We start from the raw sequence: 55,924 nt of genomic DNA, 5'->3' as shown, positions 1-55,924 counted from the left end.
GGTCGGCCCGGCCGAGACCCCGGGCATCGGGCCGGTGGTCTGGGGCAGCGCAGGCGACCTGGTCGACATGATCTACATGCGCGACGACAAGTGGATTTACCAGGAGGGCCAGTCGGTGTTCCGGTGGGCCACCACGCAGATCGCGCCGATCGCGCTGCGTGCGCTCAAGGCAGCGGGAATCACCCCGTCCGATGTGGACGTGCTCATCCCGCACCAGGCGAACCTGCGTATCGTCGAGTCGATCGCGAAAAAGCTTCGGGCGAACGGGGCGCGCGAGGACATGGTGGTCGCCGACGACATCGTGCACTCCGGCAACACCTCGTCCGCCTCGATTCCGATGGCGATGGACCACATGCGCGCGGCTGGCCGGATCAAGCCCGGCGACGTCGCGGTGCTGGTGGGGTTCGGTGCGGGCCTGTCCTACGCGGGACAGGTCGTGATCTGCCCCTGAGCTAGCCCCAGGGGAGCAAGACCCGGCGGGTGCGGTACCGGCCGGTTGGACTAGGAAGGACATCTGGCATGTCGGAGAAGCCCAGCGACGCCGAGATCCTCAAGGGACTCGCCGATATCGTCGAAGAGGTCGCCGGTGTCGCGACCGACGACGTGACGACCGAGAAGTCCTTCGTGGACGACCTCGACATCGACTCCCTGTCGATGGTCGAGATCGCGGTGCAGGCCGAGGACAAGTTCGGCGTGAAGATCCCCGACGACGAGCTGGCCAACCTCAAGACGGTCGGCGACGCCGTCAACTACATCGCGAAGAACGTCTGACCCACCGCGTTCACCCCCTCCCCCGGCCAGCCATCCATTCACCCGCTCGCGAAGGAAACCCCATGAGCAACGTCGATGTCGTCATCACCGGGCTGGGCGCCACCACGCCGCTCGGCGGTGACGTCTCGTCCACCTGGGATGCCCTGCTCGCCGGTCAGAACGGCATCCGGCGCAACGACAAAGAGTGGGTCGAGCGCTTCGACCTGCCCGCGCGCCTGGCCGCGACGCTGGCCGTCGAGCCGACCGAGGTCCTGCCCAGGGTGCAGGCCCGCAGGCTCGACCGGTGTGAGCAGATCGCGCTGATCGCCGCACGGGAGGCCTGGGCGGACGCCGGGTTCGACCTGCCCACCGACGAGCACGAGTCGGTGGACCCGGAACGGCTCGGCGTCAGCATCGGCACCGGAATCGGCGGCCCGGTGACCCTGCTCGACCAGGACGACATCCTGGAGCAGCAGGGGTTGCGCAAGGTCTCGCCGCTGACGGTGCCGATGCTGATGCCCAACGGCCCCGCCGCGCACGTCGGCATCGAACTGCGGGCGCGGGCCGGGGTGCACTCCCCGGCGTCGGCCTGCGCTTCCGGCGCGGAAGGCCTGGCCAACGCCTGGCAGATGATCCAGAACGGCCGCGCCGACGTCGTCGTCGCCGGTGGCGCCGAGGCGTGCATCCACCCGATCACCGTGGCCGGTTTCTGCCAGTCGCGGACCCTGAGCACCCGCAACGACGAGCCGGAGCGCGCGTCGCGCCCGTTCGACGCCGACCGGGACGGCTTCGTCCTCGGCGAGGGCGCGGGCGCCCTCGTGCTCGAGCGCGCCGACCACGCCGCCGCGCGCGGCGCGCGGATCTACGGCAGGCTCGCCGGATACGGCATCACCTCCGACGCCCACCACATCACCGGGAACCACCCCGAGGGCGTCGGCCAGATCCGGGCCATCGAGAACGCGGTGCGCACCGCTGGCCTGACCGCGGCCGACATCGGCCACGTCAACGCGCACGCCACCTCCACCGTCGTCGGCGACATCGGTGAGGCGGCGGCGATCCGCAAGGCGCTCGGCGACCACGTGGTGCTGACCGCGCCGAAGGCCTCGATGGGCCACCTGGTCGGCGGCGCGGGCGCCGTCGAGAGCATCGTGACGCTGCTGTCGATCTACTACGGCGTCATTCCGGCCACCCGAAACCTGGAGAACGTCGACCCGCGAGTCGGTCTCGACGTGGTGACCGGTGAGCCCCGCAAGATCGAGTTGGCCGCAGCCGTCAATGACTCGTTCGGCTTCGGCGGCCACAACGTCGCCCTGGTCTTCACCTCGGCCTGACCACAAGTCGGCTGTGCCGTAACCCGGAGGAGCACTCGATGACCGCCTTGGCCACCCGTCCGAACGACGGCAAACGCGAACTCGACCCGCGTGAGCCGGAAGTCCGGCTAGCCCAGTTGCTCGACGCGAACTCAGCCGCGCCGCTGCATCCCGCCGACTCCAGCGGCGTGTACGCCGTGCGCGGCCGGATCGACGGGGTCAAGGTGATCGCCTACTGCACCGACGCCACGAAGATGGGCGGCGCGATGGGCGTCGAGGGGTGCAGGCACATCGTCGAGGCCATCGACACCGCGCTGCGCGAGCGGTGCCCGGTGATCGGCGTGTGGCACTGCGGCGGCGCGCGGCTGGCCGAGGGCGTCGAGTCGCTGGACGCGGTCGGCAACGTGTTCGCCGCGATGATCCGCGCTTCCGGGCGGGTCCCGCAGATCAGCGTGGTCGTCGGCCCTGCGGCCGGTGGCGCGGCCTACGGGCCCGCGCTGACCGACGTGGTGATCATGTCCCCGGACGGCCGGGTGTTCGTGACCGGGCCGGACGTGGTGCGCAGCGTGACCGGCGAGCAGATCGACCAGGAAGGCCTCGGCGGCGCGGAGGCGCACGGCCGCAAGTCCGGTGTGGTGCACGTGCTCGCCACCGACGAGCCCGACGCGTACGTGCGGGCGCGGCGGATCACCAGCCTGTTCGCCAAGCCCGGCCTGTTCGACCTGCACGCGGTGCGCGAGGAGCGGGCGATCCGCGACCTGCTGCCCGCGCAGCCGAACCGGGCCTACGACGTCAAGCCGGTGCTGCGCCAGATCCTCGACACCGACGACAGCGGCGTCTCGCACTTCGAGGAACTCCAGGCGAAGTGGGCCCCGAACATCGTCGTGGGCCTGGGCAGACTCGGCGGCCGGACGGTCGGGGTCATCGCGAACAACCCGCTGCGCAAGGGCGGCTGCCTCGACTCGCTGTCCGCCGAGAAGGCGGCCAGGTTCGTCCGGATGTGCGACAGCTTCGGCGTGCCGCTGCTGGTGGTCGTGGACGTGCCCGGCTACCTCCCCGGCGTCGGCCAGGAGTGGGAAGGCGTGGTGCGGCGCGGCGCGAAACTGCTGCACGCGTTCGCCGAGGCCGTGGTGCCCCGGGTGACCCTGGTGACCCGCAAGTCCTACGGCGGCGCCTACATCGCCATGAACTCCCGCTCGCTCGGCGCCACGGCGGTCTTCGCGTGGCCGGAAGCCGAGGTCGCGGTCATGGGCGCCAAAGCGGCGGTCGGAATCCTGCACCGCAAGAAGCTCGCCGCCGCCCCCGAAGAGGAGCGCGAGGCCCTGCACGCCCGCCTGACCGCCGAACACGAGCGCATCGCGGGCGGTGTGGACCGGGCCATGGCCATCGGCGTGGTGGACGAGGTCATCGACCCCCGCCAGACCCGCCAGAAGCTCGCCGAAGCCCTCGCGGCCGCGCCTGCGGGCCGGGGCTCGCACGGGAACATCCCGCTCTGAGTCAGCAGCGGTCGTGCTGGGGGGAAGCCGCGGTGGGGCCTGCGTCGAGGCGCCATTCGCCGCCGGTGTAGGCCAACGGGAAGATCACGTTCCACCGAATGCAGTCGACCGGTAGTTCAAGCGGGGCATCGGCGACGTCCTGCTTGCTGACGAAGCGCAGCAGAACGCGGGCACTGTTTACCGGACCGGTCTCTATCCGGTAGACGACAATGCTGCCGTCCTGGGTCGAGCGGTACGCGGCCCGCCAGGTGGCTTCCGGCATGTCCTTCACCCGGTCATCGGTGACGGTCGTCTTCCAGCGCGCGTAGTTCTTGCCGTTGATGGCGTCGAAGTAGGTCTGCAGAAGCTGGCGGACGGTCTCGTAGAGCGGATGCTGGGTCGCGTCCTGGGTGGCGCGGACGTCGCGGGGGCCGGGCTGGGCGCTCGCGGGGAGGGCGCTCTCGCTGGGGAGGATCGGAGCGGGCGGGGGCCGGTCCGGGGCGGCGTAGAGGTCGCGGGCGAGCATTCCGGCTGCCGCGGTGACGATCACAGCCAGCAGGACGGCTGGGAGTAGCCAGCGGTGTGCTGATCCTCGGGCCCCTTCGCGCACGAGGTCAGGGTGCCATAGGGCTGCTGGTTTGGGGCGTGGCTGTGGTGGTCGGCTCGGTGGCTGGGTCTCGTGGGTTAGCTCGGCGAGCGTAGGTGCGGCCTGGCAGGAGGTCAGGTTCGCTGCCCGCCCCAGTTCGCAGCCCCACGGCCCCCACCGCAAAGCCCGCCCTCCCTGGGGGACCGTCCCAGATCCATCCTATCGCCGCAGGTCAGCGCATGGGAAGAGACGCTGCCGCGCCTGTGGATAACTCGCGATCATGGTTTGGGTGGCTGGTGGAAGGCAGGCGCGGCTAGCTGTCCGAGGAAAGATCAGCCGACGCGGTGTAGCCAGGTGACGGGGGCTCCGTCGCCTGCTCGGCGGTAGGGCTCCAGGGCTTCATCCCATGAGGCGCCGAGGAGTTCGTCGATCTTGAAGGCGAAGGAGTCGCCGCCGCGGGCTGTGGTGGCCACGGCTCGTAGTTGGTCCTCGCCGACGACTATGTCGCCGTTGGCGCTTGTGCGCGCGTGCCAGAGGCCAAGGGTGGGGGCGTAGCAGAATCTTTCGCCGTCCACGCCGGGGCTGGGTTCCTCGGTGACCTCGAAGCGGATCATCGGCCACGCTCGGAGCGCGCCCGCGAGTTTGCCGCCCGTGCCCGCGTCGCCAGTCCACGCGCATTCGGCGCGCAACTGACCCGGGGCCGCGGGCTGCGCGGTCCAGCGTAGCTCGGCACGCACCCCGAGGGTGCCCGAAATCGCCCACTCGACGTGCGGACATACCGCAGACGGCGACGAGTGGACGTACACCACGCCTTGGGTGTTTCCACGGGTGCTCACTGCTGACCTCCGCTGCTCGACGAGGATCGTCTTCCCCTACGTCCATCGCGATCAACGGGAGTCTGGTCACACATGGTATTCCCGCGCTCATTCTGCCCTGCTACCGGACACTTTGGCCACACGAACCACGAAAACAACGTGTGCCCCAGGCATTTCACACAGACCAACCGGCGTGTCCCGCGCGCGACCAGCATCGACGAGCGACAGCACCACAAGGTGGCACCCCTCTAACGGGGGACCCTCATTGTGGTCACGAATTCGATCTTCGGACACGCCGTGCGAGGTCAGCGGGGCCGGTGGAGATCCATGCCGATAGCGTGGTACCCGACGGCCGGGTCCTTCGAGGTCCGGCCGTGAGTCGGGTGGAGGTGCGTGGTGCGGGTGGTCCGGGTCGATGACACGACCGCTGCGGTGGGCAAGGATCTGCGGGCCGCCCTGGTTTCCTGGGGACGCGGGGACACCGTGGCGGGCGGGGTCGCCCTGCTCGGTGTCCGGCCGCCGGGCTGTCCCCAGGTTCTCGACGCGGTCCTCGTGCTGCCGCGCGGGATTCTCGTCGTCGTCTGCGTCGACCTGCCGGACCCGGCGATGCGCCTGGACGCGCCGCTGTCGGAGCAGTGGAAGACCGACGGCTGGCCGCTGGTGAGCAGCGGCGGGCCGGTGAACCCCGCGGTGGACGCGCTGGCGGCCAGCGCCGCGGTCGCCGAGCGGCTGGCGGCAGAGCGGGTCGAGCCGCTGCCGGTCGGCACGGTGGTGGCGGTGGGGCCTTATGTGTCACAGGTCTCGCAGCCCAGCGCCGACTTGGTGCGCGGCGTCCGCATCCTGCACCCGGAGCCGATGACGCTGCTGACCGCCGCGCGTGAGTTGGCCACCCACGGCCGCGCCTGCCCGGTGGGCGAGTTGCGGCGGATCTTGGCCGCGCTGCACCCGGGCCTGGTGGTGGACGAGACCGAACTGCTCGCCGAGGGCTTCCCGGACGGGTTCTCCGCCGCCGCCGCTGCCGAGAGCACGACCGTCATCCCCCGGATCACCGGCGGCTCGCATGTCCCGCCCGTGCCGCGGAAAGCCTCGGGCAAGCTGAAATGGCTGCCGATCGTCGCCGCGGCGCTGGTGGCCGTGCTGCTGATCACCGGCATCGTGGTGGCGGTCAACTCGGCAGGCGACCCGCAGGCGCAGTCGCCCGGCCCGTCGAGCACCCGGACCGCCGAGATCCCGATCGAGGGAACCACGTTCACGCCCAAGGGGGCCGCCGAGCACCCGGACTGCGCCACGCACGCGTTCGGCGACGTGCGCGCCTGGCTGGAGAAGAACGGCTGCGCGCGGCTGATCCGGGCCCGGTTCGAGGTCGCCGACGGCGGGCGTCAGGCCGCGGTGCTGGTGGCGGTGCTGCGGTTCACCGGTAGCTCGTTGGCGACGGAGTTGCGCGCTGTCGCCGACAAGCCGGGCAGCGGCGGGATCGTCGACCAGGCCGCCGAGGGCGTGCCGTGGCCTGGCGACCGGAAACCGAAGTTCGAGTCCGCGGCATATGTCAGCGGGCGTGAGGGCAACAGCGTGAAGCTCGTCCAGGCGGTGTGGCTGGACGGCTCGTCCCGGCCGGACGACGAGGCGTTGAAGCGGATCGCGGGGCGGGCGTTGCAGCTTTCCCCGGCGGGCTGATCAGCGCTCGGCCTCGGCGGGGAAGTCCGGGGCGTAGGCGAACAGGCCGGGCAGGCCGCCGGTGTGCAGGAACACGACTGTCTCGCCTGCGGTGATCTCGCCGGTCCTGGCCATGTCCACCAGACAGGCGGCGGCCTTGCCGGTGTAGACCGGGTCGAGGGTGATCCCCTCGGTGCGGGCGAACAGGCGCACCGCGTCCCAGAGCGCGGCGGTGGGCACGCCGTAGCCGGGGCCGACGGCGCGGTCATCGGTGCGCACGTGGGTGAGCGCTGGCGTGTCCCGGCCCAGGAGCGCGGCGGACTCGGCGGCGAGGCGGCGGATATCGGCCAGCGACTCGGCCGCGGTGTGCGACACGCAGGCCCCGTCCACCCGGGTGGGCCGGTCCAGGAGCGCGACGCCGAGAGCGACGCCCGCCGCCGTGCCCGCGCTGCCGACGGGGACCACGATCCGGTCCGGGGTGATCCGCAGACCGTCCAATTGGGTGAACATCTCGGCGGTGGCGGCGACGTAGCCCAGGACGCCCAGGGCGTTGGAGCCGCCGACCGGCAACGTCACGGCCTTCCGCCCTTCGGCGGCGGCGCTGTCTACCGCGCGCCGGTAGGCGTCCTCGGCTTGCCGGTCGTCGTCGCACAGGTGGACGGTCGCGCCATAGAGGTGGTCGAGGGCCAGGTTTCCGGAGCGCTGGTAAGCGTCACTCGTTCGAGCGACTTCGCGGGTGAGGATCAGCTCACACCGCAGGCCCAGTCGGGCGCAGGCGGCGGCTGTCTGCCTGCCGTGGTTGGTCTGCACCGCGCCGAAGGTGATCACGGTGTCGGCCCCGTCGGCGAGCGCCGCGCCCAGCAGCGGCTCCAGTTTGCGCAGCTTGTTGCCGCCGACGCCCAGGCCGCTGACGTCGTCGCGCTTGACCAGCACGCGGATTCCGCCCAGCGCGGCGCCCAGTCGGGGGCAGTCGTCGAGCGGGGTCGGCCAATGGCCGAGCGGGACGCGCGGGAAGGCGGAGAGATCGACAGTCATGCCGCACACCGTAACGTTATGGGCGGTCTGAGCGACAAGGCGGATTCCGTACAACGGGTTATATCCGGACAAGGACGCGACTCGCTCTCACATCGACGGCGCGACTACTGTCCGGCTTAGGAAGCCGAGTGGGCAATTTAACGGGGAAGGCACACCATGGAAATGCACCAAGATTCCGCCAGAAGCCGCTGACCTGCGGATACAGGATCAAGCACACCCCGGATGACGCGCCGGAGGGCACCCCGAAGCCGTCGCATTCTCGCTAGGGCGTGACCTGGGTCCTACTATGTCGGAATATCGGGTCCGCGCCACACCGGACCGCCTCGCGGGATCGGCGAGGCGATGCCGATACGCTTCGTCTCGATCGGTTCGGAAATACCCGGCCGAGGCCGGGACACCGTTCGCCAATGCGTCGGACCCGAGCAGGAAACCACTCTCATCACGCGGAGGAAACCGTGGCGCAGAAGACCGTTGTCGAGCTCGTCGACGACCTCGACGGTGGGCAGGCTGACGAGACCGTCGCCTTCGCCCTCGACGGCGTGGACTTCCTGATCGATCTGTCGAGCGAGAACGCCGCCCGGCTGCGCGGGTCGCTGGCCGAGTTCATCGGCCGCGCGCGCCGGTCCGGTGGCCGCAAGAAGGTCGGCGTCGGGGCGGCGCGCAACGGCGCGGCGAACGACCGGGCCGACAACCAGGCGATCCGGGAGTGGGCCCGCAACCAGGGCGAGGCCGTCGCCGAGCGCGGCCGCATCCCGCAGGCGCTGGTGATCAAGTTTCAGGAAGCCCACCGGGGCTGACCCCCGGCAGTCGTGCGGCGGACGGCGCGGCCCACGCGCCGAGCCGCCGCACGGCCGCGACCGGCGCGGGCTCGACACCGCGCGCGATCCGGAAACCGCCCGGCACCCGCAGGGCGGCCGAGCGGAACGCCCTGACCGCCGCCGTGGTCACCGGCGCGGGATAGGCGCGGCGACCGTAGAGGCGCCGCGCCCACGCGGGCAGCAGCGAGTAGGACAGGTGCCCGACTGTCGGCTCGTAGAGGCGCGCGCCCACGGCCAGCAACCCGGACACGGGCGGGCGGTGCAGGAAGTCGTAGATCACGTCGGCGTCCGCTGTCCGGCGCAGGGTGGGATAGACCTGACGCAGGTAAGCGGTCATCTCCGCGACCGACCCCGGGACGCCCTCCGGCGAGAGCCCGACCAAGGCGGCGCTGGTGCGCTGCTCGCGGAAGTAGCGGTCGGCGTGGGCTTGGGTCAACGGGAATCCGGCCCGGCAGACAGCGGACAGGAACGACGCGACCTCCGCGCAGTGGACCCAGAGCAGCAGGTCAGGGTCATCGATGCGGAAGACCTCACCGGTGTCGCGGTCGTGCGCCCGCAAGGACCGGTGGACCCGTCTTACCCGCGCGGCGGCCTTGTGGGCGTCGGCGACTGTGCCGTAGGTGCTGATGCCGACGAAGTTCGCGGTCCTGACCAGCCTGCCGAGCGGATCGGCCCGAAAGTCCGAGTTCTGGGCGATGGCCGCGACCGCGCGGGGATGAAGGGCTTGCAAGTAGAGGCTGCGGATGCCGCCGAACCACATGGCCGGGTCGGCGTGCACCTGCCAGGTGACCGAATCCGGGCCGAAGAGACCGAGGTCATCGGCGTCGACCTGGACCGGTTCGCTACTCATAGCGCCAGTGTCACCCGGACGAGGGAGGGAGTACTACCGCCAAGTGTCATCTCGGGCGAGGAATGAACACCGTGGGCGAAGATGGGCGTAGCCACCCCGCGGCCCCCGCGACGGGTCCCGCCCTTGGGATCAGGGTTCGGTCGAAGTCGGTTCGCGCTCGATCCACAGGGGCTGTTCCCCATCCGAACACCGCGCGTCCCCGGTAGGCGAGAAGGCTGACAGCGGACACGCCCCAACCAGATTCACAAAGACCCGATTTCGCCCTTTTTGCCGCCCCACAGCCCCACAACAAAACCCCACCCACCCTGGGGGCTGACCCCGCTCCAGTCTATCGCCGCAGGTCAGCGGGAGGAAGAGGCGGCGGCGCGGCTGTGGATAACTCGCGATCATGAAACCCCGGAACGATCATGAAACCCGCGAATCGGGCGCGGCCTAGGGGCGGGAGGTGATTTGCTGGACTGCCCAGCCGTTGCCGTCGGGGTCGTCGAAGAAGATGAAGCCGGTGTTGTTCAGGTCGTCGTCTTCGCGGGCGGGGCGGAAGCCCTCGTGGCTGGCGAACAGGACCTCGCCGACGGCTACCCCGCGTTCCAGGAGTTGGGTGCGGGCGGCGCGGACGTCGTTGACCACCAGCTGCAAGCCGCTCAGCGAACCTGGGGCCATCTTCCCGACGCCCTTGCCGATGACGATCGAGCAGCCCGAGCCCGGTGGGGTGAGCTGCACGATGACCACGTCGCCGACGCGGGTGTCGTGGTCGACGGTGAAGCCCAGTCGGTCGGCGTAGAAGGCCTTGGCGCGGTCGACGTCCGAGACCGGCACGACGATCACTTCTAGGGTCCAGTTCACGCCACCAAGGTACGCGGGCTACAGGGCCTTGAGTTCCTCTGTCACCTCGGAGACCGAACTCTTCGCGTCGCCGAAGAGCATGGTGGTCTTCGGGGCGAAGTAGAGGGCGTTGTCGACGCCTGCGAAGCCGGTGGCCATGCCGCGTTTGAGGACGATGACCGACTGGCTTTCGTCCACGTTGAGGATGGGCATCCCGTAGATCGGGGAGTCGGGGTCGGTGCGGGCGGCCGGGTTGGTGACGTCGTTGGCTCCGATGACCATGGCGACGTCGGTGCGGGCGAACTCGCGGTTGATGTCGTCCATCTCTTTGAGCCGTTCGTAGGGGACGTCGGCCTCGGCGAGCAGGACGTTCATGTGGCCGGGCATCCGGCCCGCGACGGGGTGGATGGCGTAGTAGACGGTGACTCCCCTGTCCTCCAGCAGGTCCGCCATCTCCCGGACGGCGTGCTGGGCCTGGGCGACCGCCATGCCGTAGCCGGGCACGATGATCACCTGGTTGGCGAACGCCAGTTGGATCGCGGCGTCGGCGGCGCTGGTGCGGCGCACGGACCGGTCCCCGTCGACCGCCAGCGCGGTTCCGGAGCCGCCGCCGAAGCCGCCCGCGACGATCGCGGGGATGGTGCGGTTCATGGCCTTGGCCATGAGGTTGGTCAGGATCGTGCCGGACGCGCCGACGATCATGCCTGCGACGATCAGGGCCGTGTTGTCCAGCGCCAGGCCCATCGCGGCGGCGCTCAGGCCGGTCAGCGCGTTGAGCAGCGAGATCACCACGGGCATGTCCGCGCCGCCGATGGGCAGCACGACCAGCACGCCCAACGCCGCCGCGGAAACCAGCAACCCGGCGATCAGCCAGGACGAGTCCGCGCCCGCGACCACCGCCGCCGCGCACCCCACCGACACCAGCAACAGCGCCAAGTTCAGCGGCTGCTGGAGCTTCCCGACGCCGACAGGGCGGCTCGCCACAATCTCTTGGAGCTTGCCGTAGGCGACCAGGGAACCCCAGAACGACACCGAGCCGACGATCGCGGAGAACAGGCTCGCGACCGCGACATACGTCGGCTCGTGGGCGAATCCGGCGCTCTGCCGGAACTCCACCCAGGCGATCAGCGCGACCGCCCCGCCGCCGACGCCGTTGAACAGCGCCACCATCTGCGGCATCGCGGTCATCTTGACCCGCTTCGCCGCCGGAACGCCCGCCGCCGTGCCGATCGCGACGCCGAGCAGGATGAGCCACCAGTTGCCCATGCCGGGGGTCAGCAGCGTGGCGACGACCGCGACGCCCATGCCGGTCGCGGCGATCCAGTTGCCGCGCACCGCCGTTCGGGGGCCGGTGAGGCCCATCAGGCCGTAGATGAACAGGGCGAAGGCGACGATGTAGAGGAGCTGGATGAGGACGTCGCGGGTCATCGCTTCGTCCTATCTGGACTTATCCTATTAGGACGGTCCTTGAACATCCCCAGCATTCGGTCTGTCACCAGGAATCCGCCGACGACGTTGATCGTGCCGAACGTGATGGCGATCACCAGCAGGACCTTGTCGAGCGCGCTCTGCGCGCCCAGGCCCGCCACGATGAGCCCGCCCAGCAGCACGATTCCGTGGATGGCGTTGGTGCCCGACATCAGCGGGGTGTGCAAGGTGTTGGGCACCTTGGAGATCACGGCGAAGCCGACGAAGCCCGCGAGCACGAGCACTGCCAGGTTCTGGACCAGCATCTAGCTCTCCTTCCCGGTCACGCACGCGCCCGCGACGATCTCGTCGCCGAAGTCGACCGCGAGCGCCCCGGCGGGATCGGTCAGCAGTTCCAGCACCGCCTGCACGTTGCGCGCGTAAAGCTCGCTGGCGTGCTCGGGCATGGTGGCGGGCAGGTTCAGCGGGGCGCTGATCGTCACCGACTCCGCCACGACGACCTTGCCCGGCTCGCTCAGCTCGCAGTTGCCGCCCGCCTCGCCCGCGAGGTCGACCACGACACTGCCCGCGCGCATCCCGCGCACCGCGTCGGCGGTCACCAGGGTCGGGGCGCGGCGGCCGGGGACGAGCGCGGTGGTGATCACCGCGTCGAACCCGGTGATCGCCTTGCCGAGTTGGCGTTGCTGCTCGGCGCGTTCGGCGTCGGTGAGGGCGCGGGCGTAGCCGCCGGACCCGGCTGCTTCGATGCCATCGACACCGAGGTCGAGCCACTGCGCGCCGACCGAGCGGACCTGGTCGGCGACCTCGGGCCGCACGTCGTAGCCGGTGGTGCGGGCGCCGAGCCTGCGGGCGGTGGCAAGCGCTTGCAGTCCGGCGACTCCGACGCCGAGGACGAGGACCTTCGCGGGCGGCACGGTGCCAGCGGCGGTGGTGAGCATGGGGAAGAACCGGGTCAGGAGTTCGGCGGCGACCATGGCGGCGCGGTAGCCGGAAACCGTGGCCTGCGAGGACAGCGCGTCCATCGACTGCGCGCGGGAGATACGCGGGATGGCCTCCATGGCGAACCCGGTGACGCCCGCGTCGGCGAGCGCGCGGGCTTTCCCCGGGTCTGTCAGCGGCGTGAGGAAGCCGACGAAGAGCGCGCCCCGCCGCAGCCGGGCGATCTCCGGTGGGGATGGCGGCGCGACTTTGACCACGACGTCGGCCGACCACGGGTCGCCGAGCGTCGCTCCGGAGTGGACATACGCGGTGTCCGGAATGAGCGCGCCCGCGCCCGCTCCCGGCTCGACGACGACGGACAGGTTCCTGGCGCGCAGCCGCTCGACCACCTTCGGCACGAGGGCGACCCGCCGCTCGCCCTCGGAGGTCTCCCTCGGGACGCCCACGACTGTGTTGGCGGTCACAGTACAGTTGTACCATTTAAGCGGGTGAAGTGCGCAAGATCACAGTTGCCAATTTCGCGCGGTGAGGTCTATCGCGGGGTCGAGTGCCAGTGGACCATGCCGATCGCGATGAGCCGAAGCTGCCGTTCGGCCACGTCCACCACCTCGGCCAGCCCCTGCGGGTGCGGGCCGACCTCCAGCAGTGCCATGACGATCGAGAGCATCCCGGCGACCATCAGATCGGCGGCCATCCGCAGGTCGTCGGGGTCCCACTCGGCCATGCCGGGGAAGCGGGCGAGGTCGGTGGCCAGTTCGCTGCCCAGCAGGCGTAACTCGGTGGCGATGGCCCTGCGGACGTCGGCGACGCCGCCGTAGCGCTCGCGCACCAGGAACTGGAAGTGCGACTCGTGCTTGCGCACCTGGTCGACCAGGATCGCGACCGAGCCCGAGATGGCGTCGTCGGTGGGCTTGCGGCGGGCGTCGCGCAGCATCGCGCGCAGCGTGCGCATACTTTCCTCGGCTAGGGCGACGCCAAGCTCGTCCATCGAGGCGAAGTGGCGGTAGAACGCGGTCGGGACGATGCCGACCTCGCGGGTGACCTCGCGCAGGCTCAGGCTGGCCAGGCTGCCGTCCGCCAGCAGTCGCAGGGCGGCGTCGAGCAGCGCCTGCCGGGTCCGCAGCTTGCGCTCCTGCCGGGTGCCCAGCGACCCGGACGCGTCCCCAGTCATAAAGGTGAGCGTACTGGCGCTCTTCTTTTCATCAACTTTTCGCACTGTTTGTCACCTCACTGCCCCCCGGGTTGACAGCGGGCCGATTCCGCGCTGGACTTTCAGTGTACGCATGTTCACTGAACCAGGAGGAGCGCGGTGACCGCAGCTAAGAAGCGGAGGCCACGGTTCCCCGGGTTGCGCCTGCTGGAAGCCCTGGCTACGCCACACGGGATAGACCGATACCTCGAACTAGTGCACCCGATGCTGACGATTCGGGGGGTGCGCGGTGAGGTGACACGTGTGCACCGAACGACGGCGGACACGGTCACGCTGACCATCCGCCCGACCCGCCGCTGGGCGGGTTTCACCGCCGGGCAGTACGTGCGCGTGTCGGTCGACATCGACGGGGTGCGGCGCACCCGGTGCTACTCCCCCGCGACCTCGCAGCACACCCGGGGCCGGTTCGAGCTGACGATCAAGGCGCACGAGCAGGGCCTGGTCTCGCGGTGGCTGCACCGCAACGCGAAGCCCGGCCTGATCCTGCACCTGTCGCAGGCCGAAGGCGAGTTCACCCTCCCCGAGCGGCGCCCGGAGAAGGTCCTGCTGATCAGCGGCGGCAGCGGCATCACCCCGGTGCTGTCGATGCTGCGGACCCTGGCCGACGAGGGCCACACCGGCGAGGTCGTCTTCCTGCACTACGCCTACACCGAGGCCGACGTGCCCTGCCGCGCGGACCTGCTTGAGCTGACCGGGAAACACCCCAATCTGCGGCTCCTGCTGGCCTACACCGACGCCGACGACGGCGACCTGAGCGGCTTCTTCGACCACACGCACCTGCGCAAGGCCGCCCCGTGGCACGCCGAGGCGCACACCTACCTGTGCGGCCCGCCCGGCCTGATGGCGGGCGTGCGCGAGGTGTTCGCCGACCTCGGCCTGCTCGACCGGCTGCACACCGAGGACTTCGCCCCCGCGCCGATCACCGTCGACGCGGCCGACGCGACCGGCGATGTCACCTTCGTCCGCGCGGGCCGCGCCGCCCCCAACTCCGGGCAGACGCTGCTCGAGCAGGCCGAGGCCGCTGGGCTCACCCCGGACAACGGCTGCCGGATGGGCGTCTGCTTCACCTGCACCACCGTGAAAACCGCCGGATGCACCCGCGACGTGCGCAACGGCGAACTGTCGACCGACCCGGACGTGGAGATCCAACTCTGCGTGTCCGTGCCGGTCGGCGACGTCGCGATCGACCTGTGAACACCTCTGGGAGCAAACGCATGAGCCGCACCACCCCCACCCTGACCCCCGAGCAGTACGAGGAGCTTGGCCGCGACCTCGACGCGCTGCGCCAGCGAGTCCTCGACGACCTCGGCGAGGCGGACCGCAAGTACATCTACGACATCGTCAAGGTCCAGCGCGCGCTGGAGGTCGCTGGCCGCGGCCTGCTGTTCGCCGGGTTCTTCCCGCCCGCGTGGATCGCGGGCGTGACCGCGCTGTCGCTGTCGAAGATCCTCGACAACATGGAGATCGGCCACAACGTCATGCACGGCCAGTACGACTGGATGCGCGACCCGGCCATGAACTCCAAGATGTTCGAGTGGGACAACGTGGCGCCCGCGGAGAACTGGAAGCACTCGCACAACTACATCCACCACACCTACACCAACATCGTCGGCAAGGACCGCGACATCGGCTACGGCGTCCTGCGGATGGACGAGGGGCAGAAGTGGCGCCCATACTACCTGGGCAACCCGGCGTACGCGTTCGCGCTGATGCTGTTTTTCGAGTGGGGCGTCATGCTGCACGACATGGAAGTCGACCGGCTGATGTCCGGTGAGAAGAAGTGGTCGGAGACCGCCGGGGTGCGGCGGCGCATCTGGCACAAGAGCGTCAAGCAGGTCATCAAGGACTACGTGCTGTTCCCCGCGCTGACCGGCCCGCAGTTCGTCTCCACCCTGGTCGGCAACGCGGCGGCGAACCTCATCCGCAACGTGTGGGCGTTCAACATCATCTTCTGCGGGCACTTCCCCAACGGGGTGGAGACCTTCACCGAGGAAGAAACGAAGAACGAGACCCGCGGCCAGTGGTACTACCGGCAGATGCTCGGCTCGGCGAACATCTCCGGCAGCCCGCTGTTCCACATCATGTCGGGCAACCTGTCGCACCAGATCGAGCACCACCTGTTCCCCGACATCCCCGCGCGCCGCTACCCGGAGATCGCCCCCGAGGTCCGCGCGATCTGCGCCAAGTACGGCCTGCCTTACAACACCGGCGGCCTGACCAAGCAACTGCGGTCGGTCGCGAAGAAGATCTTCAAACTCGCCCTGCCGGACAACCTGCGCGGCAAGCCTGCACAGCCACCCGCCGGTACCGTCGGCAACGGTCGCGCACTGCGCGCGGCGTGAGGAAGGGACCGCCCCATGGTCAGTGAGTTCGAGCGCACCAAAGACACCATCCAGGAAATGACCGAGACCGCGGCCACCCACGTCGGCCGCATCGCCCAAATCATCACCAGCGCCGTCCGCGACGTAGCCCGAGAAATCGGCGACTGGGCCACGGACACGATTGAAATGCGCGAAGCCGCCCAACGGGCGGCGGCGGACCACAAACCGGCACGGCCGGTAATCGTGGACGAAGAACCATAGAATCGGGTACAAGTGGCCCGCCCTCACCTGGCGAGGGCGGGCCACTTACTATTTTTCTTCTTTCCATGAGGAAGCAGTTCGACGGCGATCGGACAACCATGTCGGTCGGTCATGATATTCCCGTTCCTCGATACACTTTGCGGTAACCGCGTGAGCCGTATACTCACCGATGCTCGCCCATGTAGATTCTTTGCTCAATGGGTCGACAACCAGGCCAGGATGAGCAAAAGCACCAGAAGGACCACAAAGGGAAGCCAGCATATTTCCAGTGTTCGGGTCACTTCGGTGTCATCCGGATCGCCGTTGGCGCGAATCTGCTCGATTCGATTGGCCATGGCCTGTTGGACGGGGTTGCCGTGCTTGATGGCAACGATGGACCAAGCAGCGACCGCCGGGAGGACGGTGGTGCCGTCGAGCAGACGGAAAGAGATGTGGTCGGTGGTCTCGATACGATGAATGGCCGCCCACGGAATCCGGTAGCGGCAGACCCAGTTGACGATATCCAGACCTCGAGTCGAGACAACGAGCTTGGGGTGCGCACTGGCAAGCCAAACGACCCAGATGCCCAGCCACATGGCGAAAAGGCCTTGTGCGAGTGAGAAAAAAGTGACTTCCTCGGCTGGAAACAGCGCCAACCACCCGGCGAACAACGTCAACCCCGCAGTTGCCAGCCAGCCAGCCACCAGCTCCACACGGCGCCGGATGACTGTGACAACTTCATCCATCCGTATACCACTCCTCGGGCTCCGGTGCCTGTCGATCGGGTTGTCAGTGTACTTCTGTCAGGAAAACCACCGGTTGGACGCGAAGTAGCTGCCAACAGAGATGGCTGCGTTGAAGCCCCAGTTGATCCCGGTGCGTGCAGGGGCGTTGGTGTTGACCGAGCCAGCCGTAGTCCATGTGACCGGGCTGGTTGTCCGGCAAACCGTCGTTGTCGGTGTTGAAGATGCCCGGCTCGCCGTAGGGGCCGTAAGTGCGCAGGGCCCCGACCTGGGTTCCAGTGGTGTTCGTGGTCAGGCAGAGGTCACCGCGGACGGTGGGGTGGTCGAAGGTCTGCGATGTTCCGATCGGCACCGTCCCAGGCGAAGTGGGTGACAGGACCTCGCCATGGAAATCAACAGCGCAACAGTCTTTTTCTTTCCAAACCAGCCACCTCAAGAAATAAGCCAGTCGAAGACTAGAAGAACAACCACAGCGATCAAAAAGGCAACTGGTTTCACATCCAGCCTTGAGCGAGAAGGCAGCGGAGCAGACGTCTGCGCATTCGCCCGCCATGCCTCGACCCTCGCGTGCAGGTCACGTTCATACCTGTGCCCACGCATGATACCGGCAAGCGACTGCCCACCAGTTGCGGGCCGGATACAACGGCCATCACGGAGCCTGATCCGAACATCCCCGCCGTCGACACCCCGAGACTCAATGTCTGGCCACGGAATTTCATGCCGAACAAACCAATTTACTACCGTCAGTCGCGCAGGGGCCAGCACGATCTTCGGGTGCGCACTGACAAGCCACCCAACCCAGGCGGCAACGAGAAATACAGTTTGATTGATCCAAACATCGAGGCCCAACGGTGGAGGCGTGCGGACAGTCGCAACAATGACGATCGCCACAATCCCTCCCGACGCAAACCAACCGAAGTAATAGTCGAGTCGGTGCCGCAAAACTATTGCGGCACCGACTCGATCACCCATATTGGAAGACACTACAGCCACGTTTTTTTCTGCGAGGCCCAGAGACCCCAGCCACCGATCAACGCGTTCATCCCCCAGTTCCTTGCCGAGGCCCGCCAATCAATCGGAGCACGGTGCCTACCACTACTGCGACCTGCTACAGCACCCCAGGCCGGTCGCTGGACCACGTTCCTGGCTCGCCACGCCTGGGCGAAGGATCGGCCAGCGAAACCACCCGCGAGCGTAATTCCCAGATCAGTCCCAGCGGACCGCCAGTTGATATTTCTTACGTTCCATCCCGCATTCGACAAGGTAGTGACACCCCAGACCGCCAGTCCCCCAGCGAGACATACACCCGCACTGACTACGACACATCCTACTGTGGCAAGGCCAGTTGCGATTCCCTTCCAGTTTTTGACAGCTTTCCTTCCGAGGTTCTTGGCACCGTTCCATGCTTTCCTGCACCAACCACAGGAGGGCCATTTGCCGTCGAGGTCGGTTGAGTTGACGGGGTCAGCAGCGACGTAGTCGTAGTCGTTGGCGCTGCCGCCTTCGACGGGGTCGACTGTGAGGAAGCGGCCGAGGGCGGGGCTGTAGGGGCGGGCGCCCATCTGGACGATGGACAGGGCACCCGCGTGTTCGTGGGGGCGTTGGTGTTGACCGAGCCAGCCGTAGTCCATGTGACCGGGCTGGTTGTCCGGCAAACCGTCGTTGTCGGTGTTGAAGATGCCCGGCTCGCCGTACGGGCCGTAAGTGCGCAGGGCCCCGACCTGGGTTCCAGTGGTGTTCGTGATCAGACAGAGATCACCGCGGACGGTCGGGTGGTCGAAAGACTGCTCCGCGGCTACCGGCTTCCAGGTGTGCAGGACGCCACCAGGGAGGCTGATACTGCGGGTAAGCAACCTCTTGTCTCCTGCCATGGCGTACTCGGCACTGTCACCGGAGGACGTGTAGCCATAGAGGATATCCGCCTGGCTGTCACCTTGCGTAGCCAGACGACGGACGATCCGGTCGGTCACGTCGCAAACGTAGGAGACGTTCGCCGGGCCAACCGTCTGACGAGCCTGAAGAGCTGGCAGCACGCCCGGGTGCTCAAGGCCAACCCCGACCGCGCCCAACTCCCCGTGCGACAGCTCGCACTCGCACAGCACAAGTTCGTCTACATGGCGGTCCCCAAGATCGCCACCATCAAGCCGTTCTACGCGCTCGACCCGGCGACAATGAACCCCGCCGCGGTCGACAGCAAACAAGCCAAACTGCTGGCACCCTCAGTCAGCCTGGACGAGATGCAACCGGTGGACTTCACCGTCTGCGGCTCCGTCGCCGTCAACCACCACGGCACCCGCATCGGCAAAGACGCGAGCTACTCCGACATCGAAGTCGCCCTACTCACCGAAGCCGGACTGATCAAACCGACAACCACGATCGTGACCACCGTGCACCAACTCCACGTCATCGACGAAGACCTACCCGAAACCGAACACGACTTCAGCGTCGACTACATCGCCACACCAGACGAGACCATCGAATGCGGGCCACCACGACGACCGACAGGACTCGTGCACGAACACCTGACCGCGGAGATGGTCGCCGCGATACCGGTGTTGCAGGCTCTTCTGCCGTAAATAGTCCCGGACGGGCCACCGTCACCGAGAGGTCACACTGCAGACAGCAGCATTGCTGATTGCAATTTTGACTCAACAACGAACAGAGAGACCAGTCTACCCCTACAGCAGGTTGAGCCTCCTCGACAAGGGAAAGCGATTACACGAATTTCCGATATAAGCTCCGACCTGCACTTACCTTATCTTCTATAATCTGAACCAAGGGGCTCCGGCAGATATTCCCCTCCCGGAGCCACCCCAGTTCCGCTCTACACCTTAATCCTGGCACATACCAGACGAACCAAGTCCGAAATTGGCAGCGTATCGATCTCCGCAGCCTGCAAAACCTTGGTAAATTCTTTCGGATATCGAGTAACAGCTTGGCGCACCATTCCGCGTAGCTCCTCAGCGTCGCCGCCTTCAGGAATCAGGCCTGGTATCTCACCGGTGAACTCAACCCGGAACCGGTTACCCTCGCTGTCGAAGACGGCCACCAGTTCGTCCACTGTCTCTGGACTTTCCGCTATTCCCACGAGGTACCGCTGGTCGTGCACGACGTAGGGAACCAGGTCGAAGTCGAAAACCAAGACTGGCCAATTCAAGATCACCAACCCCTCTGCCACGGGCGGTGTTGCTTGATGCCCGGCCTGCGGTGGTAGTGGATTACCTGCCACCACTTCTGGCCCGGGAAACGGTGGCTGTGTATACCACCCACGCGCCTGCCTCCCAGGTACAAGTCTGTCCCCCTGGCACTGCGGGCCTTGTTGAACGTCACCCCGAAGTACCTGGCGTTCTTGCCCATGTGTCCGAAGACCCGTCCCAATGCCCCAAAACCTAAACCCGAGGCACCGCCAACCAGTGCCGACCTTCCCAGACCAGCCATCGTGAAGTTGGATGTGCCCGCGTTCTTCACAGCATACGACGCCGCACCCACGCCGACACCAACGGCCACTCCACAAACCACGGACGCGCCGCAAGCTACCGCTCCAACCACGCCAGCACCAATCACCAGGGCTTTGCCGATATCGCGCCAACTGGGCCAGCGGCCGTCGAGGTCAATCTGGTTGATGGGGTCGGCGTTGGTGTAGTCGTAGTCGTTGGCGGAGCCGCCTTCGACGGGGTCGACTGTGAGGAAGCGGCCGAGGGCGGGGCTGTAGGGGCGGGCGCCCATCTGGACGATGGACAGGGCACCCGCGTGTTCGTGGGGGCGTTGGTGTTGACCGAGCCAGCCGTAGTCCATGTGGCCGGGCTGGTTGTCCGGCAGACCGTCGTTGTCGGTGTTGAAGATGCCGGGTTCGCCGTAGGGGCCGTAGGTGCGGAGGGCGCCGACCTGGGTTCCGGTGGTGTTGGTGGTGAGGCAGAGGTCGCCTCGGATGGTGGGGTGGTCGAAGGTTTGTTCTGCGGCTACGGGTTTCCAGGTGTGCAGGACGCCGCCGGGGAGGGTGATGCTGCGGGTGAGCAACTTCTTGTCTCCTGCCATGGCGTACTCGGCGCTGTCACCGGAGGACGTGTAGCCATAGAGGGTATCCGCCTGGGTGTCTCCTTGAGTGGCGAGACGGCGGACGATGCGGTCGGTGACGTCTCGGACGTAGGAGACGTTGGCCGGGTCGGGGCCGGTGGTGGTGATGTTGATGTTGCGGTCGGCGCCGTCCCAGGCGAAGTGGGTGGTGGCCGCGCCCTGGGTGTACTGGGTGGTGGAGCCGTGCGCGTTGTACTGGATGTTGGTGATCGGGTTCGGGCCGGTCGTGGCCAAAATCCGGTCGGCGGCGTCGTAGCAGTAGCCGGTTTCGGTGCTGCCCGACGAGGTCTGGTCGATCAAGCGGACACGGTTGGTGTTGAGGCCCGCGTTGGCTTGGGTGCCGGTCGGGCACCCGGCGGGGGCGGTGGAGGTGAAGTCGTAGGTGTAGTGGTGTCCGGGCACCCATGCCTCGGTCAGGCGTCCGGCGGCGTCGTAGATGTAGTTCGGTCCGGAGCGGGCGTCGAAGCCTTGGAGGGTCTCGTCGACGATGGTGCCCGAGCGAGAGCGGGTGACCGCGGAGACGACCTCGGCGTTGTTGCTGGTTTTCCAGGTCAGTGAGGTGAGGCGTCCGGCGGTGTCCTTGCCGATGGCGGTCAGGGCGGTGCCGTTGGCGTAGGTGGCCGAGGCCAGCTCGCCAGCGGTGTCGTAGGTGGAGGTGGCCAGCACGGTCGTGCCGAGTGTGGTGGTGAGGACTCGGCCCGCGTCGTCGTAGGTGTTGGTGGTCTCCTGGGGTGGGTCGGCGGGATTCGGGGGGATGACCTTTTCGAGAGTGACCCGGCCTGCCTGGTTGTAGGTGGTTTCGGTGCGCATACCGTGGGCGTCGGTGTAGGCGACGACCCGGCCCAGGAGGTCGACCTGGGTGGTGACGGTGCCGTTGTGGTCGGTGACCGAGGTGGTCAGCGGGTCCCCGCCGACGGCGTAGTTGGTGGTGACGATGCGTTCCCCTGCGGAGGCGCTGGCGGGGATCTTCTGGGTGGTCACCCGGTCGCGGGCGTCGTAGGTGGTGCAGGACCAGTCGCCCGCGGTCGCTCTGGCCACGACGCGGCCGGAGGCGTCGTAGACCTGCTCGTCGGTGCGGGCGGCGCCGGTGGCGGGGGCGGTCATGGTGGTGATCTTGGCCATGCCGCCCTGGTTGACCGGGTCCACTGCGGGGGTGCAGGGGTTGTCGCGGGTCTCGGTGTCGCCGTAGAACGCGTAGGCGGTCTGCGCGCCGGTGGGCATCGTCTTCGAGGTCTTGCGCAGGTAGCCGACGCCGGGGGTTTCGTAGCCGGATCGGCTGGTGAGGCCCGCGGAGGTGGTGCTGGTGGCCAGGCCGTAGGTGGGGTCGAGGCCGTTCTCGCCGTAGTTGGTGGTGGCCACCGAGTCGGGGACGCCGTCGGAGTCCGAGGTCACGGTGGAGGTGGTCAGGCCGTAGCGGGTCTTGAGGTACTGGCCGGGGATGGGCTCGTAGAAGGCGTCGGGGGTGCGGCGCCAGTTGAAGTGGAGCTGGCCGGGGCCGCCGCCGTTGTAGTAGTCGATGCGGACGCGGTGGACCGAGCCCGCGGTGGTGTTGTTGTAGACGCCGGTGATGGGGCGTCCCGCGCCCAGCCGCCAGTCGTCGGCGACGAGGGTGTCGTCGATCCAGAGCCGGGCGCCGTCGTCGGCGTGCAGCTCCATCGTGTAGTTGCCGGTGTTGGGGAAGGTGATCTCACCGGTCAGGCGCAGCGAGAAGTTCGTCGGGGACACGCCCGGGGCCGGGGCGGTGGCGCCGTCCCAGTCGGAACGGACCCTGCCGTCGGCCAGGCCCAGGCCGGTGCCGTAGACCTTCGGCGCTCCGGACAGACCGGTGTTGTCGTAGAAGGACACGGCAAGGCCGTTGATGTTCTCGTCGTAGTTGGTGTGCGACTTCGCGACGGTGTTCGCGCACGCGGCCGTGGGCACCTGCCCGGTGAAGCAGGACGCCGGTGCGGGCCCGTAGGAGTCGACCGGGCGGTCCTGGGCGTCGTACACCGTGGTCGACACCCGGCCCGCGGTGTCGGTGGAGGTCAGCTTCTGGTCCTTGACCGACCAGGTCTGCGACGACACCTTGCCCGTGGCGTCCGTTGTGGACAGCAGGCGGTCGGCGGAGTCGTAGACGACCTTCGTGGAGAACCCGATCGCCGGGGTGATTCCGGCGATGTCGACGAACGCTGTCCGGTTGGGACGGTCGTAGCGGTAGAACCGCTTCGGCCTGGGCTGACCAGGCATCGGTTCAGGCGCCCACACTTCGCCGATGACCGGTTTGGTCGCGGCCGGGTCGTAGTAGTGCAGGACCGTGGTGGAGTTGGTGTTGGCCCGGGCGGGCCAGTCCGCGGCGACCCAGTCCGCCGAGAGGCTGTCGCGGACCTGGTCCATCGGCCCGTTGATGTTGTAGTTGTAGTCGGTGATCTCCGAGCCCGGGTCCTCGATCCGGAACAGGCGGCCGCCGACGTACCACAGGCGGGTCTGGGTGCCGTCCCAGTAGACGATGCGGCACAGCATCTGCGCCGGGGGCAGCGCGTCCGCGCCGCCGGGCGGGGTCGCGCCGCCGTAGCAGTCCTCGCCGGGCCGGTTGTAGAACAGCTGGTGCGCGCGGTTCGACACGGGGTCCTTGATCTGGACCAGCCGCGACGGTGTGCCGTTGTAGATGTTCTGCAGCGCCGCGGGCTTGCGGGAGTCGGCGACGTTGGACTGGGTGTCGAGCTTGCCGTCGGTGCGGAAGACGAACACGTCCGAGCCCTCGGTCAGGGTGACCCGGCCGGTGGTGTCCAGGCCCAGGACGCCGTCCTCGTTCTCCGGTGGGCTGTAGCCGCCGGTGGCCTTCTTCGTCCAGGTGTGCTTCGCGCCGGTGGCGTCGGTGAGCACGATGGTCTGGTCGGTGATCTTCGCTTCGGTGTAGGTGGCCCCGGTGCCGTCCAGGTCGGCCGAGAGGGTCCAGCCCTGGGGCAGCGGCGGGGAATCGGTGGTCGCCAGCCACGCCGCGGGCACGATCTGCTCGGGCACCGGGTCCGCGCCGGTGGCCCGGGTGAACAGCCGCATCCGAGCGTGCCCGGTCATCTCCTGCAACTCGACCTTGATCGGCACCGCCTGCCCCGCGGTCAGCGACACCGAGGTGGCCGCGGCCCAGTTCACGTCGCTCGGGGTGGCGACGTCGTAGACCTTCTGCCCGTTGATCCAGATGACCGGGCCGTCGTCGTGCACACCTGCGAACTGGTAGGACCCGGTCTTGGGCGGGATGAAGTACCCCTCCCACCGCACCAGCCACCAATCCGCGCCCAACGCCGGGGCGAACGGCGAACTCGTGCCCCAGTCGGCGTTGATCTGCGGCTCGTTGCGGATCAGCACCGGCTGCTGCGCGTCGTTGATCAACCCCGCGTGTGAGACGTCGTCGAAGTAGGACGCTTTGAGGCCCCGGTTCTCCGGCTGCTGGGAGTTGTAGGTCATCGTGACCCCCGCCGTGCCGCCCACCGTGGTGAACGTCGGCGAGGACGCGCTGGTGGACACGTTGCCGTTGGCCAGGTTCACCGAAACCGGACCCGCACTGTCCACAGGAGACGGGCCGTGGTCGCCGATCCGCTGGTTCACCGTGAAATGCCCGACGAACGGGTTCGTGTTCTGCGTCGACCCGCTGTAGGTGCTCGACAACCACGTGTAGGACACACCATCGGAGAGCACCCCGACCGGAACCGTCCAGTTCGGCGAGGACTGGCACCCGGAGTTGATCACCGTGCCGGACTTGCCGTCCGACCCCGTGGCCACGCTGAAGCAGTACGACACCGGGTCCCCGTCCGGGTCGGTCACCGGGTTCACCGACAGCGTCGGCGTCAACGTCGTCAGTACCGCGTGATTCGGCGGCGCGGTCATCACCGGCAGCGGCGGCAGCGAACCGGTGTCCACCAGCATCGTCGCCGACAGGTTCTTGTAGGTGAACGCGCCGGCCTGCTCAGTGCCCAGCAGCATGAAGTAGGCGCTGTTGTCCCCGGCGTCGACCCGCCCCTTGAGGAACGAGGTCAACCGGCTGTCGGTGAACTTCCCGACGTCGCCGACCACCGTGTTGGCCAGGTGCTGACCCACGCCGTTGTAGTCGAACGCGGTGCCGTGGAACAGATCCGAGCCCCACGCCTTGGTGAACCCGCCCCCGTTGTTGCGCGTGACGTCCAGCCGCACACCCACGACGTTCTTGCCGAACAGCGACGAGTAGTTGAACTTGAACAGCGTCCGGTTGTAGGTGTCCCCAGCGGCCTGGCTGTTCCCGATCCGCAGACCGCAGTTCTGGCAAACGAACCCGTCACTGCGGTACGCCCACGCGTCCACCACACCGAAGGAGAAGGTCGGGTCGACGCTGACCGGGTAGACCCGCTTCGGGTCCCGCAGCCACGCCTCGTCCACCGACACCGTCAACACCCAGTCGTTCCCGGCCCGCTCCAACCCGTACACGCCACCGGTCGTCGCCGGAGCCCGATCCGGTGCGCCCGAAGAGTCCCACGTCTCGATCGGCGGCATCACCATCTTGGTCGCACCACTGGCATCGACCAGCACCACAGCGCCGTCGCCGGTCAACTTCGGCGTCAACGCGCCGGTTTTCAGGGTGAACCGCCACGACCCCTTCGCCGGGGCCTTCTTCAGGACGATGGTCTCCTTCACCGCCCCCGGCGTCACCTCATACGTCAAGTCCGTGTCCGCCAACACATCCGCATACCGCGCGGTCTTCCCCTCGACCCGCGCCGCACGCCCCTGGTTGGACTTCTCCACCCCCAACGACACCCGGGAACCGTCGACCTCGACCGCCACCAGCGACGGATCATCCGCCCAAGCGCCGAGGGAGGCGTTCAACGGGTGCCGCTTCGCCTTCACCCGCCCGGTTTTGCCGTCCACCTCAAGAGACGCGTCCACCGGCTGCCACTGGCCTGCCTGGTCCCGCACATTCAACGGCTGCGTCGAGTGCTTCTGAGTCCGCGACCCATCCGGATTCTCATACTCTTCGACGAACATCGACCGCGACACCAATCGCGACCGCTCCGGATCAAACCGCGACCCACCATCGTCATGCCTGGCCAACGGCCCGAAATCCGCCTTCGGGTCCACCACAGGAGCCTGCGGAGCCGCCGCGGGCGCCGCCGGAAGCAACGGCAGATCACGCGGGTCCACAGCAACCGGACCAGCGGGCTGCTCCGCGGCCGCGACCGGCGTCAACCCCTGAACCGACGACACCGCCAACGTCACACATAACGCCGACACCAAAACCTTGGCAGCTCTGAGCGGGCGCGCACCGAAACGCGCGCCGCGGAAGCGACGAGACACCGGTCCCCCAGGAATCCGAGCGGTCCCCGACAGCCCGCGAAACGTGACCAAACCCGACGAAGCCTCACTCATCACCCGCCCCGACACCATCGACCGAACGGACGAATCACACACAGTGCCGATCTTCACCAGGCCCGCCGCACCCCAACGGACCACAAGGTCGGTCTATGCTGGCCGAGGCAGGGAGCGCTCAGCGGTTTTTCGGTTGTCTGTGCCGTTAGCCTGGTGGTCTCAGCACTCGGTAACCAGGAGCTACCTGATGGCACGCCGCTACATCACGACCGCTATTCCGTATGTGAACTCCAAGCCGCACTTGGGGTTCGCTATGGAGCTGGTGGAGACGGATGTCATGGCGCGGCACTGGCGGCACCGGGGGCATGAGGTGCGGTTTCTGACCGGCACCGATGACAACTCGCTGAAGAACGCTATCGCGGCTGAGGCTGAGGGTATCCCGACGGCGGAACTGGTTGATCGGAACGCGGGGGCGTTTCGCGATCTACGGGGGCCGTTGGAGATCGGTTTTGACGACTTCATCCGGACCAGTGGCGATCCGCGGCACAAGGTCGGGGTCGAGCGGTTGTGGCGGGCCACGCGCGAGTCCGGTGACCTGTACCGCAAGCACTACGAGGGCCTCTACTGCGTGGGCTGCGAGCAGTTCTACGCCGAGTCCGAGCTGGTCGACGGGCTGTGCCCCGAGCACCTGACCAAGCCGCAACTGGTCAGCGAGGAAAACTGGTTCTTCAAGCTGTCCCGCTACCAGGACCGGTTGCGTGACCTCATCGAGAAAGGTGAACTCCGCATCGAGCCGCCGAGCCGCCGGAACGAGGTTCTCGGGTTCATCAACAGCGGTTTGCAGGACTTCTCGATCTCGCGGTCGATCGAGCGTGCCCGCGGGTGGGGCATCGCGGTGCCCGACGACCCCGATCAGGTGATTTATGTCTGGTGGGACGCCCTGGGCAACTACATCACCGCCCTCGACTACGGCACCGACGGCGACGACTACCGGCGCTGGTGGCGGGAGTCCGACGACCGCACGCACGTCATCGGCAAGGGCATCGTCCGGTTCCACGCCGTCTACTGGCCCGCGATGCTCATGAGCGCGGGGCAGCCACTGCCCACGTCGATCTTCGTGCACGACTACCTGACCGTCGACGGCCGCAAGCTCGGCAAGAGCCTCGGCAACGCCATCGACCCGGTCGCCATCGTGGACCAGTACGGCGTTGACGCGCTGCGCTGGTGGCTGGTTCGCGAGGTGCCCCGGGTGGGTGACGCGGACTTCACCGCCGACCGGCTGGTCAGCCGCTACCACGAGGACCTGGCCAACGGCCTCGGCAACCTCGTCAACCGCACCGTCAGCATGGTCCACAAGTACCGCGACGGCGTGGTCCCGCCGCTGCCCGCCGAACCCGCGACCGGCGCCCTCGCGGAAGCCATCGCCTCGGCGCCCGGGGCGGTCGACGCCGCGCTCGCGGAGTTCGACTTCCGCCGCGCGACCGCCGCCCTCTGGAAGGTCGTGGACGAGGCGAACCGCTACGTGGTCGAGGTCGCGCCGTGGACGCTGGCGAAAGCGGAGAAGACCGGGGACTCAGCGGCGGGCGGCAAGCTCAGCGACGCGCTCGCCATGCTCGTCCACGCGATCCGCACGACCGCCGACGAGCTGACGCCGTTCCTGCCCGGCGCGGCTGGTCGCGTCCAGGTCCAAGTCCGGGAGCACGAGGGCAAGCTCCCCCAGCCGCGACCGCTGTTTCCCCGCATCGAGGATTCCACGGCCACCAGCCATGCTCGCCCATGAGCGCTTACTCAGGAGTTCAAGCCGCGCACGAAGGTGTTCCACTGGCGGGAGCCGAACAGCAGCACCGACTCGGTGCCACCCACCTTGCTGTCCCGAGTCGCGATCTCGCCATCACCCAGGAACGCCACCTCGACGCACTCTTGATCGTGGTTACTCCGGCTGCTCTTGAACCACCGGGCGTCGGACAGCCTGACGTTGCTCATGCTGCGTCTCCTTCGCGTGGGGGGCGTCCTCCACGATGGTGATCACGGCCGCGTTCGTCAAGCAGCCCGCGCGCGGCGGGGCGGGCGGGCTGCTTGCGGTGAAGTTTTGTCAGGCGTTCAGGTTGCGCACGAAGGCGTCCCACTGGCGGGTGCCGAACAGCAGCACCGACTCGGTGCCGCCCACCTTGCTGTCGCGGGTCGCGATCTCGCCGTCGCCCAAGAACGCCACCTCGACGCACTCACCTTCGGGAGTGCTCCAACTGCTCTTGAACCACCGGGCGTCGGCCAGCTTGTCACTGCTCATTATTGCTGCATCTCCCTTGCCAGCTTGGCGATGTAGTTCACGGACTCCACCTCGCTCATCGAGGCTTCCCATAGGTCCGCGAACGCCTTACTGTAGCGCTCGATCTCGTTCGGCTTCTCCAGGAAGAGCGACCCGGTGAAACCCTCGACGTAGACCGTGGACGGTTCGGAGGGAGCGCCGTTCGCCACGGTCGGGAAGTCCAGCTTGGCGAACGGGCCGGTCGCGGCCCCCGGGTGGAAACCGGCCGAGAACGGCATCACCCGAATTGCCACGTTGTTCCGCTGACTCATCACGACGAGATGCCGAAGCTGCTCGATCATCACCTCTGTTCCACCGATCAGGCGGTGAAGAACAGCCTCATTGAGCACGATCTTCACCCACAGTGGAGACAGTATTCGGGATATCAGCACTTGCCTGGCCATGCGAAGCTGCACCCTCGGCTCGACTCGTTCTGGGGCCGGGCCAGCCTCGATCACGGCGCGGGCGTAGCGCTCGGTCTGGAGCAGCCCCGGCACCAGCTCCGTCCAGTAGCCCTCAAGCTCGGCCGCCACGTCTTCAAGACCGATGTAGAGATCCAGGTAGTCAGGGATGATGTCGCTGTAGCTCACCCACCAACTGTTGGCCCTGGTCTCCTTGGCCAACGCCATGAGGGCAGCTGTGGTGTCTGCCGGAGCGCCGTAGGCCCGACACATCATCTCCACCTCGTGGCTGCGCATGGACGTCAGCCCGGACTCAATCCGCCACATCTTGGTCTCAGACCACTCGAACTTCGTGGCCGCCAACTTCACCGGGAACCGCGCCCTGTTGCGCAGATCCCGCAGGTACCGGCCTAGTTGGCGGCGTGGCACCGTCGACCCCTTCGCGTCCTCTTGAGACACCTTCACCCCATTCCTCCCCGACGCCGATCTTTCATCGAAAATGAAAGAATCGCCGCGTCCGATACGAAAGACGATTGTTGGCTGGGCAATACTCTAGCTCGGAATCCATGGGGAGTCTCGCCCTCCCCGGCCCGCGTGTCGCCCGCCAGAGCCGCCTGACCAGCACGACGGCCGGTCCGCCCGCACGGCACCGTCGAAAAGGACGTGAGAAGCGGCGTTGATTTCCCGAGAACCAGGACCGGAAAGTTCCGCTAGAATGAATCGGGAAAACGCCCGCGCCAATTCCCCTGGCACGACCGAAGACCGCCCTGACCTGCGGAAGAGCGGCCAACTATCAGCCACAGACGTTCCGACGCCGACCCCCTCAGCGCCGGACTCACCCAGGTCAGATCAGGGACGGAACGATTGCGTCGATGAGGTGCGGACCGGGCTCGGCGAGGGCCTTGGCGAACTGCTCGGCCAGCTCTTCGGCCGTGGTGGCGCGGGTGGCGGGCACGCCCATGCCCTCGGCCACCTTCACGAAGTCCATGTCCGGCTTGGCCAGGTCCAGCAGCGAGTTCGCGGCCGGGCCCGCGCCCTCCGCGCCGACACGCATCAACTCCATGCGCAGGATCGCGTAGGCGCGGTTGTTGAGGATGACCGTGGTGACGTTGAGGTTCTCCCGGGCCATGGTCCACAGCGCGGAGATCGTGTACATGGCGCTGCCGTCGGACTGGAGGCAGACCACCGGGCGGTCCGGGCAGGCGACAGCCGCGCCGACCGCCACCGGGAGGCCCTGGCCGATGGCGCCGCCGGTCAGCGTGAGCAGGTCGTGGCGGGGCGCGCCGACGGTGGTCATGGGGATCATCAGGCCGGAGGTGTTGGCCTCGTCGGAGATGATCGCGTTCTCGGGGAGCAGCGCGCCGATGACCGGGGCCCAGTTCTGCGGGGTGAGTTCGCCGGTGGGCATCTCGGGGCGGACGGGGTCCTGCAAGACGGGGGCGGTGTCGGGGGCGACGGCCTCGGCCAAGTCCGCCAGGGCTTTCGCGGTGTCCTCGCCCAAGTCGGCCAGGACGTGGATCTCGCAGCCGTCGGGGGTCAGCTCGCTGGGCTTGCCGGGGTAGGCGAAGAACGACACGGGAGCCTTCGCGCCGACCAGGACCAGGTGTTTGACGTCGGTGAGCTGCCACTGCACCTGCTCGGCCAGGTAACCGAGACGGTCGAACGCCGGGAGGCCCGCGCCGCGCTCCAAACGGGCCGGGAAGGTCTCCACGAACACCTTGACGCCGGTCGCCGCCGCGATGCGGCTGGCCGCGAGCAGGCCCTGTTCGCGGGTCGCGCCCGCGCCCAGCAAGACCACAGTGGACTCACCGGACCGCGCGATGTCGGCGATGGCGCGCACCCGTTCGGCCTCCACCGGGACCGGGACCGGCGGGGCGACGGGCTCGGCGACCTCACCGCCGTCACCCCACGAAACATCCGCCGGGAGAACGAGATTGGCGATCCGGCCCGGGGCGGTCATCGCGGCGGCGACGGCGTCCGCCGCGTCCTGGCCCACGGACGCGGTGTCGGTCGACGTGCGGTTCCAGCCGTGCGTCCAGCCGTTGAGCGCGTCGATGTCGGACTCCAGCGGCGCGTCGAAACCCTTGTGGTAGACGGCGTGGTCGCCGATGACGTTGACGATCGGGGTGTGCGCGCGGCGCGCGTTGTGCAGGTTCGCCATGCCGTTGGCCATACCGGGGCCCAGGTGCAGCAGGGTCGCGGCGGGACGGTCGGCCATCCGCGCGTAGCCGTCGGCCGCGCCTGTCACGACGCCCTCGAACAGCGCCAGCACACCGCGCATCTCCGGCACCGCGTCCAGGGCGGCGACGAAGTGCATCTCCGAGGTGCCGGGGTTGGCGAAACACACCTCCACACCGGAGCCGACCAACGTGCGGATGAGTGACTGTGCGCCGTTCATACCCGTCCTTCTCTTGCCTGTGCAGGGAAATCAGTCGAACAGGACGCCGGGGTTGAGCACGCCCGCCGGGTCGAACGCCGACTTGATGCGGCGCATCAACTCGATCTTCGCCGGGTCTTCCAAGTCGAGGAAGTACTTCTTCTTCGCGTGCCCGATGCCGTGCTCGCCGGAGATCGCGCCGCCGAGGGCCATGCCCGCCTCGAACAGGCCGTGCAGCACGGTCGCCCGCTTCTCGGGGTCCTTTTGGAACACCGCCAGGTGCACGTTGCCGTCGCCCGCGTGCCCGCAGCCGACGACGAAAGTCTCGTTGGCCTGGGCGATGGCGGTGACCCTGGCCATGAACGCGGGCAGCGCGGCGCGCGGCAGCACAGTGTCGATCACGTCGTCGGCGCCCGCGCCCTTGGCCGTGTAGAACGCCTTCTCCCGCGCCTCGATCAGCTTGCGCGCCGAACCGCCGGGCAGCACATAGGCGTCGACCGCCCCGAGGCTCGCGAGCAGTTCGCCCGCTGCCTCCACGTCGGCGTCGAGCCGGTCGGTGTCGCGGTTCTCCAGCATCACCACGAGGTAAGCCTGCGCGGTGTCGCGCACCTGGTCGGGGATGCCCAACTGGAGATCGGCGGTGTAGGTGATCGCGCCCATGGTCATCGCGTCGATGTACTCCAGGATGAGCGGGCCGAGACCGGAGCCGACCACCTTCGGCACCGCCCGCACCACCGAGTCGAGGTCGGCGAACGGCGCGAGGATCGTCGCCTGATGCGCGGTGCGCGGCTGCAACTTCAGGATCGCCTCGGTGACCAGGGCGAGCGTGCCCTCGGAGCCGATGATGAGCTGCGTGAGGTCGTAGCCGGTGCTGGCCTTGACGAACTTGCCGCCGGTCCGCAACACCTCGCCGGTCGCCAGGACGGCTTCCAGGCCGAGGACGTGGTGGCGGGTGACGCCGTACTTGACCGCGCGCATCCCGCCCGCGTTGGTGGCGACGTTGCCGCCGAGACTCGCGCTCAGCTCGCCCGGATAGACCGGGTAGACCAGACCCGCCTCGGCGGTGCGCTCTTCCAACTCTTGCAGCGTCACACCGGACTGGACGACGGCAACGTGGTTCTCGGTGTCGATCTCCAGAACCCGGTTCATCCGCTCGAACGACACCAAGATGCCGTCCGCGCGGGGCACGGCCGCGCCGGAAAGCCCACTGCCGGAACCACGCGCGGTGACCGGCACACCCGCCGCGCTCGCCGCCTTCAGCACCTCGGCGACCTCAGCGGCCGAAGACGGCGTGACGACGAACGCGGGCAGCACCGGCTCCGCGCCCAACGACTCGTCGTGCGCGTAGTCCGCCGACACGTCCGCGCCCGCGCGCACGTGACCCGCGCCGACGATCTCCGCGAGCCTGGCCCCGAAGTCGGTCATGGGACTCCTTTCCCCGCCGCGGCCATCATCGGCCCCGGCGCGGCCCACGATAGTGGCCTGGCCCGGACTCCGTCTCCTGTCTCCGTCCGGACCACGGCCGCCTGCCGCTGACCGCAGGCGCCGCCGCGCCCTCGGGCACCGGGACCTCCGGGCCGAAGACGCCGCACTCGCGCCCCTGCTCGGCCATCGGCTCGACCCCGCGCAGCGGTTCTTCAGGATGCCCGCGCCGAAGCCGACCGCGGCGGACGACGCCGCCATGGTGGCCGCCGCCGAGCGCCCGCGCCGAGACCGGCGGCGACTGGGCCGCCCTGGCCGCCGAACTGGGCTGCAGCGACCAGGCGCACTCCACCGGCACCATCGGGACCTCACCCGCCCAGTACGCCACTGACGAAAAGGAGTTCCCCGTCTGACACAGGGCTGATTAGTTTGCCCCCATGAGCGAATACGACCTGGACGACGACTCCGGCCGCGTGGACTTCGACGCCGTCTGGGCGTTCCTGTCCACCGAGCCTTACTGGGGCACCTGGCGCACGCGCGAGCAGTTGGCCGCCCAGATCGCCTCCGCGTGGCGGGTCGTCGGCGCGTACCACCGGGAGACCGGCGCGCAGGTCGGCTTCGCCCGTGCCATCTCCGACGGGGTCGCGTTCGCTTACCTGAGCGACGTTTACGTGCTCCCGTCCGCGCGCGGGCACGGGCTCGGCAAGGCCCTGGTGCGCACCATGATCGACGAGGGTCCGGGGGCGGACTTCCGCTGGAACCTGCACACCCTCGACGCCCACGGCCTCTACCGCCCGTTCGGCTTCGCCGAGCCCGACGCGAAGCTCCTGGAACGGCCCTCGCGCATCCCCGGCAGCCAGTTGCCGCCGAGTTGACGATGTGACCGACCAGTCCGCCCGCCGGGGAAGACTGCGGCGCGGCGGGCGTTGTGCCTGTCATGGATGTCGTGGTGATCGGGGCCGGGCAGGCGGGGCTGTCGAGCGCGTACTTCCTGCGGCGGACCGGCCTGGACTTCGTGGTGCTCGACGCCAACCCGGGGCCGGGTGGGGCGTGGCGGCACCGGTGGCCGTCGCTGCGGCTGGGCACGGTGCACGGGATTCACCCGCTGCCGGAGTCCACCGTGCCCTCGGCCGACCCCGACCGGCCCGCGTCGGAGGTGGTGGCCGAGTACTTCGGCGGCTACGAGCGCGCGTTCGACCTGCCGGTGCGGCGGCCCGTGGCGGTGCGGGCTGTCCGCGAGAGCAGTGACCGGCTGCTGGTCGAGACCGACAGCGGCACCTGGTCCACCCGCGCGGTGATCAACGCGACCGGGACCTGGGACCGGCCGTTCTGGCCGCACTACCCCGGGCGGTTCGACGGCAGGCAGGTGCACACGGCGAACTACCGGGGGCCGGAAGAGTTCGCCGGGCAGCGGGTGGTGGTCGTCGGCGGCGGGGCGTCCGGCGTGCAGTCGCTGATCGAGATCGCCGAGGTGGCGGCGTCGACCACGTGGGTCACGCGGAGGCCGCCGGTCTGGCGGGAAGGCCCGTTCACCCCAGAGGTCGGGCGGGCAGCGGTGGCGCGGGTGGCTGACGCGGTGCGGGAAGGCCGCATACCGGCGAGCGTGGTCAGTGTTACCGGTCTCGGTCTTACACCGGAGGTCATAGAGGCACGCGGTAAAGGCATCCTGGACCGCCTGCCGATGTTCGACCGGCTGATTCCGACCGGAGTGGCCTGGAACGACGGCCGGACCATCGACGCCGACGCCATCCTCTGGGCGACCGGCTTCCGACACGCCCTCGACCACCTCGCCCCGCTGCGGCTACGTGGCCCCGGCGGCGGCATCGTGATGGACGGAACGCGGGTAGCGGCCGACCCGCGCATCCACCTGGTCGGCTACGGCCCCTCAGCCAGCACAATCGGCGCGACCCGAGCCGGACAGGCAGCGGCGGCAAGCCTCAAGCGGCTACTCAAATCAGGGGAACAGAACGAGATCGGGACACTTCGGCACGCGACCGTCGCCTAACGAGCGACCGGTAACCAAGCCCCAACGACCACTCAGGTCAGGCGAACGGAACCAAATCCGGGCGCTTCGGCGAGCGACCGTCGCCTGACGAGCGGCCGGTGAGCCTGCGGCCGATCCACGGACCGAGGTGGACCCTGGCCCACCGCACGTCCGCGCGGGCGCGGGCCCGCCAGGCCAGGACCGGGGCGGGCACGGGGGCGGCCCAGTCGAACGTCGCGGGCAGGCCCAGCGCCTGGGCGGTGGCCTCGGCGACCCGGCGGTGGCCCTCCGCGTTGAGGTGGATGCGGTCCTCGGCCCACAGCGCGGGCGAGTCGAACACGCGGGAAGAGAACAGGTCGACCACGATCGCGTCGTGCCGGGCGGCCAGGTCGTCCACCAGGTCCAGCAGGCGGGTGATGCGCGGCAGCAGGCGCGCGCTGCCGCGCATCCGGCGGGTCGGGTCGATCACGCGGAACAGGACAAGCCTGCCCGCGGCGGCGGCCAGAGTGTCGGCGGCGTGGGTGACGTTCCGGGTGATGGCGTCCATGTCGCAACCGGGGCGCAGGACGTCGTTCATGCCGCCCGCGAAGGTGACCAGGTCAGGGCGCATCGCGGCGGCCGGGTCGACCTGCTCGGCCACGATCTGGCGGACCAGTTTGCCGCGCACGGCCAGGTTCGCGTAGCGGAAACCGGGGGTGCGCTCGGCGAGGCGGGCGGCGACGAGATCGGCCCAGCCGCGAACGGCGCCGTCGGGCAGGTCGTCGGACATGCCCTCGGTGAACGAGTCGCCCAAGGCGACGAGGCTGGTGTAAGCGGTCATCTCGGCCGCCATGCTAGCCGGCAACTTTCGTCGCACCCGCCACCACCCGAAAGATGCCGATCCGCCCCGGTGGCCGCCGTCGATGGGTAGCGTGCGAAATTGTGAAGGAGCCCGTGAAAGAACCCGTGAAAGAGCCACTGTGGCGCACGCGGCGCGAGGCGTTCTTCTACCTGCTGCCGATCGCCGTCGTGTTCGGCGCTTACGTGCTGGCCATCGTCATCGACCAGACGCCCCCGACCAGGTTCGGCCTGGTCGACCTGGCCGCCTCGCTGTCGCTGACCGTGCTGATGGTGCTGCGCAAGCGCTACCCGGCGACCCTGATGGCCGCGGCGATCGCGATCAGCGCGGGCTACCTGCTGCTGATGGCCTACGGCACCGGCGAGTGGCACCCGGGGTTCAAGGACATCGAACCGTGGATGCCGCTGGCCGCGACCGTGCTGGCTTACAGCGTCATGGTCTACGCGGGTCCGATCGTCGGCCCGGTGCTGGTCGGTGTGCTGACGGTGATCGTCGCACGGCCGTGGCGCACGTCCACCGACCTGGTGCTGGGCGCCCTGCTGATGATCGTCATGCCCGCGCTGATCGGGCTCTACGTCCGCGCCCACCGGCGCCTGGTCCAAGCCCTCACCGACCGAGTGGAACGGGCCGAGCGCGAGCAGCACCTGCTGGCCGAGCAGGCGCGCGCCGACGAGCGCGTGCGGCTCGCCGAGGAGATGCACGACGTCGTCACGCACCGGGTGAGCCTGATGGTGCTGCACGCGGGCGCGCTGGGGGTGACCGCGCCGGACGAGCACACCCGCACCGCCGCAGAGGGGCTGCGCGCGGCGGGCTGCGAAGCCTTGAACGAGTTGCGTGAACTCGTCGGCGTCCTGCGCAACGACCCGGACGGGCCCGAGCCGCGCACGGCCGCCGCCGACCCGGCCGCCGTGCCCGACCTGAGCACGCTGGTCGCCGAGTCCGAGTCGGTCGGGGTGCCGGTGGAACTGGTGCAAGACGGCAACCCGGCGCTTACCTCGCCCGCGGTAGGCCGCACCGCGTATCGGGTAGTGCAAGAGTCGCTGACGAACATCCGCAAGCACGCGCCCGGCGCGCCGACGAAGGTCCACGTCCGCTACGGCGGCGACCGCGTCCGGCTCACGATCCGCAACGACCGGGCCACCGGGACAGTCGACAGCGGCCTGTCCAGCACCGGCTCCGGGGTGGGCCTGACCGGGCTGCGGCAGCGCGTCGAACTGGTCGGGGGCACGCTGTCGGCCGGTCCGCGCGCGGGCGGCGGATTCGAGGTGGACGCCGTGCTGCCCGCCTATGTCCCGACTCCCCAGAGTGTCCGGTGATCCGGGTCCTCGTGGTGGACGACGAGCCGATGGTGTGCGCGCACCTGCGCGCGATCCTCGGCTCCGCGCCCGACCTGGAGGTCGTGGACCAGGCCCACGACGGGGCGGCGGCGGTGGAGGCGGTCGTGCGCCACCAGCCGCACGTGGTGCTGATGGACCTGCGGATGCCCGGGGTCGACGGGCTGACCGCGATCGAGCGCATCGGCAAGCTGCCCGACCCGCCCGCCGTGGTCGCGCTGACCACCTTCGACGCCGACCAGTACGTCATCCGCGCGCTGCGCGCCGGAGCGGCGGGCTTCCTGGTCAAGACGACCCCGCCGGAAGACCTGATCGGCCTGGTCCGCGTGGCCGCAGACGGCCACACGGTGCTCTCCCCCGCCGCGACCCGCAGGCTGGTCGCCGCCCAAGCCGGTGAGCAGGCCGCCCGGGATCGGGCGCTGCACCGGGTGCGGGAGCTGACCGAGCGGGAAACCGAAGTGCTCAGCGGGCTCGGCGAGGGCCTGTCCAACGCCCAGATCGCGCAGCGGCTGTCGCTGAGCGAGGCGACCGTCAAGAGCTACGTCTCCCGGATGCTCGTGAAGCTGGACTGCGCTAACCGGACGCAGGCAGGGTTGCTCGCCTACCACGCCGGGTTAGTCACCCGCTGAATGGACCTGGTAGCGCACTGTGATTCCGGCTAGGTTCGCCCGGCATGAAGCGACCCCTCGTCCTCGCCCTCGCCATACTCGGTTTTCTCCCGGCACCCGCTAACGCGACACCGGTAGAGCTGACCTGGCACCTGTCCCCCACCGGTTCCGACGACCGGCTGCGTGGCCTGTCAGCGGTAAGCCACCGGGTCGCGTGGGCCAGCGGCAGCCGGGGGACGGTGCTGCGCACAGTGGACGGTGGAAAGTCCTGGCAGCGGTCCTCACCGCCAGAGACAGCGGCGTTGGAGTTACGCGACATCGAGGCGTTCGACGCGGACAGCGCTGTCGCGCTGAGCATCGGACCGGGTGAGCAGTCGCGGATCTTCCGCACCGATGACGGCGGCGCGACCTGGGTGGAGACCTTCCGCAACACCGAGGCAACCGCGTTCTACGACTGCCTCGCGTTCTTCGACCGCAAGCACGGCCTGGCCCTGAGCGACCCCGTCGACGGCCGGTTCCGCGTGCTGACCACCGACGACGGCGGCCGGTCGTGGTCGCCCGTGCCCGGTGACCGGATGCCCGCCGCGCTCGACGGCGAGTTCGCGTTCGCCGCGAGCGGCCAGTGCCTGACCGTCGCGGGCGGCCGGGACGCGTGGATCGCCACCGGCGGCGGCGCGCGGGCCCGCGTGCTGCACTCCGGCGACCGTGGACGGAGTTGGACCGTCGCCGACACCGTCCTGGCCAGCGGCCCGAGCGCGGGCGTGTTCGCCACCGCGTTCCGCGACCCCCGGCGCGGCATCGCCGTCGGCGGCGACTTCGCCGCGCCCGACAGCGGAACCGACGCCTTGGGCGTCACCACCGACGGCGGCCAGACCTGGCAGCGACCCGACAGCGCCCCACGCGGCTACCGCTCCGGCGTCGCCTGGCGCCCGCACACGCCCGCAGGCGCCGTCGCCGTCGGCCCGACCGGCAGCGACGCCACCCGCGACGGCGGCCGGACCTGGCACCCGTTCGACGCGGGCAGCTTCGACACGGTCGACTGCGCCCGCGACGGAGCGTGCTGGGCGGCGGGCGAGAAGGGCCGCGTCGCCACCCTGGGGCTCACCCGTTAGGCGTTTTCCCGCGTTTTGCGCAGTCTTGCGGAAAGATCGGCGACAGACTTCGTCCGACAGCCGTGTCTCTGGGAGGGTCCGAATGACCGTCGAAGTCTTGCGCACCGGTAAGCACTCGTTCGTGGCCTGCAACGACCGGGGCGCGGAGGTCCGACTCGGCCGGGTCGGGCAAGAGGGCTCGTTCACCCCTGTCGAACTGCTCTTGGCCGCCGCGGCCGGATGCGTCGCGGTCACCGCGGAGGAATTGGTGCTGCGCCGGATCGGGGAAAGCGCGCGCTTCCGAGTGGCGGGGACCGACGTGCGGCTGCCGGGGGAACACGAACTCGACGGGGTGCGGGTCGACCTCGACCTGGACCTGTCCGGCCTGGACGAGGCGGGCCGGGCGGAACTGCTGGCGGTGGTGAACCGGGCCGTGGACGCGCTGTGCACGGTGACGCGGACGCTGAAGAGGTCCACCGCCGTGCAGTTGGCGCCACCCAAGCTCCACGACTCGTCTAACCAGTGATCACGGCGACGACGGTGCTGCCCGCGGGGAAGTCGCTGTGGAAGATGCCGTAGAGCATCTTGGCGACGTAGATCCGTTCCACGGGCACGCCGTGGCGGGCGGTGAAGTCGTCGGCAAACGCGTGCAGTTCCGGTGGCGTCTTGGCGTAGCCGCCGAAGTGGAAGCGGGTGTCAAGAGACCAGCGGTCAGCCCTACCGGCGAGGTCTTGCACTTCCGCGCGCAAGAAGTCGCCTCTGAGCACCGAGAAGCCGAGAGCCCGCTGATGCGGACGCAGCGCGGTGGCCAGCCCGGCGAGCGTGGCCCCGGTGCCGCACGGACAGCAGATGACGTCGAAGTCCTCGGCTATCTCGGCCACGATCTCCCGGCAGCCGAGGACGGCGAGGTCATTGCTACCGCCTTCCGGTAAGAGGTAATGCTCGCCCCAGCGTTCGCGGAGAGCGGCAAGCACATCCGCGTCCCTCTTACGGCGGTAGGTCGCGCGGTCCAGGTAAGTCAGCGTCATGCCCCGGCTTACCGCGAAGGCAAGACTGTCGTTGAGCGGTAAGTGCTCCTCACCGCGGATGACCCCGACGGTGCGGAAGCCGTAGTGGTGCCCCGCCGCCGCCGTGGCCCGGATGTGGTTGGAGTACGCGCCGCCGAACGTCAGGACAGTGCCCGCCGCACGGGCAGGCGCGAGATTGTGGGCGAGCTTGCGCCACTTGTTCCCGGGGATCTCCGGGTGGATCAGGTCGTCGCGCTTGAGCAGCAACCGGAAAGCCAACCGCTTGTCGACCACCTCGACAAGCGGCGACGGCAGGCGCGGGCGCATGACCGCCGATGGTAGAGATCCCCGCATGACGAAGAACTCGCACTGCGGCTTCTGCGGCGCGGCCTACCCCGCGAACCTGCCCTGGCCCCGGCGGTGCGCGGCCTGCGGCCAGACGGCCTACCTGAACCCGCTGCCGGTCGCGGTGCTGCTGGCGCCGGTCGGCGAGGGCCTGCTGGTCGTGCGGCGCGCCATCGACCCTGGGCGGGGCGAGTTGGCGCTGCCCGGCGGGTTCATCGACCTGGGCGAGACCTGGCAGGAGGCTGCGGCCCGCGAACTGCGCGAAGAGGCGGGCGCCCTGGTCGACCCGGCCGAGGTGACGCTGTTCGACACCGCGAGCGCGGACGGCGTCCTGCTGGTGTTCGGCCTGGCCCCGCCCGTCGCCGATGCCGCGCTGCCGCCGTCCGCGCCGACCGCCGAGACCAGCGGCTGGGAAGTCGTCACCGGGCCGGTCGAGCTGGCGTTTCCCCTGCACACGGCCGCCGCTGAGCGGTTTTTCGCCACCACGGTGGACGGATCGAGGGAGCAGCGCCTCCACCGAAGGTAGGACCGGGACTTCATGCCCGAGCATGACGCTTCACGCGGACCGGAGCATTAACGTTGAGGTCGGCACCAAGGGGGGATCACGGGGGGAAGATCCACCAGAGGGGTCGCACTGGGGGAGATCCACTGGGGGGATCTGGGGGTGATAGCCCCCGCCGGGCACGGCCTGGCGGGGGCTACCCTCGTCCGGTGACGATCCCGGTCCTGGTGGTCGCCGGTTTCCTCGGCTCCGGCAAGACCACCCTGCTCAACCACCTGCTGCGCGCCACCACCGGCCTGCGGATCGGCGTCGTGGTCAACGACTTCGGTCGGGTCAACATCGACGCGATGACGGTCGCCGCGCAGGTCGACTCCATGGTCACCCTCGGCAACGGCTGCCTGTGCTGCGCCGTCGACGTCGCCGACCTCGACGCCATGCTGGACCGGCTGGCCAAGCCGGACGGCCCGGTCGACGTGATCGTGGTCGAGGCGAGCGGGCTGGCCGAGCCACCCGCGATGGTGCGGCTGGTGCTCGGCAGCGAGAACCCGCTCGTCACCTACGGCGGCCTGGTCGAGGTGGTCGACGCCGCCGAGTTCGACGCCACCCGGGAACGCCACCCGCAGATCGACAAGCACCTGCGCTACGCCGACCTGGTGCTGCTGAACAAGACCGACCGCGTCGACCCCGCCACCCGCGACCGCCTGCTCACCCTGGTCCGCGACCTGTCCGACGGCGTCCCGGTCGTCCCAACCGACCACGGCCGCGTCGACCCGGACCTGCTGTTCGACCCGGTGGACCGGCCGGACCCGGTGGCCAGGCAACTGTCGTTCGAGGACCTGATCGAGCCGGAGCCGCACATCCACGCGGGCTACGAGAGCGTCGAGTTCACCAGCGACCAGCCGATGAACCCGCACCGGTTCATGCGCTTCCTCACCGACCGCCCAACGGGCCTCTACCGCATGAAGGGCTACGCCCACTTCGGCGTCCCCGGCCACGACGACCCGTTCCACCTGCACACCGTCGGCGCCCACCTGAGCCTCACCCTCGCCCCCGACGCCCCCCGCCGCACCCAACTGGTGATGATCGGCGCGGCCTTGGACGCCACGGCCATCACCACCGCCCTCACCGCCGCCGTCGAACCGGACCCGGCCTCGGTGGACCCCCTGGACATGCTCTCGGTGACCCGCTACCTACCGCGCTAAGACAGCGCTACCCGGGCGTGCAGGTGCATGTCATGCCAGCCATCGGTATGCAGCGCCTGTTGCCGCTGGGTTCCCTCGTAGACGTAACCCGCCTTACCGGCGACCCGGCAAGATGCCGCGTTCCGCGTCGAGTGCGCCAAGGCCATCCGGTGGAAACCCACGTGGTCGAACATCCACGCGGTCAGGACGGTCAACACCCTCGGCGCGACCCCGAGCCCCCGGGCGGCGGGCACGACCCAGTAGGCGGCCTCACCGACGCCCTCGGCGAGGTTCAGCGTCCGGAACCCGACCCGGCCCACCAGTCGGTCATCGCGGGTGACGGCCCATCCTGCGGCGGTCTCGGCTGCCCACCTGCCGGGCCAGTCACGGACCCAGCGCAGCGCCTCATCCTCGGTCATGGACCGCAGGTGCCAGCGCTGGATATCCGGGTCCCGGTAAGCCGCCACGACCGCCGGGGCGTCCGAAGGCTCCCACGGGCGCACGACCAACTCATCCACCGACAGTGTGGGCTGGTCGTGTCGGCGCAGAGCACCCGCCGGGATGACCGGGGAAATCAGTTCAGGCATGTCTCCATGATGCGGACGGGTGCGCCAAGAAATCGCCCCGGTACGTAGGGTGTCGGTGAATCCCACACCGGCAAGGGGGCGGCATGGTCGAGACCGTCGCGGAAGTCCGACACCGGCTGCCCGCGCGCAAACTCTTCGCCGCGTCGGTCGGCAACGCCCTGGAATGGTTCGACTGGACCATCTACGCCACGTTCAGCATCTACTTCGCCACCGCGTTCTTCCCGGCGGGCAACGACACCCTGGCCCAGATCAACACCTTCGCCACCTACGCGCTGGCGTTCTTCTTCCGGCCGCTCGGCGGAATCCTCCTCGGCCGCTTCGCCGACGTGCGGGGGCGCCGACCGGCGATGCTGCTGACCATCGTGCTGATGGCGGCGGGCTCGGTCCTGATCGGGGTGCTGCCGACCTTCGAGCAGGTGGGCTGGCTGGCGCCGATCCTGCTGCTGCTCGCCCGGATCGGGCAGGGGCTGTCGCTGGGCGGCGAGGTGTCCAACGCGTCGGCTTACCTGGGGGAGATAGCGCCACCTGAACGGCGGGGACGGTACTCGTCGTTCTTCTACATCTCGACCGGCTCCGCGGTGCTGGTCGCGTTCGGGCTGGGGTTCGTGCTCGCCCGGGTACTGAGCGAGGCCGACATGGCGGCTTACGGGTGGCGCATCCCGTTCCTGCTGGGCGGGGCGCTGGGACTGGTCGGACTGTGGGTGCGGCGCGGTCTTACCGAAACCGAACTGTTCGAGGAACGCAAGGCCACCGCGCGCCGGGTCTCCCGCCCGCTGCTGACGACCCTGCGGAAACACCCGCGCGCGGTGGGGCAACTCGTCGGCTTCACCATGCTGTCGACGCTGTCTTACTACACGTTCTTCAGTGCTCTTACCCCGTTCGCGGTAAAGACCCGTGGGGCTGATGACGTGGACGTTTTCCTGGCTCTGTCCATCGCGACAGCGGTGTTCATCGCGTTGCAGTACCCGATGGGCGCGCTCGCCGACCGGTTCGGGCGCAAGCCGCAACTGCTGGTGTGGTCGGCGGCCACGGCGGTGCTGATCGTCCCACTGTCCACTTTGGTCCGGCCTGGGCTGGGCAATCTGGTCGTCGCGTTCACCGTGGGGTTGGCGCTGTACACGGCTATGACGGCTGTCGCGCCTGCGTTGATGAGCGAGCTGTTTCCCACTGAGCTGCGCGCTCTGGGGATCGGGGCTTGGTACAACCTGACGGTCGCGGTCTTCGGCGGCACCGCGCCGCTGGTGATCAGCGCCCTGGCTGGCGCGGGGGCGCAGACCGCGTTCTTCTACTACGTCGCAGGCGCTGCCGTGGTCTCCTTCCTGGTCATCCTGACCCTCCCGGAGACCCGGGGAACTGACCTGCCCTGAACCTCGGCGACGGCGAAGCGGCCACGGGGCGCGGGTAGGCTGCCGGACGTGGCGATTCGGCGGCCGGACCCGGTGCACTGGGTGTATTTCCAGTACGGCGGCCGGTTGCCGGACCGGTACCGGGAGTGGGTGCTGCACAACAGCACGTGCCGGACGTGGTTGGCGCGGGCGTTCGTGCGGGGGATGGTGCAGGTTCTGCCGATCCTCGCCCTGTTGTTCGTCGGCCTCGGCGTGTTCGGCGGGTCGTGGCCGTTGGCGGCGGGGTCGGTCCTGCTGGGGTTCTTGGTCAGTCTGCGGTTCACGCTCGCTTACGCTGTCGAAAGCGTGGACGCCCGCCTGGTTCAGCACGGTTACCCGCCCGAGTACGGGTCGGCGGTGCGCAAGCGGGAGGACGCGGCCGCCGCCGCGCGCTACCGGGACCGGTGGGCGAGGGAGCGATAAAGCTCCAGGTGTTGTGCTGCTGCGGCTGCCCAGGTGTAGCGAGCGGCTAGTGCCTTACCGGAATCTGGTGAGCCTGGGTTGTCCAATGCGTCCGCGATAGCCGCGCCTAGCTCGGCCGGGGTCGAGCCGAAGCGGGCTACGCCGCCGAAGACTTCCCGCAGTACCGGTAAGTCGCTTGCCACCAGGGGCACCCCGGCCGCCAGTGCTTCCATCGCCGCCAGGCCGAAGCCCTCTTTGGTCGACGGGAACGCGAACACGTCCGCCGCCGCGACCAGGGACGGTAGTGCGTCGTCGGCTACCGGGCCCAGCACCTCCGGGTGAACAGCCAGCTCTTCGGCTCTGCGTTCCCACTCTTGGCGGTAGTCGCGGTAGTCGAAGAGGGTTTCGCCGCCTGCGATGACCAGGCGCACGTCCGGTCGGTTGAGGGTGGCGAAGGCTTCCAGTAGGGCGATCGAACCCTTGCGGGGCTCGATACCGCCTACCGACAGCACATAGCGGCCGAACCTTGATCGCCACGCCTCTCGTGCGGCGAGACCGGAAGGCCCGGCCGCGTCCGCGAATCGGCTTGCCGCGACGCCGTTAGGGATAACCGTCGCCTCTATACCCCAACCGGTCCTCAACTCTTCGGCTACCGCTGCTGAGACGCAGACGTGGGCGAAGGGCTCGGTGATGGCGCGTTCGTGGCAGGCCGCCAGTTCGGGGGTGGTGAAGTGGTCGATGTGGTGCACGGTCCGCACGCAGCGGGTGACAGCGTTGGCGCTGATGCAGTCTTGGGCGTGCACGATGTCGTAGCCCGCCGGGTCGAAAGCCTGGCGCAGCACGGAGATCGACCGCAGGATGCGGGGGCCGACGCCCTCTTCCGGTATGTCGGGGAACGGCACGATCTCCAAACGGACACGCTTATCCACGGCGCGGTAGAAGCCGCTATCCCCGCCCCTGCCTAGTGTCCAGACGGTGATCTCTTGCCCGGTTTCCGCTAACGCCTCGGCGAGAGCGAGAGTGTGGACGACGCCGCCGCGTGGCTTCGATGAGTAAGTGAGCAGCGCGATCTTCACCCGTACGCCTCGGGTTTGCGCTCGGTCAGGTGGTTGAGGACCCGCCGGGCGATCGCGATCTCGGCCCGCACGTCGATCTGGGCGACCGCGATCCCCGCCTTCGACCAGGTGCGCGCCAGGATGTCGCCGCCCGGCCCGACGACCTTGGCTTGGCCGAGGAAGCGCATCCCGCCCAGCGCGCCGGTCTGGTTGGACGAGGCCAGCACGACCTGGTTCTCGGCGGCCCGTGCCTGGTCGTAGAGGTCGAACAGCCGGGACTGCCGGTCCTGGGCCATGCGGGGCGCGCGGTTGGTGATGCTCGTCGGCCACGCGGACAAGCTGGCGATCACCTCCGCGCCGTCCAGGGCCAGGGCGCGGGATGACTCGGGGAAGGTCTTGTCGTAGTCGATGAGCATCCCCAGCCGCCCGACCGGGGTGTCGAACGCGGCGAACCGCTCCCCCGGCGAGTACGCGATCGACTCGCCCACCGGCTGGTGCACCTTGCGGTGCAGGCCGAGCACGCCGTCCCCGGTGACGCACAGCGCGCTGTTGTAGCGCTGGTCGCCGTCGGCCTCGCAGAACCCGAAGCACACCACCATCTCGGCGGCGAGCGCGGCGACCTTGCGCACATGCGGGTCGTCCACCGGCAGCGCGGGCGGCAGCGACTCGGGGTCGGGGTGGCGCAGGTCGGCGAGGTAGCCGCCGAGCGCCGCGTCCGGCAGCACCAGCAGCGCCACCCCTGACCGGCGGGCGTGGTCGATGAGCGTGGCGACCCGTTGCAGGCCGAACTCGAGGTCACGTCCGAAGTGCGCGGCGACCGCGCCGATGCGGATCATGCGGGTTAACCTGCCACCACGGCGGAATCGCCGAGCACCGGGTAGGCGTGCGGCTGCCGATCACGCAGGTGGCCCATCGAGCGCCGCGCGGTCTCCAGTGCCGCGCGGACATCCAACTCGGCCACCGCCATGCCCTCCGCCACTCCCGTGTCGGCCAAGACGTCGCCACCCGGGTCGACCACCTTGGCGCTGGCCACGAACCGCATCGACCCGAACGTGCCCGACTGGTTCGCCGAGAGCCACACAATCTGGTTCTCCAGCGCCCGCGCCCGGTCGAACAGGTCGAACCGGCGCTTCCATCGGTCCTTGGCCAGGTCCGGCTCCGGGTTGGTCGCGCTGCCCGGCCACGCCGAGACGCACACGACGATCTCCGCGCCGTCCAGCGCCAGCGCCCGCGCCGACTCGGGAAACGCCTTGTCGTAGCAGATCATCATGCCCAGCCTGCCGACCGGCGTGTCGAACGCGGCGAAGCCGTCGCCCGCGCCGTAGGTGGCGTCCTCGTTAAGCGGCCGGTGCACCTTGCGGTGGTTGCCCAGCACACCGTCGCCAGTCACACACACGACACTGTTGTACCGGTCGCCGCCGCCGTCCTCGCAATACCCCACCGCGACCACCATGTCCCCGGCTATCGCGGACAGCCGCCGGATTTCCGGCCCGTCCACCCGCAGCGGCGGCGGCGCGCCCGCGGTTCCGTCAAGAGACAGCAGGTAGCCCCCCAACGCCGCCTCGGGCAAAGCAAGCAGCCGAACCCCGTCCGCGCGGGCCGCCCGGACCCAGTGCTCGACGCGGTCGAAGTCCGCCGCCAGGTCCCGGTCGAAGCTCGCCGCGACAGCGGCCATCCGCAGCACGGTCATGCTTTCCCCATTCCGGTCACCGGGCCCGCGATGGCCTCGGTGATCTCCCCGTCCGGCCAGCGCAGGCCCACGCCGCTGCCCTCGGTCAACTCGCCGCACTCCGCGCTTACCGCAGGCCCGGGAAGCGCCGGGGCGCCCGGGTGGTCCGCGGTGAGCATGGCGAAGCCGGGAAAGCAGGTCAGCCAGTCGCCCATGGCCGCGCCAGCGGGCCGGGGGACGGCGGCGACGTCGAGCACCGCCGCGCATCCACTGGCCTCGGCCAGCATCCCGAGGGTGCCGACGACGCCCGCCATGGACACGTCCTTGGCCGCGGCCGGTCTGGCCGCGGCGACCGCCCCGAGCAGCGCGCGCAGTTCCGGGCCGGTGCGCGAAGTGGTGGAATCCCATTGCCTGCCCGCGTATCCGGGCCGCCACCGGCCTACCGTGTCGGCGGTAAGCCGGACGCGGTGACCGGGACGCCCACCGCCGCCGGGGATCGGATAAGAGGTGCGACCCAACGCGGTTACCGACAACGCGGCAGGCACCCCGAACTGGGTGTGCCCACCGAGTACCGGAACCCCGTACGCCGCGGCCGCCTTGCGCAGTCCACTGAGGACACGGTGGGCGAACGACGCGTCCCGGGCGCCGACCGCGTCGAGCAGCCCCACCGGCTCGGCGCCCATGGCGGCGAGGTCGTTGAGGTTGACCAGCACCGCGCACCACCCGGCCCACTCGGGATCGCGCTCGACCATGGCGGGCACGATCGCGTCGCACGCGGCCACGAGGTCGCTGCCGGGGACCGGCGCGCCGTCGTCGCCGACGAACCCCGCCCCGCCCGGGGCGAGCCCGGCGAGCAGCGCCCCGAGCCTGCGCTTGGTCGCGTCGGCCAGCGCGGCGACCCGCCCGATCGGCCGGCGCATGAGCACGTGGTCGGTCCCGGCGACCGTCGTCGGCCGCACCGACCGCCAGCCGAGCCGGTGGAACAGCCGCTCGTTTACCGCCTGCACGGTAGCGTCGAACCGCAGCGCGCCCGCCCCCTCGGCGTGCGCGCAGGCAGCGTTGACCAGAGCGCTCCCAACACCCACCGCGCCTTGGCCGGGCCGGACGACCAACCGGCCGCCGACCCACCAGCCCACATCCTCGGCCGGGGTCGCGGGCCCGAGCCGGACACCGCCGACCACCTCGCCCGCCTGGTTTCTGGCCACCAGCACGACAGTGCGCGAGTCCTCGTCGCGCCAGTCGAGGTCATGGCCCGCGAAGAGGCCCTGCCGCTCAACGAAAACCGCCTTGCGCAGCACGTGGTACTCGCGCAGGCCCGCGTCGTCGGCCGGTTCGACATGGTGGAAGACCTCCGGCGCCGCCGACCGACCGCCGAGCAGCACCTCCCCGAGCGCGGTCATCCGCCCGCCGCCTGGAGCACACCGCACGCCCCGCAGGCGGCGCAGCCCGCGCCCTGGTCGGCGCCGGTCATCCCGGCCGCGCGCAGCAGCGCCGCGACCCGCTCGGTGACATCGCGCACCAGCGCGGGCGCGGGCGCGGCAGCCCCGTCGCGCCGGGCGAGAGTGCCCAGCATCGGCCGGAACGGCACCACGAACGGGTAGACCCCGCGCTCGATGAGCCTGCCCGCGCCCGCGATGAGCGCGTCCGGGTCGTCGCCGAGCCCGATGAGCAGGTAAGTCGAGACCTTGTTGCGGCCGAAGACCCGCACCGCCTCGTCCCACGCGGCCTCGTACTCGGCCATCGGGACCAGGCCCTTGCCCGGCATCCACCGCGCGCGGACCTCGTCGTCCAGGGACTCGACGTGGATGCCGATGGCGGTCGCGCCCGCCGCGCGCAGTTCCGCGATCACCGACAGGTCGGCGGGCGGCTCGATCTGCACCTGGATCGGCAGCCCCGGCACGGCGTCGAGGACGGCCCGCACGCAGCGGACCAGCGGGCGGGCGCCGCGGTCGGGACCGGCGGTGGTGCCGGTGGTCATGACCATCTGCCGGATTCCGTCGAGCCGGACAGCGGCCTCGGCGACCTCGGCCAACTGCGCGGGCGTCTTCGCCGCCACGGTCGCGCCACTGGCCAACGACTCCTCTATGGCGCAGAACCGGCAACGCTGGTCTTCGGCGTACCGGACGCAGGTCTGCACCACCGTTGTTGCCAAGACGTCTCGACCGTGCAAGAGCGCGATCTTGTCGTAAGAGATGCCGTCAGCGGTCGTCAAGTCGTAGAACTTCGGCCTGCGCACCGGCTCGACGCTCAAGCCGAGATCGACACCGCCCTCGAACACCCGGCCGTCGCGCACGAGGTACGGGCTGTCCGGGTTCAGCGGCAAGGTGGCGTTCGCGCCGTCCAGCACGACGTGGCCGTCGTCGCTGGGGCCCGCGCCTTTGCTGCGGCGGACCGGCGCGTCCATCCGCACCCCGAGCAGGGCGAGGTCGACGCGGGTGGTCAGGGATCGGGACAGAGATCGGGACACTGCGGCACTCCCTTCCCCGCGGTGGACACGGAAAAGCCCGTGCCCACCGCGGCCAGCGGCTACCACATGTAGGTGGAATTGATGATCGCGCCCTTGCGGGCGTAGTGGATGAGCGCGTCCTGGACGTCGAGAGGATGGGTCGGGATGACCCCCTCGATCAGGTCTTCCTCGCGCAAACCGTGCAGGGACAGGCCGAAGCGGCAGCAGTAGACCTTGCCGCCCTCCTTGATGAACGTCTTGAGCGAGTCGTTGATGTTGTGCTCGCCGGGGAACGCGGAGTTGCCCGTGGTGGGGAAGCCGCGGGTGGCCATGGCGTTCATCGCGCCGGGGCCGTAGAAGTAGATGGCCGTCTCGAAGCCCTTCCGCAGCGCCCGGGTGGCCTGCAGGATCGCCACGAAACTCACCGACGACTCGTGCGCGATGCCGTGCACGAGCGTGAAATACGACTGGCCTTCCTCGGCCTGGTAGTCGGGGAAGACCTTGGTCCCGCCGTACAGGTTCGAGCCGTCCGGCAGCGACGGGTGCGGGATCTCGTTGAGGCTCTGCTCTTCGAGTTCGGTCAGCTCACCCATGAAACTCTCCTCGTGACTAGTCGTAGAGCCTGGCGAAGTTGCCGCGGAAAACCGCTTCCGCGAGCTCGCCGTCACCGGTGACGGCGAGCAGTTTGTGGTATTCGCTCGCGAAGTCGCCCCAAGGCTGGTCGCTGGCGAACAGGATTCGGTCGTGCCCTATTCCGCGCCGGTCGATCTCGTGCGCCAGCCAGCGCGGAGCGAAACCGATCGACCAGGACAGGTCGGTGTAGACCCGCTTGCCCTCGGCGATCCAGTCGAAAAACCGCGAGCCCGCGAGCTTGATGTGGCCGCTCATTCCCCCGCCGAAGTGCACGAGGTGAATGTCGACGGCGTCGCCGTAGTCCGCGACGAGGCCGCCGACCTCATCAATATCGGACGCGGCGCCCGGCGAGGTGTGCACGTGCACGACCAGTCGATTTTCCGCCGCCACCGCGAAGATCCGGTCCAACTGCGGGCGGCAGTCCGGGTCGCCGACCCGGCCGCCGAGCAGGAAACTCGTCTTGAGCGCGCGCACCCCGGGCTCACCGGCCAGCGCCAGCGCCCGCGCGTTGCGCTCGGCGTCGGCCGCCTTGGGCGAGACCCACAGCGCGGCCCGCACCCGGTCGTCGCGGCTCGCGGCCTCCACGACCAATTCGTTGAACCCGAAGGCGATGTCCGGATCGGGAACGCCGTAGTTCGGAATCACCAGAGCGCGTTGCACGCGTTCGGCGTCGAGATCGGCGAGCAATTGCTCCACGGTGCCCCGCGCGCCCAGATCCGGGTTGACCGCGGGGCCGCCATAGAATGGATAAGCGGGCAGCACGCCGAGGTGCCGGTGCGCGTCGGAAACCCAGCCTGCCATGGTCATGATCTCACCTCCCGGCGATGTCGAGACGATTCCCCGCGAAACAACTCGCGGTTTCGTTTGTTTCCGCCCAATGACACAAAAAACGTGAAACCGCCATTCAGGCGACCGTGCGCGGCGCGGTCCACTCGGCCGCGCTCGGCGACGTGCTGTGCGGGGTCCCCGCGATCCAGGGCACCTCGACCGGCCGCGCGGGCCCGGCGGCGATCCGCGCGGCGAGGTGCTCAGCGTCGGCGGCCACGCCGCAGAACCGGCCCGACCCCCAGGTCCACTGCCAGGGCAGGCCGAGGAAGTACAAGCCGGGGAACGTGGTCACGCCCCGGTGGTGCGCCGGGTAGCCGCGGCCGTCGAACACCGGCACGTCGATCCACCGGTTGTCCCGGCCGAAACCGGTGCACCACACCACCGACGCGATGCCCTCGGCGGCCAGGTCCACCGACGTCGGCCCGTCGTCCGGCGCCCAGACCGGGACGGAGCGCGGCTCCTCCGGCGCCACGAGGTGCCGCCCGGCGATGAAGGCGTCGATCGAGTCCTTGATGGACTCCGACACCGCGTCCGCGTTGTCCAGGTTGCGGCGCAGGTCGTCGGCGAACTCGACCACGCCCGCGCCGACGGCCGAGAGCCTGCCGTGCAACCGCATCCCCTGCCGGGCGAACGCGCGCAGGTCTATGTCACGCCCGCCGCCGCGGCCGGTGACGTAGTGGTTGGCGCGCATCCGCACCGCGTCCGCGTCGTCGAACTCGTCGATTGACTTGCGGTAATACCCCATGTCCGCCAACCAGTCCACCACGTCGCGGCCCCGGTACCGCCGCGCCACGCGCGGCGCGCTACCGGTCGCCAGGTGAACCCGCCGCCCGGCGAGATGCAGGTCTTCGGCGATCTGGCAGCCGGACTGGCCGGTCCCGACGACGAGGACCGCGCCGGGCGGCAGGCTTTCCGGATTCCGGTAGTCCGCCGAGTGGATCTGGGTGACGCTGTCGGGCAACCGTTCAGCGATCCGAGGGATCAACGGCACCTGGTAAGGCCCGGTCGCCACCACTACCTGATCGGCGGTAAGCGTGCCGCGGGTAGTGGTAAGAGCGAACCGCCCGTCGCCGTCGACCCGCAACCGGGTCACCGCGACCTCCTCCAGCAGTGGCGGGCCGAACGAGGCGGCGTAGCGGCTCAGGTAGTCGACAATCTCGTCCCGCGTCATGAAACCGGACGGTTCCGTTCCCGGGTAAGGGAATCCGGGCAACTCGCACTGCCAGTTCGGGGTGACCAGGCAGAAGGAATCCCACCGCCTGTCCCGCCACTCGTTGGCGATCCGGCCGCGCTCCAGGACAAGGTGGTCCACCCCGCGCCCGGTCAGGCAGTGGCTCATCGCGAGCCCGGCCTGCCCGCCGCCGATCACCACGGCCGACCGGTGCGTGCCGGTCAGATCACCGGCCAGACTCCCCTGGGCCACCGCCACAAGCCTGCTCATCGCTGGAACCCCTCGACAAGGACGAGGCCGGAAAGCCCCGTCGCCCTGGCTCTGATCTCCTCGATCTACGCGAGCGCGCTGCCGCACTCGAAGCCGTGCTTCTCCCGCACCCGCCCGGAGCCGACGGCCAGCGCGGCGCAACCGCGCTCGACGAACTCCCCGACCGGGTACCGGGTCCCCGGCTCCAGGTACTCCGCCACGACCGACGACGGCGAGTAGCACTGCTGCGACGACCCGTCGGGCCACCGTACGGCGAAGTACATCTCCGGCATAGGGACGAGTACAGTCACCGCGGATGATCGTCGCGTTTCCGCCGGAACACTTGCGGATTACCGAATCCGGCTCATGTGTCGGCCGGGTGACCGAGCCCCGGCGACCACGTCGACCGCGCCGTCGGGCAACCGACGCGTAAACACTTGGTATCTCTGCGGCATCCGGTGCTTGGCGAAAACGTGTCGAGCAGCGAAGATAGAGTGCGCACGGCGCCGCGCGGTCACCCGCCGACTCGCCGTTCTCATCAGCCAGTCGTTCACCGCGTGGTCCGTCGCCGACCTCGATCAGTTCATAGGGAGCCGCCGCGTGGGCTTTTTCGGCCGCCGCAAGAAAACCAAGGACACACACCGGCTTCTGGACACCCCGCTGGCCCCCGACCCAGCGGGCTACACCCCCGGCGAGCCGGTGCCGGGCGAGATCGCCGTCTACTTCGCCGACGATCCCCGCAAGCTCTACCAGCTCAAACAGTGGCTGCCGGTCTTCGAACTCCTGGACGAGCGCCATCCGGTCGTGATCATCACCCGGAACCTCGCCTCGGCCGCGGAGCTGTCGCTGGCCACGAGCCTGCCGTGCGTGTTCGCCCCGACCTTTCCCGATCTGGTCGAGCTGTACGCGAGCAGCGACTTCAAGGCCGTGGTCTACGTCAACAACTCCGTGCACAACTTCCACTCGCTCATGCAGCGCCGCGTGATCCACCTGCACGTCAACCACGGCGAGAGCGACAAGATCTGCATGGTCAGCAACCAGGTGAAGGCCTACGACCAGGTCTTCGTCGCGGGCACGGCCGCCATCCACAGGCACCGGGCCGCCCTGATCGGCTTCGACGAGTCGGCCCTGGTCCCCGTCGGCAGGCCGCAGCTTGACCTGCGGCCGGAGCCGGTGCTGCCGCCCAGCGAGCGCCGCACGATCCTCTACGCCCCCACCTGGGAAGGCGAGGACGCGTCGAACAACTACACCTCGGTCGACGTGTTCGGCCCGGAGATCGCCGCGGCCGCGCTCGCCGTGCCGAACGCGCGGGTGGTCTACAAACCGCACCCCCGGGTGTCGCTGAGTCCGCTGCCGGGCATGAAAGCCGCGCACACCGAGATCGTGCGGCTGCTGGAGTCCGCCGCCCGCCACGACCCGGACGCGGGCCACCAGGTCCTCACCACCGGCGACATCTTGGCCGTGTTCCCGCGCTGCGACCTGATCGTCACCGACGTCTCGTCAGTCGGGCTCGACTTCCTCTACCTGCGGGTGGACAAGCCGATGTTCATCGCCGACCGCTACGACGACCGCGACCGGCTGCACGCCAACGCACCCATCAGCCGGTGCGCCGACATCGTGGACTCCACGACCATCGCCGCGCTCACCGCCACGCTGACCGAGCGGCTGGAAAACGACCACCACCGCGACGAACGCGCCACCACCCGCGAGCACTACTTCGGCGACCTCGGACCCGGCGAGAGCACGACCCGCTTCCTCGCCGCGGTCGACGACGCGATCGCCCTGCGCGACCGCCGACTCGCCGAGAAAGCACAGTCCGACACCACCACCGGGAGGCTCGCGTGACCGGCCAACTCCAAGTCGTCATCCTGGCCGCGGGCATGGGCACCCGGTTGGGGATGCCCCGCCCGAAGCCGCTCACCCCGCTTGTCGACGGGCGCTCGATCCTGGCCCAGCAACTCGACAACCTGATGTCGGTTTTCGGCGACCGGCTGCGGGTGACCATCGTCGTCGGCTTCCAGGCCGAGCAGATCATGGCCGCCGCACCGGACGCCCGGTTCGTCTACAACGAGCGCTACGAGCACACCAACACCGCGAAGAGCCTGCTCAAAGCCCTGCGGCAAGCGGAATCCGGCGGCGTGCTGTGGCTCAACGGCGACGTCGTGTTCGACCCGCGCCTGCTGCACGAGATCGCCCCGGACATCGCGGCGGACCGCAGCTTCGTGTGCGTGAACACCGCGGCGGTCGGCGAGGAAGAGGTGAAGTACACCGCTTCCATCGACGGACATATCCGGGAGCTGTCAAAATCAGTGTCAGACGGTCTCGGCGAGGCCGTCGGCATCAACTACATCGCGTCTCCTGACCTGGCGACGCTGGTCGAGCATCTCGAGCGCTGCTCCGACACCGACTACTTCGAGCGCGGCATCGAGTCCGCGATCGGAGCGGCTGGGCTTCGGGTGTTGGCGTCGGACATCTCCGAGTTCTTCGTGGTGGAGGTGGACTTCGCAGGCGACCTCGAGCGTGCGAACGTGGAGGTGGGCAAGACCGTCACCCCGGCCGCGTAGCGCCTCGTCAGCCGAGGCCCCGCGCAGGCGGGGGTTTCGGCGTGTTATGGGCGGCAACAGAGTGTTCGGACCCAGGCCGGTACTCCTGGGGCATCGCGGCTGCGGCCGCGGCACGGTCGGCGGCTATGTGGAGAACTCGCTGGAGTCCTTCCTCGCCGCCGTCGACCTGGGCATCGACTGGGTAGAGGTCGACGTCCGGCGAACCCGCGACGACCACTTGGTGGTGGCGCACAACCCGACCGACGACGACGGCGTGTTCTACGCCGACGTCACCGGCACCGAGGCGACCGACAAGGGCGCGCTGCGGCTCGACACCCTCTTGGCGGCCCTGCCGCCGGGCGTCGGCGTCGACTTCGACGTCAAGACGTCGATGGAGGACGCGACCCGCTCCCGCGCCCGGTCCACGATGGGGCAGTTGGCCCAAGTGGCCAAACGGGAAGCGGGCAAGCGGGAGGTGCTGATCAGCTCGTTCGACCCGGGCGCGCTGGACATCGCCCGCGAGCTGGCCCCCGGGGTCCCCCGGGGGCTGCTCACCTGGCTGGACTTCCCCATCGGCCAAGCCGTCGCCGCGGCGGGGCACCTGGACGTCCAAGTGCTCGCGCCGCACTGGGGCTCGCTGCGGCCCAACGAGATCGAGCACCGGCCGCTGGAGTACGTCGTGGAAACGGTGCACAACAGCGGCCGGGAGTTCCTGGCGTGGTGCCCGAGCGTGGCCTTCGCCCAGCAGCTGCTCGACGCCGGGGCCGACGCGCTCTGCGTCAACAACGTGCCCAAGGTGCTCGCCGCCCTGCACGCGGAGCCAGCCCGCATCTAGTGGCTTGTCACGCAACTTTGGTTGGGTAATGGGTCCAGGTTCGGATGGGTGAGTCGGTAGCGAATGCGGTCTTGGGTTGGGTGCGGGCGTTGCGCCAGCGGATGTAGCCCTCGATCGCGGCGTTCTGTTCGCCGTGAGTGCGGTGGTCGGTGCCGTTGAGGGCGAAGTAGCGCAGGGCGGCGAACTCGGCTTCGATCCAGTTCAACCAGGACCCGTAGGTGGGCAGGAACACCAACTCGACGTCGTTGGTAGCGCACCAGGCGCGGACTTTGGGGTGGCGGTGCGGGGAGAAGTTGTCGCAGATGATGTAGAGCTTCTCGCCGGGCCAGCGGGTGCGGAGGGTCTTG

At 69.1% G+C, this 55,924-nt stretch carries 57 protein-coding genes and 1 pseudogene (1 of these 58 cut by a window edge); 24 read left to right on the top strand and 34 right to left on the bottom strand.

All coding sequences use genetic code 11. The features are described from left to right. The 4 genes from BLS56_RS08145 to BLS56_RS08130 form a co-directional block, all read left to right on the top strand. Nucleotides 1-451 carry the final stretch of a beta-ketoacyl-ACP synthase III gene (locus tag BLS56_RS08145; RefSeq protein WP_091449361.1) on the top strand. It extends 524 nt beyond the left edge of the window, so 451 of the gene's 975 nt are visible here — the last part of the coding sequence; its start codon lies off the left edge, out of view; the stop codon is at nt 449-451. A 68-nt stretch (nt 452-519) separates the two neighbouring features. Then, entirely contained in the window at nt 520-771 is a 252-nt protein-coding gene (locus BLS56_RS08140) for an acyl carrier protein (RefSeq protein WP_091449360.1), read from the top strand. A gap of 62 nt (nt 772-833) precedes the next feature. Then, nucleotides 834-2,081 (top strand): beta-ketoacyl-[acyl-carrier-protein] synthase family protein, encoded by a 1,248-nt coding sequence (locus BLS56_RS08135; protein WP_091449359.1) that lies wholly within the window; start codon nt 834-836, stop codon nt 2,079-2,081. A gap of 38 nt (nt 2,082-2,119) precedes the next feature. After that, nucleotides 2,120-3,556, top strand: coding sequence for an acyl-CoA carboxylase subunit beta (locus BLS56_RS08130; protein ID WP_091449358.1), 1,437 nt, complete (start codon nt 2,120-2,122; stop codon nt 3,554-3,556). 1 nt (nt 3,557) lies between these two features. Here the strand turns inward: BLS56_RS08130 and BLS56_RS08125 are convergent, their stop codons facing one another. Further along, nucleotides 3,558-4,145 carry a hypothetical protein gene (locus BLS56_RS08125; protein WP_091449357.1) on the bottom strand — a complete coding sequence of 196 codons (588 nt, stop codon included), beginning with the start codon at nt 4,143-4,145 and terminating at the stop codon, nt 3,558-3,560. Between the two features lie 308 nt (nt 4,146-4,453). After that, nucleotides 4,454-4,957: a DUF3145 domain-containing protein gene (locus tag BLS56_RS08120; protein ID WP_091449356.1), complete on the bottom strand. Its 504-nt coding sequence runs from the start codon at nt 4,955-4,957 to the stop codon at nt 4,454-4,456. A 375-nt stretch (nt 4,958-5,332) separates the two neighbouring features. On the opposite strand from BLS56_RS08120, the gene BLS56_RS08115 reads away from it, so the two are divergent. Beyond that, nucleotides 5,333-6,610 carry a hypothetical protein gene (locus BLS56_RS08115; RefSeq protein WP_091449659.1) on the top strand — a complete coding sequence of 426 codons (1,278 nt, stop codon included), beginning with the start codon at nt 5,333-5,335 and terminating at the stop codon, nt 6,608-6,610. Here the strand turns inward: BLS56_RS08115 and BLS56_RS08110 are convergent, their stop codons facing one another. Continuing rightward, entirely contained in the window at nt 6,611-7,624 is a 1,014-nt protein-coding gene (locus BLS56_RS08110; RefSeq protein ID WP_091449355.1) for a 1-aminocyclopropane-1-carboxylate deaminase/D-cysteine desulfhydrase, read from the bottom strand. Nucleotides 7,625-8,079: 455 nt separating this feature from the next. Here BLS56_RS08110 and BLS56_RS08105 point away from each other — a divergent pair, with 455 nt between their 5' ends. Continuing rightward, entirely contained in the window at nt 8,080-8,421 is a 342-nt protein-coding gene (locus BLS56_RS08105; RefSeq protein ID WP_091449354.1) for a histone-like nucleoid-structuring protein Lsr2, read from the top strand. Here the strand turns inward: BLS56_RS08105 and BLS56_RS08100 are convergent. From BLS56_RS08100 to BLS56_RS08075, 6 genes are all read right to left on the bottom strand, one after another. Beyond that, nucleotides 8,393-9,292, bottom strand: coding sequence for an oxygenase MpaB family protein (locus tag BLS56_RS08100; protein ID WP_091449353.1), 900 nt, complete (start codon nt 9,290-9,292; stop codon nt 8,393-8,395). The two genes, BLS56_RS08105 and BLS56_RS08100, sit on opposite strands and share 29 nt — an antisense overlap. Nucleotides 9,293-9,724: 432 nt before the next feature. Beyond that, nucleotides 9,725-10,135 carry a glyoxalase superfamily protein gene (locus BLS56_RS08095; RefSeq protein ID WP_091449352.1) on the bottom strand — a complete coding sequence of 137 codons (411 nt, stop codon included), beginning with the start codon at nt 10,133-10,135 and terminating at the stop codon, nt 9,725-9,727. A gap of 18 nt (nt 10,136-10,153) precedes the next feature. Then, entirely contained in the window at nt 10,154-11,542 is a 1,389-nt protein-coding gene (locus BLS56_RS08090; RefSeq protein ID WP_091449351.1) for an NAD(P)(+) transhydrogenase (Re/Si-specific) subunit beta, read from the bottom strand. Then, the gene (locus BLS56_RS08085; RefSeq protein WP_091449350.1) at nt 11,539-11,847 is read right to left on the bottom strand and encodes an NAD(P) transhydrogenase subunit alpha; all 309 of its coding nucleotides are present in this window, start codon (nt 11,845-11,847) and stop codon (nt 11,539-11,541) included. Before BLS56_RS08085 ends, BLS56_RS08090 begins: the two co-directional genes overlap by 4 nt. Continuing rightward, nucleotides 11,848-12,945, bottom strand: a complete 1,098-nt coding sequence (locus BLS56_RS08080; RefSeq protein WP_091449349.1) for an NAD(P) transhydrogenase subunit alpha — start codon at nt 12,943-12,945, stop codon at nt 11,848-11,850. 68 nt (nt 12,946-13,013) lie between these two features. Then, a complete protein-coding gene (locus tag BLS56_RS08075) occupies nt 13,014-13,652 on the bottom strand; it encodes a TetR family transcriptional regulator (RefSeq protein ID WP_091449348.1) in 639 nt (212 codons plus the stop codon). A 138-nt stretch (nt 13,653-13,790) separates the two neighbouring features. Between BLS56_RS08075 and BLS56_RS08070 the strand changes: the two genes are divergently transcribed. The 3 genes from BLS56_RS08070 to BLS56_RS08060 are packed head-to-tail and all read left to right on the top strand — an operon-like array spanning nt 13,791 to nt 16,273. Continuing rightward, the gene (locus BLS56_RS08070; protein WP_324187503.1) at nt 13,791-14,885 is read left to right on the top strand and encodes a ferredoxin reductase; all 1,095 of its coding nucleotides are present in this window, start codon (nt 13,791-13,793) and stop codon (nt 14,883-14,885) included. Nucleotides 14,886-14,905: 20 nt separating this feature from the next. Then, entirely contained in the window at nt 14,906-16,033 is a 1,128-nt protein-coding gene (locus BLS56_RS08065) for a fatty acid desaturase family protein (protein WP_091449347.1), read from the top strand. 15 nt (nt 16,034-16,048) lie between these two features. Further along, entirely contained in the window at nt 16,049-16,273 is a 225-nt protein-coding gene (locus tag BLS56_RS08060; RefSeq protein WP_091449346.1) for a hypothetical protein, read from the top strand. Between the two features lie 194 nt (nt 16,274-16,467). On the opposite strand, the gene BLS56_RS08055 is transcribed toward BLS56_RS08060, so the two are convergent. The 4 genes and pseudogenes from BLS56_RS08055 to BLS56_RS32150 form a co-directional block, all read right to left on the bottom strand. Then, nucleotides 16,468-16,998: a PH domain-containing protein gene (locus tag BLS56_RS08055; RefSeq protein WP_091449345.1), complete on the bottom strand. Its 531-nt coding sequence runs from the start codon at nt 16,996-16,998 to the stop codon at nt 16,468-16,470. A gap of 43 nt (nt 16,999-17,041) precedes the next feature. Further along, nucleotides 17,042-17,548 carry a hypothetical protein gene (locus BLS56_RS32155; RefSeq protein ID WP_228771477.1) on the bottom strand — a complete coding sequence of 169 codons (507 nt, stop codon included), beginning with the start codon at nt 17,546-17,548 and terminating at the stop codon, nt 17,042-17,044. Between the two features lie 101 nt (nt 17,549-17,649). Further along, nucleotides 17,650-17,967: pseudogene (locus BLS56_RS32995) on the bottom strand (PH domain-containing protein); the annotation flags it as partial. An 11-nt stretch (nt 17,968-17,978) separates the two neighbouring features. Continuing rightward, a complete protein-coding gene (locus BLS56_RS32150) occupies nt 17,979-18,626 on the bottom strand; it encodes an RHS repeat-associated core domain-containing protein (protein ID WP_228771476.1) in 648 nt (215 codons plus the stop codon). Between BLS56_RS32150 and BLS56_RS08035 the strand changes: the two genes are divergently transcribed. Next, nucleotides 18,603-19,571 (top strand): 5-formyltetrahydrofolate cyclo-ligase, encoded by a 969-nt coding sequence (locus BLS56_RS08035; protein ID WP_228771475.1) that lies wholly within the window; start codon nt 18,603-18,605, stop codon nt 19,569-19,571. The genes BLS56_RS32150 and BLS56_RS08035 overlap by 24 nt on opposite strands. Before the next feature lie 248 nt (nt 19,572-19,819). Here the strand turns inward: BLS56_RS08035 and BLS56_RS08030 are convergent, their stop codons facing one another. Both BLS56_RS08030 and BLS56_RS08025 read right to left on the bottom strand, forming a co-directional pair. Continuing rightward, nucleotides 19,820-20,173 carry a hypothetical protein gene (locus BLS56_RS08030; protein WP_091449342.1) on the bottom strand — a complete coding sequence of 118 codons (354 nt, stop codon included), beginning with the start codon at nt 20,171-20,173 and terminating at the stop codon, nt 19,820-19,822. Further along, nucleotides 20,155-26,058: a PA14 domain-containing protein gene (locus tag BLS56_RS08025; RefSeq protein WP_091449656.1), complete on the bottom strand. Its 5,904-nt coding sequence runs from the start codon at nt 26,056-26,058 to the stop codon at nt 20,155-20,157. The genes BLS56_RS08030 and BLS56_RS08025 overlap by 19 nt, the downstream gene beginning before the upstream one ends. Before the next feature lie 568 nt (nt 26,059-26,626). Between BLS56_RS08025 and BLS56_RS08020 the strand changes: the two genes are divergently transcribed. Continuing rightward, nucleotides 26,627-28,159, top strand: coding sequence for a methionine--tRNA ligase (locus tag BLS56_RS08020; protein ID WP_091449341.1), 1,533 nt, complete (start codon nt 26,627-26,629; stop codon nt 28,157-28,159). A gap of 8 nt (nt 28,160-28,167) precedes the next feature. Here the strand turns inward: BLS56_RS08020 and BLS56_RS08015 are convergent, their stop codons facing one another. The 6 genes from BLS56_RS08015 to BLS56_RS31330 form a co-directional block, all read right to left on the bottom strand. Next, nucleotides 28,168-28,362: a DUF397 domain-containing protein gene (locus tag BLS56_RS08015; RefSeq protein WP_091449340.1), complete on the bottom strand. Its 195-nt coding sequence runs from the start codon at nt 28,360-28,362 to the stop codon at nt 28,168-28,170. Between the two features lie 109 nt (nt 28,363-28,471). After that, a complete protein-coding gene (locus BLS56_RS08010) occupies nt 28,472-28,666 on the bottom strand; it encodes a DUF397 domain-containing protein (RefSeq protein ID WP_091449339.1) in 195 nt (64 codons plus the stop codon). Continuing rightward, nucleotides 28,666-29,514, bottom strand: a complete 849-nt coding sequence (locus BLS56_RS08005) for a helix-turn-helix domain-containing protein (RefSeq protein WP_091449655.1) — start codon at nt 29,512-29,514, stop codon at nt 28,666-28,668. The genes BLS56_RS08010 and BLS56_RS08005 overlap by 1 nt, the downstream gene beginning before the upstream one ends. 415 nt (nt 29,515-29,929) lie before the next feature. Then, nucleotides 29,930-31,483: an acetolactate synthase large subunit gene (locus BLS56_RS08000; RefSeq protein ID WP_091449338.1), complete on the bottom strand. Its 1,554-nt coding sequence runs from the start codon at nt 31,481-31,483 to the stop codon at nt 29,930-29,932. Nucleotides 31,484-31,513: 30 nt separating this feature from the next. Further along, nucleotides 31,514-32,887, bottom strand: coding sequence for an FAD-binding oxidoreductase (locus BLS56_RS07995; RefSeq protein ID WP_091449337.1), 1,374 nt, complete (start codon nt 32,885-32,887; stop codon nt 31,514-31,516). Nucleotides 32,888-32,912: 25 nt separating this feature from the next. After that, nucleotides 32,913-33,272 (bottom strand): hypothetical protein, encoded by a 360-nt coding sequence (locus BLS56_RS31330; protein ID WP_175482732.1) that lies wholly within the window; start codon nt 33,270-33,272, stop codon nt 32,913-32,915. Nucleotides 33,273-33,321: 49 nt separating this feature from the next. Here BLS56_RS31330 and BLS56_RS07990 point away from each other — a divergent pair, with 49 nt between their 5' ends. Continuing rightward, entirely contained in the window at nt 33,322-33,759 is a 438-nt protein-coding gene (locus BLS56_RS07990; RefSeq protein ID WP_091449336.1) for a GNAT family N-acetyltransferase, read from the top strand. Between the two features lie 62 nt (nt 33,760-33,821). Next, on the top strand, nt 33,822-34,889 hold the full coding sequence (locus tag BLS56_RS07985) for an FAD-dependent oxidoreductase (RefSeq protein WP_091449335.1): 1,068 nt from the start codon (nt 33,822-33,824) through the stop codon (nt 34,887-34,889). A 37-nt stretch (nt 34,890-34,926) separates the two neighbouring features. Here BLS56_RS07985 and BLS56_RS07980 read toward each other — a convergent pair whose 3' ends face one another. Beyond that, nucleotides 34,927-35,688: an SGNH/GDSL hydrolase family protein gene (locus tag BLS56_RS07980; RefSeq protein WP_091449654.1), complete on the bottom strand. Its 762-nt coding sequence runs from the start codon at nt 35,686-35,688 to the stop codon at nt 34,927-34,929. Between the two features lie 113 nt (nt 35,689-35,801). Here BLS56_RS07980 and BLS56_RS07975 point away from each other — a divergent pair, with 113 nt between their 5' ends. The 4 genes from BLS56_RS07975 to BLS56_RS07960 all read left to right on the top strand — a co-directional run bounded on the left by BLS56_RS07975 (nt 35,802) and on the right by BLS56_RS07960 (nt 39,265). After that, nucleotides 35,802-37,022, top strand: coding sequence for a sensor histidine kinase (locus BLS56_RS07975; RefSeq protein WP_091449334.1), 1,221 nt, complete (start codon nt 35,802-35,804; stop codon nt 37,020-37,022). Then, entirely contained in the window at nt 37,019-37,669 is a 651-nt protein-coding gene (locus BLS56_RS07970; RefSeq protein ID WP_091449333.1) for a response regulator, read from the top strand. Before BLS56_RS07975 ends, BLS56_RS07970 begins: the two co-directional genes overlap by 4 nt. Nucleotides 37,670-37,713: 44 nt before the next feature. After that, on the top strand, nt 37,714-38,760 hold the full coding sequence (locus BLS56_RS07965; protein ID WP_091449332.1) for a WD40/YVTN/BNR-like repeat-containing protein: 1,047 nt from the start codon (nt 37,714-37,716) through the stop codon (nt 38,758-38,760). Nucleotides 38,761-38,842: 82 nt separating this feature from the next. After that, entirely contained in the window at nt 38,843-39,265 is a 423-nt protein-coding gene (locus BLS56_RS07960) for an OsmC family protein (protein ID WP_091449331.1), read from the top strand. Here the strand turns inward: BLS56_RS07960 and BLS56_RS07955 are convergent. Beyond that, entirely contained in the window at nt 39,255-40,073 is an 819-nt protein-coding gene (locus BLS56_RS07955; RefSeq protein ID WP_228771473.1) for a 1-aminocyclopropane-1-carboxylate deaminase/D-cysteine desulfhydrase, read from the bottom strand. The genes BLS56_RS07960 and BLS56_RS07955 overlap by 11 nt on opposite strands. Before the next feature lie 25 nt (nt 40,074-40,098). Between BLS56_RS07955 and BLS56_RS07950 the strand changes: the two genes are divergently transcribed. After that, a complete protein-coding gene (locus BLS56_RS07950; protein ID WP_091449329.1) occupies nt 40,099-40,617 on the top strand; it encodes an NUDIX domain-containing protein in 519 nt (172 codons plus the stop codon). A 185-nt stretch (nt 40,618-40,802) separates the two neighbouring features. Further along, nucleotides 40,803-41,795, top strand: coding sequence for a CobW family GTP-binding protein (locus tag BLS56_RS07945; protein WP_091449328.1), 993 nt, complete (start codon nt 40,803-40,805; stop codon nt 41,793-41,795). Here the strand turns inward: BLS56_RS07945 and BLS56_RS07940 are convergent. Beyond that, a complete protein-coding gene (locus BLS56_RS07940) occupies nt 41,792-42,361 on the bottom strand; it encodes a GNAT family N-acetyltransferase (protein WP_091449327.1) in 570 nt (189 codons plus the stop codon). The genes BLS56_RS07945 and BLS56_RS07940 overlap by 4 nt on opposite strands. Before the next feature lie 83 nt (nt 42,362-42,444). Between BLS56_RS07940 and BLS56_RS07935 the strand changes: the two genes are divergently transcribed. Beyond that, nucleotides 42,445-43,728: an MFS transporter gene (locus BLS56_RS07935; RefSeq protein WP_091449326.1), complete on the top strand. Its 1,284-nt coding sequence runs from the start codon at nt 42,445-42,447 to the stop codon at nt 43,726-43,728. A gap of 48 nt (nt 43,729-43,776) precedes the next feature. After that, entirely contained in the window at nt 43,777-44,169 is a 393-nt protein-coding gene (locus BLS56_RS07930; protein WP_091449325.1) for a DUF5313 family protein, read from the top strand. Here BLS56_RS07930 and BLS56_RS07925 read toward each other — a convergent pair. The 9 genes from BLS56_RS07925 to BLS56_RS07885 all read right to left on the bottom strand — a co-directional run bounded on the left by BLS56_RS07925 (nt 44,139) and on the right by BLS56_RS07885 (nt 52,510). After that, on the bottom strand, nt 44,139-45,224 hold the full coding sequence (locus BLS56_RS07925; RefSeq protein ID WP_091449324.1) for an MSMEG_0565 family glycosyltransferase: 1,086 nt from the start codon (nt 45,222-45,224) through the stop codon (nt 44,139-44,141). The two genes, BLS56_RS07930 and BLS56_RS07925, sit on opposite strands and share 31 nt — an antisense overlap. Then, entirely contained in the window at nt 45,221-46,039 is an 819-nt protein-coding gene (locus BLS56_RS07920) for a carbon-nitrogen hydrolase family protein (protein WP_091449323.1), read from the bottom strand. The genes BLS56_RS07925 and BLS56_RS07920 overlap by 4 nt, the downstream gene beginning before the upstream one ends. A gap of 5 nt (nt 46,040-46,044) precedes the next feature. Then, a complete protein-coding gene (locus tag BLS56_RS07915; protein WP_091449322.1) occupies nt 46,045-46,893 on the bottom strand; it encodes a carbon-nitrogen hydrolase family protein in 849 nt (282 codons plus the stop codon). Beyond that, nucleotides 46,890-48,272, bottom strand: coding sequence for an MSMEG_0567/sll0787 family protein (locus tag BLS56_RS07910; RefSeq protein ID WP_091449321.1), 1,383 nt, complete (start codon nt 48,270-48,272; stop codon nt 46,890-46,892). The genes BLS56_RS07915 and BLS56_RS07910 overlap by 4 nt, the downstream gene beginning before the upstream one ends. Next, the gene (locus BLS56_RS07905; RefSeq protein WP_228771472.1) at nt 48,269-49,339 is read right to left on the bottom strand and encodes an MSMEG_0568 family radical SAM protein; all 1,071 of its coding nucleotides are present in this window, start codon (nt 49,337-49,339) and stop codon (nt 48,269-48,271) included. The genes BLS56_RS07910 and BLS56_RS07905 overlap by 4 nt, the downstream gene beginning before the upstream one ends. 59 nt (nt 49,340-49,398) lie before the next feature. After that, entirely contained in the window at nt 49,399-49,911 is a 513-nt protein-coding gene (locus BLS56_RS07900) for an MSMEG_0572/Sll0783 family nitrogen starvation response protein (protein ID WP_091449320.1), read from the bottom strand. A gap of 16 nt (nt 49,912-49,927) precedes the next feature. Beyond that, entirely contained in the window at nt 49,928-50,758 is an 831-nt protein-coding gene (locus tag BLS56_RS07895; RefSeq protein ID WP_228771471.1) for an amidohydrolase family protein, read from the bottom strand. Between the two features lie 97 nt (nt 50,759-50,855). After that, complete coding sequence (locus BLS56_RS07890) at nt 50,856-52,220, bottom strand: MSMEG_0569 family flavin-dependent oxidoreductase (RefSeq protein ID WP_091449319.1); 1,365 nt, start codon at nt 52,218-52,220, stop codon at nt 50,856-50,858. Between the two features lie 65 nt (nt 52,221-52,285). Continuing rightward, the gene (locus BLS56_RS07885) at nt 52,286-52,510 is read right to left on the bottom strand and encodes an MSMEG_0570 family nitrogen starvation response protein (RefSeq protein WP_228771470.1); all 225 of its coding nucleotides are present in this window, start codon (nt 52,508-52,510) and stop codon (nt 52,286-52,288) included. A gap of 289 nt (nt 52,511-52,799) precedes the next feature. On the opposite strand from BLS56_RS07885, the gene BLS56_RS07880 reads away from it, so the two are divergent. Genes BLS56_RS07880 through BLS56_RS07870 form a run of 3 tightly spaced genes read left to right on the top strand, consistent with a single transcriptional unit; the run spans nt 52,800 to nt 55,577 of the window. After that, complete coding sequence (locus BLS56_RS07880) at nt 52,800-54,044, top strand: CDP-glycerol glycerophosphotransferase family protein (RefSeq protein WP_139190561.1); 1,245 nt, start codon at nt 52,800-52,802, stop codon at nt 54,042-54,044. Continuing rightward, nucleotides 54,041-54,763, top strand: a complete 723-nt coding sequence (locus BLS56_RS07875; protein ID WP_228771469.1) for a phosphocholine cytidylyltransferase family protein — start codon at nt 54,041-54,043, stop codon at nt 54,761-54,763. Before BLS56_RS07880 ends, BLS56_RS07875 begins: the two co-directional genes overlap by 4 nt. A 46-nt stretch (nt 54,764-54,809) precedes the next feature. Next, on the top strand, nt 54,810-55,577 hold the full coding sequence (locus BLS56_RS07870; RefSeq protein WP_091449316.1) for a glycerophosphodiester phosphodiesterase: 768 nt from the start codon (nt 54,810-54,812) through the stop codon (nt 55,575-55,577). Between the two features lie 7 nt (nt 55,578-55,584). On the opposite strand, the gene BLS56_RS07865 is transcribed toward BLS56_RS07870, so the two are convergent. Further along, nucleotides 55,585-55,924, bottom strand: a 340-nt coding sequence (locus BLS56_RS07865) for a transposase (protein ID WP_175482730.1), incomplete at its 5' end; no start/stop codon positions are given.

It is taken from the genome of Actinokineospora iranica, assembly GCF_900101685.1.
Taxonomy (GTDB): Bacteria; Actinomycetota; Actinomycetes; order Mycobacteriales; family Pseudonocardiaceae; genus Actinokineospora; species Actinokineospora iranica.
Note: the sequence above shows the minus strand (reverse complement) of the source record. Positions and strands in the feature narration are given on the sequence as shown.

Bases quoted from the DNA above. Each gene is read 5' to 3' on its own strand.
- BLS56_RS08090 (WP_091449351.1), bottom strand. From the start codon at position 11,542: ATGACCCGCGACGTCCTCATCCAGCTCCTCTACATCGTCGCCTTCGCC.
- BLS56_RS08015 (WP_091449340.1), bottom strand. From the start codon at position 28,362: ATGAGCAACGTCAGGCTGTCCGACGCCCGGTGGTTCAAGAGCAGCCGG.
- BLS56_RS08010 (WP_091449339.1), bottom strand. From the start codon at position 28,666: ATGAGCAGTGACAAGCTGGCCGACGCCCGGTGGTTCAAGAGCAGTTGG.
- BLS56_RS08000 (WP_091449338.1), bottom strand. From the start codon at position 31,483: ATGAACGGCGCACAGTCACTCATCCGCACGTTGGTCGGCTCCGGTGTG.
- BLS56_RS08140 (WP_091449360.1), top strand. From the start codon at position 520: ATGTCGGAGAAGCCCAGCGACGCCGAGATCCTCAAGGGACTCGCCGAT.
- BLS56_RS08130 (WP_091449358.1), top strand. From the start codon at position 2,120: ATGACCGCCTTGGCCACCCGTCCGAACGACGGCAAACGCGAACTCGAC.
- BLS56_RS07935 (WP_091449326.1), top strand. From the start codon at position 42,445: ATGGTCGAGACCGTCGCGGAAGTCCGACACCGGCTGCCCGCGCGCAAA.
- BLS56_RS07890 (WP_091449319.1), bottom strand. From the start codon at position 52,220: ATGAGCAGGCTTGTGGCGGTGGCCCAGGGGAGTCTGGCCGGTGATCTG.
- BLS56_RS08135 (WP_091449359.1), top strand. From the start codon at position 834: ATGAGCAACGTCGATGTCGTCATCACCGGGCTGGGCGCCACCACGCCG.
- BLS56_RS07940 (WP_091449327.1), bottom strand. From the start codon at position 42,361: ATGCCTGAACTGATTTCCCCGGTCATCCCGGCGGGTGCTCTGCGCCGA.
- BLS56_RS32155 (WP_228771477.1), bottom strand. From the start codon at position 17,548: ATGGCGGGCGAATGCGCAGACGTCTGCTCCGCTGCCTTCTCGCTCAAG.
- BLS56_RS07920 (WP_091449323.1), bottom strand. From the start codon at position 46,039: ATGATCCGCATCGGCGCGGTCGCCGCGCACTTCGGACGTGACCTCGAG.
- BLS56_RS08065 (WP_091449347.1), top strand. From the start codon at position 14,906: ATGAGCCGCACCACCCCCACCCTGACCCCCGAGCAGTACGAGGAGCTT.
- BLS56_RS07960 (WP_091449331.1), top strand. From the start codon at position 38,843: ATGACCGTCGAAGTCTTGCGCACCGGTAAGCACTCGTTCGTGGCCTGC.
- BLS56_RS32150 (WP_228771476.1), bottom strand. From the start codon at position 18,626: ATGGACTACGGCTGGCTCGGTCAACACCAACGCCCCCACGAACACGCG.
- BLS56_RS07900 (WP_091449320.1), bottom strand. From the start codon at position 49,911: ATGGGTGAGCTGACCGAACTCGAAGAGCAGAGCCTCAACGAGATCCCG.
- BLS56_RS07870 (WP_091449316.1), top strand. From the start codon at position 54,810: ATGGGCGGCAACAGAGTGTTCGGACCCAGGCCGGTACTCCTGGGGCAT.
- BLS56_RS08020 (WP_091449341.1), top strand. From the start codon at position 26,627: ATGGCACGCCGCTACATCACGACCGCTATTCCGTATGTGAACTCCAAG.
- BLS56_RS07980 (WP_091449654.1), bottom strand. From the start codon at position 35,688: ATGACCGCTTACACCAGCCTCGTCGCCTTGGGCGACTCGTTCACCGAG.
- BLS56_RS07955 (WP_228771473.1), bottom strand. From the start codon at position 40,073: ATGCGCCCGCGCCTGCCGTCGCCGCTTGTCGAGGTGGTCGACAAGCGG.
- BLS56_RS08075 (WP_091449348.1), bottom strand. From the start codon at position 13,652: ATGACTGGGGACGCGTCCGGGTCGCTGGGCACCCGGCAGGAGCGCAAG.
- BLS56_RS08060 (WP_091449346.1), top strand. From the start codon at position 16,049: ATGGTCAGTGAGTTCGAGCGCACCAAAGACACCATCCAGGAAATGACC.
- BLS56_RS07965 (WP_091449332.1), top strand. From the start codon at position 37,714: ATGAAGCGACCCCTCGTCCTCGCCCTCGCCATACTCGGTTTTCTCCCG.
- BLS56_RS08110 (WP_091449355.1), bottom strand. From the start codon at position 7,624: ATGACTGTCGATCTCTCCGCCTTCCCGCGCGTCCCGCTCGGCCATTGG.
- BLS56_RS07915 (WP_091449322.1), bottom strand. From the start codon at position 46,893: ATGACCGTGCTGCGGATGGCCGCTGTCGCGGCGAGCTTCGACCGGGAC.
- BLS56_RS07985 (WP_091449335.1), top strand. From the start codon at position 33,822: ATGGATGTCGTGGTGATCGGGGCCGGGCAGGCGGGGCTGTCGAGCGCG.
- BLS56_RS07990 (WP_091449336.1), top strand. From the start codon at position 33,322: ATGAGCGAATACGACCTGGACGACGACTCCGGCCGCGTGGACTTCGAC.
- BLS56_RS08025 (WP_091449656.1), bottom strand. From the start codon at position 26,058: ATGTTCGTCGAAGAGTATGAGAATCCGGATGGGTCGCGGACTCAGAAG.
- BLS56_RS07910 (WP_091449321.1), bottom strand. From the start codon at position 48,272: ATGACCGCGCTCGGGGAGGTGCTGCTCGGCGGTCGGTCGGCGGCGCCG.
- BLS56_RS07895 (WP_228771471.1), bottom strand. From the start codon at position 50,758: ATGACCATGGCAGGCTGGGTTTCCGACGCGCACCGGCACCTCGGCGTG.
- BLS56_RS08055 (WP_091449345.1), bottom strand. From the start codon at position 16,998: ATGGATGAAGTTGTCACAGTCATCCGGCGCCGTGTGGAGCTGGTGGCT.
- BLS56_RS07995 (WP_091449337.1), bottom strand. From the start codon at position 32,887: ATGACCGACTTCGGGGCCAGGCTCGCGGAGATCGTCGGCGCGGGTCAC.
- BLS56_RS08100 (WP_091449353.1), bottom strand. From the start codon at position 9,292: ATGAGTAGCGAACCGGTCCAGGTCGACGCCGATGACCTCGGTCTCTTC.
- BLS56_RS07950 (WP_091449329.1), top strand. From the start codon at position 40,099: ATGACGAAGAACTCGCACTGCGGCTTCTGCGGCGCGGCCTACCCCGCG.
- BLS56_RS08085 (WP_091449350.1), bottom strand. From the start codon at position 11,847: ATGCTGGTCCAGAACCTGGCAGTGCTCGTGCTCGCGGGCTTCGTCGGC.